Origin of the sequence: Cycloclasticus sp. (assembly GCA_040743155.1) — a bacterium.
Classification (GTDB): Bacteria; Pseudomonadota; Gammaproteobacteria; order Methylococcales; family Cycloclasticaceae; genus Cycloclasticus.
Genome location: JBFLJU010000001.1, coordinates 2016597 through 2074267, shown reverse-complemented (window position 1 = coordinate 2074267; position 57671 = coordinate 2016597). Strand labels below are relative to the sequence as shown.

Genomic DNA, 57671 nt, shown 5'->3' with positions numbered 1-57671 from the left:
TCGCCAATAATGATGCTTTCTTTAACGCTTTCAGCGATACGTTTTTCACGTTCCAACTCAGATGACAAGGCGTTGCCGCTAACAAGTAGGCAAAAACTAAAAGCTAGAAAAGATAATAACTTTTTAGGCATCTGTGGGCGATATGGCGCTGGTTAAACAAAGTGTTTATGGTGCATCACAGGGCGCAAAAAAGCCAGCATAGCGGGTGCTTTTGAGTGATTAAATTGAGTTCACCTGAAACGTCAGAGGTTATGACAATGATTATCTTTACAGGTAAAATCAGCCGATGGGGAATCAACGACTTATCTTTAAACTGGCTATTTCAGCAGACGCGTATTTGTCTGTTTATAAAGGTCATGCGAAAACAATTTCTACCGTGGCAGTCGATGGCCGGCGAGTGGAATTTTCTGCCGAAAAAGTAAGAGGGTTTTTAACGCGCGCCGGGGTTAATGGTGTGTTCGAAATGGAAATTACCGCTAAGAAAAAGTTTTTATCGATCAAAAGGTTGAGATAAGCGACTATATAAGGTGCTAAGAGGTAATTCAGGTGAAATAAATCACAATTTCGGGTAACCTTCTTTTTTTAGCGAATGGTTGCCAAATAGATGAAAACACCTTTAATTGCCCCCTCCATTTTATCAGCGGATTTTGCTCGTTTAGGCGAAGAGGTCGATAATGTCTTAGCCGCAGGTGCGGACGTCGTGCATTTCGATGTGATGGATAACCATTACGTGCCAAATTTAACGATCGGCCCATTGGTGTGCGAAGCGCTACGCAACCACGGTGTGACCGCACCGATTGACGTCCATTTGATGGTGAAACCGGTGGACCGAATTATTCCTGATTTTGCAAAAGCGGGCGCCAGCTTTATTACCTTTCACCCTGAAGCATCGGAACATATTGATCGCAGTTTAGGGTTGATTAAGGAGCTCGGCTGTCATGCAGGTTTAGTGTTTAACCCAGCGACACCGTTACACTATTTAGATCACGTGATGGATAAGCTCGATGTGATTTTATTAATGTCGGTGAACCCCGGTTTTGGTGGGCAAAGTTTTATTCCAGCGACGATGGATAAATTGCGTCAAGTGCGACAACGCATTGATGCAAGTGGGTTTGACGTTCGCTTAGAAGTGGATGGCGGTGTGAAAATCGATAATATCGGTGAGATTGCCGCAGCGGGTGCTGATATGTTTGTTGCAGGCTCGGCTATTTTTAATACCGATGATTATGCAAAAACCATCTCAGATATGCGTGAGCAAATTGCGAAGGCGCTTGGTTGAACTCACTGCGCAACAATTGCCAGGCCAAACTAATCGCGTTTGATTTAGACGGCACCTTGCTCGATAGCGTGCCCGATATCGCTAAAGCAGTGCAGCTAACCTTGGCAGAATTAAGCCTGCCCAGCCAGCAGCAAGAGCAGGTGCGCGGTTGGATTGGAAATGGTGCGCGTGTTTTAGTGAAACGAGCTCTGTCGGGTGATATGAAAGGCGATGTGCCAGCTGACCTGCTTGATAAGGCATACCCTATCTTTTTGCAACATTATGCGGCGAACCTGAACTGCGAAAGTGTGCTTTATGACGGTGTTGAGGCAACTCTGTGCGCTTTAAAAGAGTCGGGCATTCCCTTGGTGTGCATTACCAATAAACCGGCACAGTTCACCTTGCCGTTACTCCAACAAATGGGGCTTGCTGAACTGTTTGATAAAGTGGTTTGTGGTGACACCTTTGAACAATGCAAGCCGCACCCTATGCCGTTGTTAGAAACAGCAAAATCTTTTAATGTGTCGGCAGAGCAGTCCATTATGGTGGGTGACTCGGTAAATGATATTGCAGCGGCCCAAGCGGCGGGATTTTATTCCATCTGCGTGGATTACGGTTATCACGGTGAGGATGATGTGCATACATTAGGCGCGGACGTTGTGATTAGCCACTTTTCAGAAATAAATCAGTTGCTTGAAAAAGCAGCGTAACGGGTGATGTTTAACATGGGCGATGTAATATTAATGAAACAACGATGGCGGTTCGGCTGGCAGTTTTAATCGTAAAAGCTAAACCCATTGATGAAGTAATTAAGAGACAGTGTGATGACACCCGAAAAATTCAAACAATACGCAGACCAGGGCTATAACAAAATACCCCTGATGAAAACAATCTTGGCTGACTTAGAAACCCCATTGAGCGCCTACATGAAATTGGCAAATGGGCCCTATAGTTACCTTTTTGAATCCGTGCAAGGTGGTGAAAACTGGGGTCGCTACTCGATTATTGGCCTGCCATGTAAAGACCTTATCAGCATCAGCGGCAAGGTGATTAGCCTGCAATCGAATGGCAAAACAACGCAGACAATAAGCAGCGATACACCGTTAGATTGGGTGCGCGAATATGCGTCAACCTTCAACACGCCTGAGGTTGAAGGCCTGCCGCGTTTTAGTGGCGGCTTGGTTGGTTATTTTGGCTACGAAACGATTCATTATATCGAGCCGAAAGTAGCAGAACAAAGCCAGCAGAATAAAAAAGAAGACCCTATCGGCTCGCCCGATATTTTATTGATGATTTCAGAAGAGGTTTTAGTCTTTGATAACGTCAACAACCAATTAATGATCGTCACTCACGTTGATCCAGAACAAGAGGATGCTTACGCAAAGGGCATGTGCCGTTTGGACGAGTTGGTGAGTCAGCTAAATACCGCTCAGATACAGTCCTCTTTTGGCCAAAGCCAGACCGTGGCGGTGGATGAGGCAGATTTTATTTCAGGCTTTACTCAGCAAGGCTTTCAAGACGCAGTGAAGACAGTGAAAGAGTATATCGTTGAGGGTGACGTGATGCAGGTGGTGTTGTCGCAGCGGATGACTATTCCGTACGCAGAGCCTGCGATTGACTTGTATCGAGCGTTACGCTGCCTAAACCCGTCACCGTATATGTATCACCTGAATTTAGACGATACGTACGTTGTTGGTTCGTCCCCCGAAATCTTAACCCGGCTGGAAGATGAGCAAGTAACGGTTCGGCCAATTGCGGGGACTCGCCCACGTGGTGCCACGCGCGAAGAAGACGAAGCATTAGAAAAAGAGCTGCTCGCCGATCCTAAGGAATGTGCAGAACATTTAATGTTGATTGATTTGGGGCGCAATGATGCAGGCCGCGTATCAAAAACGGGTACGGTTGAATTAACCGATAAAATGGTCATCGAACGCTATTCACACGTGATGCATATTGTGTCGAATGTGACGGGTGAGCTGCAATTAGGGCTTGATGCGATTGATGTGCTGGAGGCGACTTTTCCGGCAGGAACAGTCAGCGGCGCACCAAAAATTAGGGCAATGCAAATTATTGATGAATTGGAACCCGTTAAGCGAGGTATCTATTCGGGTGCGGTCGGTTACTTGTCATGGTCGGGTAATTTAGACACGGCGATTGCTATCCGCACGGCAGTGATCAAAGATGGCCAGCTGAATATTCAAGCCGGCGCAGGCATTGTGCATGATTCAGTACCAGAGAATGAGTGGGCAGAAACAATGAACAAAGGGCGTGCAATTTTTAAAGCGGTGGCGATGGCGCAGCGCGGTTTAACAGAAGGTGAAAGCTAATGGCGGCGTGTAAATTAGTCATGATCGACAACTACGATTCGTTCACCTATAACTTGGTGCAATACTTTGCCGAGTTGGGGGCGGATGTACACGTCGTGCGAAATGACCAAGCCAGCGTTGACGACGTTATCGCAATGCAGGCCGATAAATTGGTGATCTCACCGGGCCCATGTACACCGACGCAAGCGGGTATTTCAGTAGAATTAATTAAACGCATGGCCGGTACCTTGCCGATTTTAGGAGTCTGCTTAGGGCACCAAAGTATTGGTGAAGTGTTTGGCGGTAAAGTGGTTCATGCGCAGCAAATCATGCACGGTAAAACGTCTGCGATGCACCATAATAATGGCGGGGTTTTTAACGGTTTGAGCAACCCATTTAAAGCAACGCGCTACCACTCACTGGTGGTGGAAAAGGCGTCGTTGCCAGATTGCTTAGAAATAACGGCATGGACAGAAACAGCGGATGGCGAGATGGATGAAATTATGGGGCTGAAACACGTTGAACTAGACATCGAGGGCGTGCAGTTCCATCCGGAATCTATTTTGACGGAACACGGCCATGATTTATTAAGAAATTTCCTAAACAAAGGTTAAGTAATGGATATTAAACAGGCGCTAGAAGTGGCCATTAACCAGCAAGACCTCTCAACCGACGAGATGACCAGCGTGATGCGTCAGATCATGATGGGCGATGCAACGCCTGCGCAGATAGGCGGTTTTTTGGTGGCGTTGAGAATGAAAGGTGAGTCGTTAGATGAGATAGAAGGCGCGGCTATTGTGATGCGCGAGTTGGCGACAAAGGTGACGGTGGCTGGAAACTTCTTGGTTGATACCTGTGGTACCGGTGGAGATGGATCGGATTTATTTAATGTCTCAACCGCTAGCGCCTTTATTGTTGCAGCGGCCGGTGGACAGGTAGCGAAGCACGGCAATCGTTCGGTTTCCAGTTCAACCGGCAGCGCCGATGTGTTGGAAGCGGCAGGGGTTAATTTGAATTTAACGCCCGACCAAGTAGCGCAATGTATTCAACAGGTGGGGATCGGTTTTATGTTTGCGCCAGCCCACCATAGCGCCATGAAACACGCCATTGGCCCGCGTAAAGAGCTAGCACAGCGGACTATATTTAATATGCTAGGCCCAATGACCAATCCTGCTGCGGTAAAGTCGCAAGTGATCGGTGTGTTTAACGAAGCGCTGTGCCAGCCGATTGCCAATGTTTTACATCGCTTAGGCAGTGAACATGTGCTGGTTGTGCACGCACAAGATGGACTGGATGAAATTAGCCTGGCAACGCCGACACATATTGCCGAGCTAAAGAATGGCACTGTTCATGAGTATAAAATAACCCCCGAAGAAATGGGTATTGCGAGTCAGAGCTTAATTGGTTTGACGGTTGATAGTGCTACCGAGTCGTTGGACTTGATAAACGACGCGCTGGGCCAGCAGCAAACTGCGGAAGGCAAAAAAGCGGCAGATATGTTGGCGTTAAATGCAGGAGCCGCGTTGTATGTTTGTGGTAAGTCGGACAGTATTAAGTCGGGCGTAACGCTAGCGCTCGCAACAATTAATTCTGGCGAAGCGTTACAAAAAATAGCGGAACTAAAAGAAAAAACACTGAGCTTTTAATATGAGTGATACACCTGACGTTTTAAAAAAAATACTCGCCCGCAAGCAAGAAGAAATTGCCGATCGACTCACTCATACCTCTATCGATGAGTTAAAGCGGCAAATTGCAGAAGCCTCTGCGCCCCGCGGTTTTGTTGAATCGATTAAGCGAAAATTACAACAAGGCGAAACAGCCGTTATCGCAGAAGTAAAAAAGGCTTCGCCAAGTAAAGGTTTGTTGCGTGAGCACTTCATCCCGTCTGAGATCGCGATGAGTTATGAAGCCGGTGGAGCCGCCTGTTTATCCGTGCTAACGGATAAAGACTTTTTCCAGGGTTCTGAAGCGTATTTAAAAGAGGCGAGGGCGGCGTGTGATTTGCCGGTTATTCGTAAAGACTTTATTGTCGACCCCTATCAAGTGTATGAAGCGCGTGCGATGGGTGCGGACTGTATTTTATTGATCGTAGCCGCACTCGAGGATGATGCGTTACAAAACTTGCATCAATTGGCGACGCAGTTGGAGCTAGATGTATTGGTGGAAGTGCATGATAAGGATGAGTTGGAGCGTGCACTGCGCTTGGATTTAGCTTTAGTCGGCATCAATAATAGAAACCTAAGAACGTTTGAAACATCATTGCAAACCACGGTGGATTTATTGGATAGTATTCCAGATGACATCATTGTCGTGAGCGAAAGTGGTTTACACAAGTCTGAAGATATTGCGATGTTAAAGCAGCATAACGTGCATACCTTTTTGATTGGCGAGGCGTTTATGCGTTGTGATGATCCGGGTGAAGCGCTGAAACAGTTAATAGCCTAAGCGATCGCCTTTAACTAGGATTGTTTTGCCGTTCACTTCGATCAGGCCTTCTTCACCCATTGATTTAAGAACACGCCCCGCCATCTCGCGAGAGCAGCCAACCATCCGGCCAATGTCTTGACGGGTTACTCTAATTTGCATGCCCTCAGGGTGGGTCATTGCTTCGGGCGTTTCCGTTAAATCGATCAACGTCCTTGCGACTCGGCCGCTGACATCTAAAAAGGCGAGGTGCCCGGCTTTGCGGCTAGTCTGCAACAGGCGTTTGGCAAGTTGCCTGCCCAGTGCAGAAATAATTTCCCTGCTGTCTGCTTTGAGTTCATTATCCAGTAATGAGCTCAAGCGGTTATAGCTAATGCCTGCGAGTTGGCAAGTGGAACAAGTTTGAACACAGACGTCTCGTTTATCTCGGCTACCGTCAGGTTCAAAGAAACCGGCCTCACCAATAAAGTCACCACGGCTAAGGTTAGCGACAATAAACTCATGCCCATCTATCTCGTCAACACGAACATAAGCGGAGCCTTCAATAAAATAATATAAGGTATCGACATCATCGCCAGGTTGAATGATGTCGGTCTTATTCGGGTATTCGTGGCGATGGCAAAAGCTGATGAAACGGGCGAAGGTCTCATCGGGCATGCCAGAGAAGTTAAGGATGGGCTTTAGTTTGCTCATGGAATGAAGTGTAGCAGAGAATTCTTAAATAGCTTGCCCAGTTGAATTCGAAGGGCAGCAAAGAACAGGCCGTGAATGAATTTTGTGATATTCTTTGCAGCTAAATTTAACCAGTAGGGAATAGCGATGGATGTAAGAATAAAGTGGGTGGAAGGAGCAATGTTTCTGGGTGAGTCTGGCAGTGGGCATACCGTTGTGATGGACGGCGCGCCAGAAAATGGTGGTAGAAACCTAGGCTTGCGCCCAATGGAAATGCTGCTAACCGGCATGGGCGGCTGCACCGCGTTTGATGTAAAAATGATCTTAGATAAAGCGCGTCAAAACGTCACCGATTGTGTAGCAGAAATTCATGCAGAACGGGCAGATACCGTGCCAGCCGTGTTCACAAAAATCCATGTGCATTTTATTATTTCAGGCAAAGGCTTAACGGAAAAAGCCGTGGCGCGTGCGGTGAACTTATCTGCCGAAAAATATTGTTCGGCATCAATTATGCTCAGCAAAGCCGTAGAGATAACGCACGACTATGAAATTATTGACGTAGATGCCGAATGAAACGCCCTAACCCCACCACCGGCCTTCGGCACGTCGCACTGAATGTGCGCGACCTAGCCGCCAGTGAATATTTTTATGTTGAGCTCATGGGCATGGCGGTGGAGTGGCGACCCGATGCCGATAATGTTTACCTAACGTCAGGGAATGATAATTTGGCCCTACACGTTGTAAACGGCGAGCAAAGCGGGGTGCCAACGCTAGACCATATAGGCTTTTTTCTAGATACAGAAGAGGACGTAGATGAGTGGTTTGCCTTTCTAACGCATCACAACATTAAAATGAAAACGCAACCACGTAAGCACCGCGATGGCGCAAAAAGTTTTTATTGTTATGACCCTGAAGGTATTACCGTGCAGATTATTTGCCACCCACCGTTGATTGGGAAGTAGAGGCGCAGCTTAGACCAAACGCGCACATCAGCTTGCGGCGGTTGGGCTGACCATGCGTGTTAGACGGCACTCACAGTTCTACTCCAAAATAACCTAAAGCGGTGATCATAAGCCAATAACAGCCAACGGTAAGCCCTATTGAAATTCCCATACTGAGGTAAAAGTTTAAACCCTGTTTCAGTAGTAACGGTAATGCCAAAAATAAAGCCAAGGAAGGAATGACAAGCCAAAAGACGCTGATCGAAAGATTGCTAATCTTTGAAATATCTTTGGTGTCTATATAAAGCCAGGTCATCGCCAGTACCGAGATCAATGGAATAGAGGTCAAGATGGCGCCAACAAAGCTGCTGCGCTTGGCAACCTCGGAAATCAAGACAATTAAAATTGTAGTGATGGCAATTTTGATTAGATAGTAAGCCAATGTATCACCTCCGTGCTGTTTGGATTAGTAGTGAATAGCAAGCCATATCGTTTCTACCTCAGGGTCGGTCCACGTCACTTTATGCTTCGTGTTCGCCGGTATATTTAAATGTGAGCCTGCAATAAGGTTAAATTCAGCGCCATCTCTAAATGCAATGACGGCCTCTCCTTTTAGAACAACGACCCACTCATCTTGTTCTTGGTCATACCATCCTGATTTCGGGGAACGGTGACCTTTGGAAATTATCCTCTCTACCTTAACCTTTTCATTTTGAATAAGTAGGTCAAAAACCTCATCATCGAGATTGTCAGGGATAGATTGGAACAGGTTGCCTAATTTTATATCCATGCGACTATTTATCTAGGCACATAAGGCTTTAGGAAAGGCACGCGCGTTTTGAGATAACGTAGAGATTTCTAATTTTAGCTCTTCATTCATATTTATTTTAATTCTCAGCTTTCATTTTATACAGAGCATAGTGCAAAGCTACGTTGTTAAACGTATGGTTAGGCTTTTTCTCGATCGTTATATGACAATAATAGTAAATATACGCCAAATGCTGCCGCGATATGTTTAATGGAGTGGCCACTAATAAAAAATAAAGCATTGTAAATATGGGCATCAAAATACTCTAATAATTTGGCCAGCACGTAAGCTAACAACAATAACCAGTAACCTTTATTGTTTGTGAATGTTGGTTTAAAGAGTAAAAGCATTAACGGCATTACTAATACCGGTAGAAATTGAACCAAGAAATATAATCGTAAATCTCCAGCATGCTGACGTTCGGTGATGAGCCAGTAATATACAGAGTACGCACCAACCATAATTAGCGGCCACAGTAGTATTTTCCCAAGTTTTGGAAAAGTGAACTCACTTATAACAATTGAAAATAGTGACATGAAAGCAATAGTCAGCGGTAGGCGATCCCAGACCAGTGTCTCGTTGCTTGGCAAGAGGTGATAATAAGATGATCCAACTGCTACCATTGAAACACCAAGAAAAAACAATGAATAGGCGATTTTAAACTCATTGATTAATGCTGCTTTTTTAGAATAATAAATACTATAAAGCCCTAGACCGCCGACTAATAAGAATGGAAGGTTAGAGATGACGTTCCAGAAATTAGGGATACCAAAAAATATTCTTTGATCCACAAATTCGTGGTATTCAGGGTTTTGCTCGATTGGATCGAGCGAAAAAACTATTAATATTGCGATAGTTGAAATAAAGGTTACAGCGATATAACCTGCTTTTTTATACGTTGTAATATATGGCATGATTTTTAAAGCCTAACGTTCGAATTAACCAGCGTGCTAGGGGAGTAAGGGGTTTTTTAAAAGCCTCTCTCCCCTCAAAATGAACATAAAAAACTGACTTTTAACCGCAGTCAATTGTTATGTGCTTTACGCATTGTATAAAGTAAAAATACCAATTCCGATAAAACCCGCACCAGCAACATAGTGCAGGTGTTTTTCATTTATGTATTCGGATAATAAAGTACCGGCAAGAACACCAAGAGCTGAAGCTACAATGAGAGCAGCAGAAGCAGCAAAAAAAACGGTGTATTTGCTTACCTCTTTATCTGTGGCAAATAGCATGGTAGCTAGCTGAGTTTTATCACCCAGCTCAGCGATGAATACCGCCCCAAATATTGTTAAAAATACCTTCCAATCCATATATTGCCTCTATTTAATTGACACATAACGCCTCACTTCAGCTGACGTAAAAAGTGACGCTTTTTATGGTCAGCTGGAAGAGCTTATCATGCGACATTAAGATGAACTTTTTGAACACTACTAAGCTTAATGTGCTTTCTTGCCTGCCATAAATCATATGAATCTTGCATAGAAAGCCAGCTCTCAGGGCTACGGCCTAGTGCCTTGGAAAGGCGAAGCGCCATTTCTGGACTAATACCACTTTGAGTTTTTAAAACTCTATTGAGAGTAGATGCAGCCACATTGAGTTTCCCCGCTAAATAACGGCAACTTAGACCAAATGGCTCCATGTATGTAGCTTGTATAAACTCACCTGGATGAGGCGGATTGTGCATAACCATTAGTGATAATCCTCGTAGTTTACGATATAAATATTGCCGTCGGAAAACTTAAAAGTAATGCGCCAATTTGCATTTACAGTAATTGACCAGCAACCCTTGAAATTACCTTTTAGCTGATGTAACCGATAGCCTGCGATATCAAGATCTTCAATGAGTTGGGCGGTATCTAGTGCAATAAGCTGCATACGTATTTTCTTTGCATGCTTTGCTTGAATGCCTTTTGTGTTACCAGAGCAATAGAATTTTTCTAGGCCTTTATGTTTGAAGGACTTGATCATTTGCAGAGTGTAGCATGTTGCGCAACATCATCAAGACGCATAACGTTTTTAATAAAGCGCGCGGGTCTTTTTCCGCGTCGCCTTTGATTATTTTGTTATGTGTTGTATGTATAAAAGTACCATGTGCTCTTACCCGTATCTAGTGAGTCATAAAGTTTTTGTGCTTGCTCATTATCTGGTGCAGTTACCCATTGTAGCCTTGATGCACCATTTGATTTTGCAAAATCCCTGCAATGCTCGACGAGTTGTTTACCAATACCTTTGCCTCTCATTTCCGGCAATGTATACAAGTCATTTAATATGGCAACTTTAACCGCAAGAGTGGATGAATATGTGAAAAACACCGTGGCAAAACCGACAGCCTTAGAGTTATTGCGGAATATAAATTGACAACCAAAGGGGCTGGTTTCGCCAAACTGCGAAAAGAACTCTTTGTTTTTTGAGTCTGATATATCTGCTACTTTATAAAACTCTTGGTATTTCCTGATTAAAGGCAATGCCTCATCAACGTTTTTGTTGGATACGAATTCAATCATTAAACTTTCCTAAGACACATAACGCCTTACTTCAGCTGACGTAAAAAAAGTGACGCTTTTTACGGTCAGATGCAAGTTTTTGTTAGCCGTTTGTTGATGTGATGATATAGCCATTTGATTTTGCTTTTTCTATAAAACCGTTAATGTTAGCAACACCCCATTCAGTGCATATAACAATATCACAATCTTTTAAACCGATAACTTCTTTTACAAAATGTCGTTTGTGGCTTTTGGTTTCGTATTTCTTTTGAATACCTTGAAGCTCATTAAATACGCCTATGGATCCTTGAAGCTCTTTTGGAAATGCTTTAGCTAAGCTATCAAATGTTGTTTTTGGATTGCTAGAAACAAAATCTTTGATAATAGCTAAGACTAACTTTCCTTTGCCATACTTTTGATTTTTAAATGAATATTTTGTCGTATCTCTTTTTTTAACCGCATCATCGGCTAGTGGGATATTCGATGTTTTTGCATCTATACCTTCAAAGTGATTAAGTAATGTCTCAATTACGTTTGCTGGTGTATCAAAGCCTTTTGCATGTTGTTCTAGGCGCGAAAATAAAACTTCTGGGATTCTGATTACTGGACTCATGATTAAACCTCATTAACTAAATTACATGTAACATGATAACGTGTAATTTAGTTAATGCAAGGCCATTGTCGGATTTGATACGGCTAACGCTTAATTTAAAGGGCGCGAGTGTCTTTTCGCGTCCATTTTGAAATTGTTTGTTATGCTAGTATATTTGAGGTAGTAGTAATTCAGGTGATATTGGCATGGAATTTATTAATAAAAAGCTGGCTTTAGTGGTTTCTATATATGAGGCTATTACATATCTCTTTGCAAGAGATTTCAACATAGTAATAACCAGCGTATTAGAAACTTACCAAGCCTCTCTAATGGAGATAACTATGCCGTTGTGGGAAGTGGTACTACTGATTATTACGCCTGTTTGTTTAATTGCACTATGGGATTACAGGCACCTGATTAAGAAGAAAAAGGTTAAACCGATTGAATTAAATAAGCTAGACCAAGATGTAATGGAGTATTTTCTGGGAGCGTCTGAGTTAGAGAAATTTACTGCTGATACTGTTGCTGAAGAACTAGATACCTCTATCCCAGATATGAGAAAAACACTTGTTTGGCTTGATAAGCATAGTTTAGTTGAGAAAGACTACGAAGGCTACTATATCTCCAATAAGGGGGTGCTCGCCTACAGAGCCTTGGGAGCATAACTTGTTATTAACAGGAATCATAATTCCCTTTAATTTCCTTATATAGCGGGAACAAAATTCCTGTTAATACGATAATCAAGCATAAACCGGGAATTTGACGACGCTATATACTCTTAAAATAACATAGTTCCTGTTAACGGTTTTTTGGTTTTGCTCCGGCTGTTTAAAGGTGGGGCTAATTAATAATACTGGCTGCTTTTTATCTAAAGACGGTTGGGTCGTAAAAGCCTGAGTGATTCTGACTGAGCGCTAAACTCGCCTAAAAGGTAGGTTCGTACAACGCGTTCATCACCAAAAAAACAGATTTTAAGGCGCGGTAGAGAGGTGTTTGAGGGTGTTAATTGATTTCTGAGGTGACTTGTTCCATTGCCGATGTCACTTTGGATAAATCGGCGCTATTCATAACATACGGCGGCATTACATACACGAGATGTGCGAAGGGGCGTACCCATACGCCTAGTTCTACAAAACGCGGTTGCATCCAGTGAATATCAATCGGTTTGTGCAGTTCTATGACGCCAATAGCGCCTTTTACGCGCACGTCTTTAACGGCGTTGAATGCGCGGCAAGGTTCCAGTTGTTGTTGGAGTTGGTTTTCTATATTGCTAATGCGTTGTTGCCAAGGTGAATTGAGCAGTTGTTTTAAGCTGGCATTGGCAACGGCGCAAGCCAGCGGGTTGGCCATAAAGGTGGGGCCGTGCATGAGGGTGGGGTGCTGGCCGCTACCAATGCCGTTGGCGACTTTGCTGGAGCATAGAGTGGCGGCTAGGCTCAGGTAACCGCCGGTGAGTGCTTTTCCAACACATAAAATATCGGGGGCAATGTCGGCTTGTTGGTAGGCGAATAATGACCCTGTACGGCCAAATCCGGTGGCTATTTCATCAACAATGAGCAGTACGTTATATTCATCGCATAATGCGCGAACTTTTTTTAGATACGCGGCGCTATAAAAACGCATGCCGCCTGCGCCTTGAACCAGTGGTTCTAAAATAACGGCTGCAATGGTTGATTGGTTTTCTTTTAGCAGGCGTTCAAAATCCTCAATGGCCTCAGCGTCGTAGTGTTCTTGTTCAAAGCACGTGGGGCTTTTGGCAAATAAATGCTTGGCCAGTACGTCATTAAATAAATGGTGCATGCCGTTGTCTGGGTCGCACACTGCCATCGCGCCGAAGGTGTCGCCGTGGTAGCCATTTTTTATGGTTAATAAACGCTGCTTTTGGGGTTGATCTTGCGATGCCCAATATTGAATGGCCATTTTAATGGCGACCTCAACGGAGACGGAACCGGAGTCTGCAAAGAACACATGCTGTAAATCATCGTGGGTGATGTCGATGAGTGTTTTGGCTAAGTCAATGGCTGGTTGATGCGTTAGGCCGCCGAACATTACGTGCGACATGGCGGCGAGCTGCTCGGTAATGGCTGCGTTTAAGGCGGGGTGGTTGTAGCCATGAATAGCCGCCCACCACGATGACATGCCATCAATTAATTCACGGCCATCGGCCAGAGTTAGGCGAACACCCGATGCGGACTGAATAGGGAAAACTGGGGTTGGGTGGTTCAGACTGGTGTAGGGGTGCCAGATGTGTTGTTTGTCAAATTCGACAAGGGAATTCCAGTCCTTATTCACGCGGGGTTAAATCCTAAAGGATGCTTTTGTCATTATTTTAGAGACCAATTGCATGCCTTGCTTAATGGGTTCAGGTAACTCAGCGGCACCTTGCTCAACCGCGGTGGTTGCGTGTTGATTTTCGTCTTTATGCATTTGTTCAAGGATGGCGCGTGTCTTATGGTCTGCGTCGGGTAGTTGGTCTAAATGGCTATCAATATGACGAACGACTTGCCTTTCAGTTTCGGCCAAGAAGCCAAGGCTCCACTTATCTCCAGCCAGCCCAGCGGTGGCACCAATGGCTAAAGAGCCTATGTACCACAAGGGGTCTAGAATGCTGGTTTGTTGGCCAAGCTGGTTGACGCGTTTTTTACACCAAGCCAAGTGATCATTTTCTTCTTCAGCGGCTTGCTTTAGTTGTTCTTGAATCTCTTTGTTGCGAGCAGTCAGCGATTGGCCTTGGTACAGAGCTTGAGCCGCCACTTCGCCGGCATGATTAACGCGCATGAGTTGGGCGGATAATTTAGCTTCATCATCGTTTAATTCGGTGTCGTTAGCTGCATCGGCGGGGTCGCTTCGGCCGGTTGTTTTTGCGTGCCCAGCCAGTGTGCGGATCACTCGATCGAGGTGATCGATGAGCGTGTCGGCAGGTGAATAAGCTCTTTGCATGGTTAAACCTTTAGTTGTTGTGCCAGTAATGATACCGGATGTAAGGCGTCGGTGTTAAGCCCTGCTTGCTTTAATCACGCGCGCAGCCGATATGGCTGGTTAGCAAGTAATCTGTTGGCTGTTGATTTACGGGCGCTAACGCTTTGCCGCGTAACGTGTTAGCCGTTTTTTTGTGGTTGAGCATGTAGCTGCCGGCAGCGCCACAGTAGGCTTGCTCAGCCTCAAAGCTGTTGATGGTTAATTCGCCGATATGAGTTAATAAAGTGGATATGTAGGTGCTTTTTGATGGTGCGTTTTTAAATGTGCAGGGCGTGTGTAGCCACGCCGACGCGTTAAGGAATTCAAAGGATAGTCTTTGCTAAAAAGGGTGCAATAAAATCACTGATGTTGTCGGATAGTGGGTGATCATATTCGGCCAGCGTAGAGCCGCAGCCGCTGGCGAGTGTGATAATGGCGTCATAGCTGTTGCCTGAAAAGACTGCGTCGTTTTGTTGCGCCAGTTCAAGGTAGTGACTTTTCTTGCCAGCGTGTAAATCAATGGCGCTGCAGCAACGTTGGTTTTTGGGAATAGTGATGTCAAAACCGCAATATTGCAGTAGATAGAGACTGTTTTGATCGTTTTTGAGTCGATAACTTCACTAGCGCAACCGGTGAACAGGGCCACGTGACCGCACTCCAAAAGAGCTCGCTGATGCGTATTTTTCACGAAGGTTGTTGCTAACAATGTTCTTCGGTAGATAATGGTTAAGCGGTAAGGGTGATTTGTTGAAAGCTAAATGTTGGTAGCTGCGTAGTAGCGTGTTTAAGCTTATTCGGTGTTGCCTGGTTAAAAGCTTAATAGCTGAACGCTCGAGAAAATCAGCGTATTATTACGTGTTACAGCGGTTTCACTGCGAAAATCATTGACCAGACGGGCGTAAGGAACCTCGGCTGGGCACATGCTTTCGCAGGCTCGGCAAGTTAGGCAATATCAATATGTTGGCTGAGCTTGTCAGAGAGCTTGAGGTGGCCTTCCGACCAGCCTTGAATAAGCGCTAAGCGCCCGCGTGGAGATTCATTTTCGTTTTTGCTAAGGGTGTACGTGGGGCAGGATGGCAGGCATAATCCGCACTTAACTCAAAGACCTTTATCAGAAAAGTTATTTTGTGCTGGCAAAGCAATAAAATAAGTAAAGTGATTGAGAATTCATTATAATTAAATATTATATATTCTATTTAAAAGAAACATTATGGTTATAAGTAAAAAGCAATTGACGCACTTAAAGCGGCTAGAAGCGGAGTCTGTTCATATTATGCGTGAGGTGATTGCCGAGTTTGATAACCCGGCGATGCTGTACAGCGTGGGTAAAGATTCATCGGTGATGCTGCACTTGGCGCAAAAAGCATTTTATCCGGCTAAGCCACCGTTTCCATTGGTACACGTGGATACGCAGTGGAAGTTTAAAGAAATGATCGAGTTTCGTGATAAGCGTGCGAAAGAAGTGGGCATGGAATTAGTGGTGTATATCAACCCGAAAGGCGAAGAGTTGAATATTTCCCCATTCGAACACGGTTCATCGATGCACACAGACATCATGAAAACCGAAGGCTTGCGTCAGATGCTGGATATTTACCAATACGATGCGGTATTCGGTGGAGCAAGGCGCGATGAGGAAAAGTCACGCGCGAAAGAGCGTATTTATTCTTTCCGTGATAAACACCATCGTTGGGACCCAAAGGCGCAGCGTCCCGAATTATGGGATACCTACAATGGTCGCCACGCAAAAGGCGAGTCGATTCGGGTGTTTCCATTGTCGAATTGGACTGAGCTTGATATTTGGCAATATATCTATTTAGAAGGTATACCGATTCCTGATTTGTATTTCGCTAAAGAGCGTCCAGTGGTCGAGTACGGCGGTACCAAAATTATGGTCGATGATGATCGTATGCCTGAAGAATTACGGGCTAAAGCGGTGATGGAAAAAGTACGTTTTAGAACGTTGGGTTGTTACCCGCTAACGGGTGCGGTTGAGTCGAAGGCAGAGACCTTGCCTGAGATTATTCAAGAGATGCTGCTGACTAAAGTGTCAGAACGTCAGGGTAGATTGATCGATCACGATGAATCAGGCTCTATGGAAAAGAAAAAGATAGAAGGGTATTTCTAATGGCTATTGAACAAAACAAACTCATCGAATCGGATATCGAGGCGTACCTCCACCAGCACGAAAATAAAGAGCTATTGCGTTTTATTACCTGCGGTAGCGTGGATGACGGCAAAAGCACCCTCATTGGGCGTCTGCTACATGACAGCAAAATGATTTTCGAAGATCAACTGGCGGCGATTCATCAAGACTCTAAAAAACACGGCACGACCGGCGAAAGCATTGATTTGGCGTTATTGGTAGACGGCTTGCAATCAGAAAGAGAGCAAGGGATTACCATTGACGTGGCGTACCGCTTTTTCGCCACCGATAAACGTAAATTCATCATCGCTGACACCCCAGGCCATGAGCAATATACCCGTAATATGGCTACTGGCGCATCAACCGCCGACCTAGCGATTATTCTTATCGATGCGCGCTATGGTGTGCAGACACAAACGCGCCGTCACAGTTATATCACTCACCTGCTCGGTATTAAAAATATCGTTGTGGCGGTGAATAAAATGGATTTGGTTGACTTTAGTGAGCAGCGATTTAACGAGATAAAAGCAGAGTATCAAGCCTTTGCAAAAGGCCTTGGCATTGTTGACCCGGTGTTTGTACCGGTCTCCGCTTTAACCGGCGACAATGTGGTTAACGCCAGTGAGAATATGGCTTGGAATACCGATGCACCGTTAATGGAGCAACTAAACACAATTCCACTTGAAGACACGGTTAATTTAGAAAATTTCCGCTTGCCGGTTCAGTATGTCAATCGTCCGCACCTGGATTTCCGAGGGTTTTGCGGCACGATAGCGGCTGGCACGATTAAAGTGGGTGATCACGTGACCGTATTGCCTTCAAAGAAGACCTCCATTGTTAAGCAAGTGATTCAACCGGCAGTCGCTGAACAAGACATGACCATTGATGAAGCTTTTGCGCCAATGGCCATCACCCTGACGTTAGAGGATGAAGTGGACATTAGCCGTGGTGACATGATTGTTAAAACGACGGATATTCCAGAATTATCTGACCAGCTAGAAGTCACCATGGTGTGGATGAACGAAGAGGCGATGCAAACAGGTGTCGACTACCTCATTAAAAGAGCTAGCAACGTAGTGCCGGGCCGCTTTAATAGCATCGACCACAAGATTGATGTTAATACCTTAGAAAAAATTGAAACAAGCGAATTGCAACTGAATGAAATTGCGCAGTGTCAGCTTTCACTAAAGCAAACCATAGCGTTTGATGCCTATACCGATGTAAAAGGAACAGGCAGCTTTATCGTGATTGATAAGTACACGAATGCAACATTAGCGGCAGGTATGATTCAAGGTAAATCTGACGTGACAACGCAAAAAGCATCAGCAAAAGAGTACAGCGCTTTTGAGAAAGAGCTTAATGCATTGGTAAGAGAACAATTTCCAGAGTGGGGTTGTCGCTCGATAGATGACTTGTTGTCATAGACGCTTTGCAAGTAAGCCAGTGATGCCATTACTCCGCACGGGGTGAAAGGAGATCGCGTAGAAAATATTCGTCGCGTGGGTGAAGTGGCCAATCTATTTTGTGATTCAGGCTTAGTCGTTGTGACCGCGTTTATCGCACCGTTTGAAAAAGATGGAGAAATGGTGCGCAAGGTGGCGATGGCAGGTCAATTTGTTGAAGTCTTTATAGACGTTCCGCTAAGTGTTTGTGAACAAAGGGACCCTAAGGGGCTGTATAAGAAAGCCCGCGCCGGAGAAATTAAAGATTTCACGGGCATAGATTCGCCTTACGAAGTGCCAGTTAATCCAGAGTTTCACGTTATAAACGATGGTATCAGCATTGAACAAGCTGCAACTCAGGTGGTCGACTACCTTAAGCAACACGCATCTATCTAACATGATTAATAAAATAGACGTACAAGACGTGGTGGCGCTGGCGAAAAAAGCGGGCGATGCCATTATGGTTATTTACCAAAAAGACTTCGATATTGAGTTTAAGGCAGATAAGTCGCCATTAACGGAAGCGGATAAAGCAGCTCATGCGATTATAGGAAAAGGTTTAAAAGCCTTGGATCAAGCAAATCAAACAGACATTCCAATCATGTCGGAAGAAGGGAAGGGTATCCCATATGAAGAAAGGGAAAACTGGGAGTATTTCTGGGTGGTCGACCCAGTGGATGGTACCAAAGAGTTTATTAAAAAGAATGGCGAGTTCACGGTCAATATTGCTCTAATACATAAAGGTGCTCCTGTTCTAGGTGTTGTTTATGCGCCTGCGCTAAACCAAATGTATTGGGCTAAAAAAGGTGAGGGGGCTTTTAAGGGTGGCAAGCAGCTACCCTTAAAAAAGGCCGACCAACGCGAAGTGTATAAAATAGTGGCGAGCCGCTCGCACATGTCTGATGAGACGAAAGCATATATTGATGTAATAGAAACGGATAAACAGAAAGAGCTGGTTTCGATAGGCAGTTCTTTAAAGATCTGTTTGGTTGCCGAAGGAGAAGCGGATATTTACCCGCGATTAGGCCCAACAATGGAATGGGACGCGGCCGCTGCTCACGCGGTAATAGTTGAAGCGGGAATGGAAGTGAAGCGGTATGAAAATGGGCAAACCTTAGGCCAGCTTTCGTATAACAAGCCCAATTTATTAAACCCGTTTTTTATTGCATCTACACTCACTCAATAGCGTTTCCACTTATGCCTTACTACAAACAACATGTTTTCTTTTGCACGAACCAACGAACCGACGGGCGCGCCAGTTGCCAAGATCATAATGCGCAAGAACTGCGTGATTATCTGAAGAAGAAAGTTAAAGAGGCGGGCTTGGCGGGGCCTGATGGAGTGAGAGTAAATAATGCCGGTTGTTTAGATCGTTGTGGACAGGGCCCCGTGCTGGTTATTTACCCAGAGGAGACGTGGTATCAGTATAAAAGCAAAGAAGATATTGATGAGATTTTTGAGCAGCATATAAAAAATAACGAACAAGTTGATCGTTTATTAATTTAGAAGTTAATAATGAGGACCAATGATCAACAAGCGCAAATCATTGTAGAAAAGTTGAAGAGGTCTTGCCGAATACCAAGCAGATTTTATTATTTGACTCACGAGTGGATGGCGTTGATGTAAAACGGTTAGTCTTAGCGATGAGGGTTTCCCTTAAAGCGCTCAAGTACTTGGGCTATTCTGATTGATAAGTATTTTATGTTTTGTTGCTTGCTATAACCCAGTTATGTATGAGAATAGAAGCAATCTAAAATATCGTTTTTAGTAGCAAAACGAGAAGTTATGATAGATAATCCCCTCCCCCTCCCCCCCTCTCTCTCCCTAAAGCAGTTATTCCAGTTGGGGTGGTTGTAAATCTATCAAAACAAGGAAGCTATGCCGAATGCTCGTATGGACTCATTAGAAAATGAATATGCTCTTATACCAACAATTCTTTGTGGTGGTTCAGGTTCTAGGCTTTGGCCTGTGTCTAGAGAAGCGCACCCCAAACCTTTTATCAGGCTGAGCGACGGCGAGAGTTTTTTGCAAAAGGCTTTTCTGCGTGGCGTGGAGTTGCCTAACGTCAAAGAAATTATGACGGTGACTAATCGTGAGCTGTTTTTTAAAACAGAAGATGAGTATGAAGAAGTCGATAGCTTGGTGGGCGACCATATAAGTACCAGTTTTATTCTGGAGCCTTTTGGTCGCAACACAGCTCCTGCCATTGCCGCGGCAAGTATTCAGGCTGCGGAAACGCATGGCGACGATGCTATTTTGCTTGTGTTAACGGCAGACCACTTAATTGAAGATAAAGAGTCTTTTGCTAACGCAGTTGCTAAAGCGTGCGAACTTGCCAAAACAGGGAAAATTGTTACGTTTGGCATACAGCCAACATCGCCAGAAACTGGCTATGGCTATATAGAATCTAGCGGGCATGATGTTATTCGCTTTGTTGAAAAGCCTTCGCTTGAAAAAGCAGAGGAATATCTTAAGTCGGGGAACTTTCTTTGGAACTCTGGAATGTTCTGTTTTACAGCCAAGTCAATGCTTCAAGAAATGGAAAAGCATTGTCCAGACGTTATTAACGCTACTAGAAATTGCATTGAACATGCAAGAAAAGTATCGGGAACTAAGTCCTGCCAGGTAGAAATCACCCCTGAATATTTTAAGATGGTGCCAGATGACTCCATTGACTACGCTGTAATGGAAAAAACGAGTAATGCAGCGGTCGTGGCTTGTGATATTGGTTGGAGTGATATCGGTTGCTGGCAAGCGTTAGGTGATTTAGCCAAAGCAGATGAAAACAATAACCGGATAAAAGGCGATGTGTTAATACAGGATAGTCGTAACTGTACTATCGAAAGTGAAAACAGAATGGTAGGCGTAGTCGGGGTAGATAACCTTGTTATTGTAGATACACCCGATGCACTTTTGGTTGTTGATAAGAAAGAGGCTCAAAAGGTTAAGCAGATATATAGCCAATTAAAGGCGCTTGGTCACGATGCCCACAAACACCATCGTACGGCATATCGGCCGTGGGGCACTTATACGGTGTTAGAAGAAGGCCCCCACTTTAAAATCAAACGCATTGAAGTAAAACAAGGTGCAAGCCTTAGCTTGCAAATGCATCACCATCGTAGTGAGCACTGGATTGTAGTAAGTGGCACGGCTAAGGTGATTAATGGCGAAAAAGAATTGACGCTTAAACTAAACGAATCAACCTTCATACCGGCCGAGCATAAGCACCGTTTAGAAAACATTGGATCCGAATGGCTAGTGATGATTGAAGTGCAAACAGGAAGTTATCTGGGTGAAGACGATATCGTGCGCTTTCAGGATGTTTATGGACGCGTTTCGTGAACCAGCTAACCTGCTTTAAAGCCTATGATGTCCGCGGTAAATTGGGCGAAGAGCTTAACGAAGAAATTGCCTACCGTATAGGCCGTGCATTTGCTCAGCACCTTCAGGCTAAACGAATTGTTGTTGGCGGTGATATACGCTTAACCAGCGAAGCACTTAAACAGGCACTTGCAAAAGGTATAATGGATGCCGGTGCCGATGTGATTGATATTGGCATGACAGGTACAGAGGAAATATACTTTGCAGCCTTCCATTTAGATGTGGATGGCGGAGTTGAGGTGACGGCCAGTCATAATCCGATAGATTTTAATGGCATGAAAATGGTTGGCAAAGGTGCTAAGCCTATCAGTGGCGACAGTGGATTAAAAGAAATCCAGCATACTGCAGAAAACCAAAAATTTCAGGAGGCCAGCAAGCAAGGCTCAATCAGCAAGTTGTCTATCCTAAATGAGTACGTTAACCACCTGTTTGGTTATGTGGCTACAGAAAAACTCAAACCCCTTAAGTTGGTCGTTAATGCAGGCAACGGTGCGGCAGGGCATGTAATTGATGCTATTGAAGTAGGTTTTAAAGAACGAGGTGTACCAGTTGAATTTATCAAAGTACATCACAAACCAGACGGTGCCTTCCCAAATGGAATTCCTAACCCATTATTAACAGAAAATCGCAAAGCAACTGCAGATGCGGTTAAAGCTAATGGTGCGGATATGGGTATTGCATGGGATGGTGATTTTGACCGTTGTTTTCTTTTTGACGAAAATGGTGAGTTTATAGAGGGCTACTACATCGTTGGTCTATTGGCCGAGGTGTTTCTAAAGAAGCATAAAGGCGAAAATATTATTCACGACCCGCGTCTAACTTGGAACACAATTGATATCGTCAATAAATCGGGCGGGAAACCGATTCAATCAAAAACAGGCCACGCCTTTATTAAAGAACGTATGCGCGCAGAAGATGCCATATACGGCGGCGAGATGAGTGCCCATCACTACTTTCGTGATTTTGCCTACTGCGACAGCGGCATGATTCCCTGGCTGTTAGTTGCTGAATTAATCAGTCAATCAGGTTGCTCTTTATCCAAGCTAGTGGGTGATCGAATGGCTGCATACCCATGCAGCGGCGAGATTAATTATAAGGTTGAAAATACTCAAGCCAGTATCGAAAAGGTCAAAGCGCATTTTTCCTCATTGAACCCAACCATAGATAATACAGACGGTATCAGCCTTGAATTCCCTAATTGGCGTTTTAGTTTGCGCAGCTCTAATACAGAACCACTACTGCGTTTGAATATAGAGTCACGTGCAGACGCTCAGTTGGTAAAGGAGTGCACAACTGAGATCGAAAACCTGATTAAAGAAGGTGCTTAATGTTTCGTAGTTTGTGGCAGTATCGCCATTTTGTTCTTAGCTCTATCCGTAATGAATTAGTGAGCCGTTTTGCGCGCAGCAAATTGGGGGGCTTGTGGATGATTATTAATCCACTGTCTCAAGTGTTAATTTATGCGCTCATTCTTTCCAATATTTTAGCCGCAAAATTGCCAGGTATTGATAACAAATACGCCTACGCTATTTATCTAATGGCCGGTTTGTTGGCATGGAACCTGTTTAGTGAAATTATCAGCCGATGTTTAACGCTCTTCATTGAGCAAGGCAACTTGATGAAAAAGATGAGTTTCCCACGCATTACACTACCAACCATCGTAGTCGGCTCCTGTGGGTTAAATAACATTTTGTTGTTCGCCTCTATGCTGGGCATTTTTGCTTTGCTTGGCCACCAGTTCAGTTTGGTTATGTTATGGCTAATCCCACTAACGTTAATTGTTATTGTGTTAGCACTGGGTATAGGTCTTATTTTAGGCGTAATGAATGTATTTTTACGTGATATTGGCCAAGCCTTCCCAATTCTTCTTCAAGTATGGTTTTGGTTTACCCCCATTGTCTACCCAGAAAATATCATCCCAGAAAGCTACAGGCATTTACTTGCATTAAACCCAATGTATGCCGTAACCAATGGCTACCATCAGGTACTGGTCTATAACAAAACGCCAGATATGGATGGCCTGATTATTATTGCTGCTATTGCCAGTGCGTTAATGCTACTTGGCCTATTTTTATTCCGGCGATCAAGCGCAGAAATGGTGGATGTGTTGTGAGCCTTCTAAGCGTAAAAAATGTAGGTAAAGCCTTTAGGTCCTACTCATCAGAGTGGAAACGCTTTGCACGGTGGTTTGGCCTGCCAGTAAAGCCGACTGAAGAGCATTGGGTGCTACGGCATATAAGCTTTGAGATTAACTCGGGAGAAGCCATCGGCATCATTGGCCAAAATGGTGCGGGTAAAAGCACCCTGCTTAAGATGATTACAGGCACATTGCAGCCCACAGAAGGTGAAATACAGATCAATGGGCGTATTGCAGCCATTCTTGAACTGGGAATGGGCTTTAACCCCGAATTAACAGGGCGTCAAAATGTATTTCATGCGGCAGGTCTCATGGGTTTTAGTGCCGAGCAGATTCAGCAAGCCATGCCCGATATCGAAGCCTTTGCCGAGATTGGAGAATATTTTGATGAGCCAGTGCGTACCTATTCAAGCGGAATGCAAATGCGAGTCGCATTTGCTGTAGCTACAGCCTATCGCCCAGAAATTCTTATTGTTGATGAAGCGCTATCGGTAGGCGATACCTACTTTCAGCATAAAAGCTTTAATCGTATTCGAGAGTTTCAAGAACAAGGCACTACATTATTGATTGTCTCCCATGATCGTGGGGCAATCCAAAGCCTGTGTAACCGAGCTATTCTTTTGGAAAATGGAACTGTAATAAAAGATGGTAACCCAGAAGAAGTGTTTGATTTTTACAATGCGCTCATTGCAGAAAAAGAGAACAGCACGGTAGAAGTTAGGAAGCTGGACGATGGGAAAACCCAAACAAGTTCAGGGACGGGGGAAGCGAAAATAGAGTCAATAGAACTCTTAAATCAAAAAAACGAGGTGATTGAATTTGTAGATGTTGGCGAGACAGTTTTGTTAAAAGTTAAAATAAAAATAAACCAACAACTGGCAGATGTAACGCTTGGCTACCTGATTAAAGATCGCCTAGGTCAGTCTGTATATGGCACAAATACGAATCTTTTAAAAGAGGATGTGGTTAACGTAATAGCGGGAAGTAAATTAGAGTTTGGGTTTACGTTTGATGCCAGTCTCGGGATAGGTTCATACTCGATTAGCGTAGCGATCCATGCTGGAGAATCACATATGGTAAAAAATTATGAGTGGCGTGATCATGCGCTTGTTTTTCAAGTTGTAAATTTGAACAAGTCCCACTTTGAAGGAGTGGCATGGTTGCCGCCCGCATTGGAGATTAAGCGATGACAGATAACTTTTATCGTGAATTTGAAGATAAGCACCGTGGTAGTCGAGAGCTAATAAAGTCAAGACTGGAGGTTTATCTGCCTTTTGTTAAGTTATTACTGCATAAGAGTTCGGCAAAACCTAATCGTGCTTTAGATTTGGGCTGTGGGCGAGGTGAGTGGTTAGAATTATTAAAAGAACAAGGTTTTAACGCGCAAGGTGTTGATCTTGATGAGGGTATGCTAGAAGCATGCGAGTTGCAGGGGTTTAGTGTCGAAAAAGAAGATGCAATAAGCTATCTTCACGGACAGAAGGATAATAGTTTCGCAGTAATTTCAGGCTTTCATATTGCAGAGCACCTACCATTTGATAAGCTGCGAACCCTTATTGATGAGTCATTTAGAGTGTTAACGCCAGGAGGCTTGCTGGTTCTGGAGACACCAAATCCTGAGAACATTGTTGTGGGCACTACCAATTTTTATCTTGACCCTACGCATGAGCAACCCTTGCCAACAAACCTATTATCGTTTGTTGCAGAGTTTTCGGGGTTTGTGCGAGTAAAGGTCTTAGGCTTGCAAGCGGCAAACTCTATAAAGGAGTTAGAGGAATCATCGCAGAGTCTCTCTTTAATGGATGTCTTAGGTGGAGTAAGCCCTGATTACTCGATTGTTGCTCAAAAGCAAGGACCCAAAAAACTGATTAGTCGGTTTGATGCGCTTTTTTCGAAAGAGTATGGCGTAACTCTCCACGAAATCACCAGTTTATATGAAAAACAGCAGAATGAAAGAGCTACGGTTTTAAATCAACAGGCGAGGGAGCTAGCAAATAGCGTCGTACACTTAGAGGGTCAATTAGAAGTAAAAGACGACGAGCTATCAACGCACCAAGCAGCCAATCTCTCGCTCCAAGAAGAGATGAATGCCACGAAGCCACGCATTGAACAGTTTATTGAATCGCTGGCCATAGCAACCAACACAGTGACGCAGTTAGAGGGTCAGTTAGGCGTAAAAGACGACGAGCTATCAACGCACCAAGCAGCCAATCTCTCGCTCCAAGAGCAACTTAATAATATAACGCAAAAATCAAATGAACAGAGTAACGAATTAGATGAGGTGAATTTTAAAATTGATGAGCTAAATCAATCTAGCCACCATTGGTGGACTATTGCAGATCAGCAGGGTAATGAATTAGATGAAGCTAGGGCTAAAATTGATGAGCTGCACCAGTCTAATCACCGCTGGTGGTTAGAGGTAGGTAGGTTAAAAAAAGAGCTACAAACAGTTTATAAAAGTAAATCTTGGCGCATTACTTGGCCGCTGCGTGCAATAGTATTGGTGTTGCGCTGGCTAATAATGCTGCCTTTTCATGTGCTTAAATGGCTTTTAAGGCCGTTGGTAGTAATTACTCTTAGACAGATCCTTTGTCGCCCGGTTTGGTTGATGAGGTTGAAAGGCACAAAGAATTGGTTTCCTAAACTGTATGAAAAAGCGAGAAGAATTGCTCTAGCTCACGGACTTGTTGGAATGCCCAATATTTCTAACTCAGAAAGTCAAAAGGGTTCGCTTCATATGTCGAGTATTGCTGAAGACAACGACAGCAATAGCAACATGAAGGGAGCACCTGAAAGTTTGTCTTCATCGGCAAAGGTAATTTACCTAGACTTACTGAGTTTGCAATTAAGCACGAAAAATGGAGAATTAAAATAATGCGTATTGTTATGGACTTGCAGTGCGCCCAAATTGATATTCGTCTTGGTGGAAATGGAGGTGATGCCGTTGCGCTGATAAAGCAGCTCGTGAACTCCGAAGGCGTTGATATGATTGTCGCGCTAAATGGTTTGCTTTCTTCTGAGCTGAATGCGCTTCGTAAAGCTCTTTCTGGTATTGTCCCCACAGAGAAGATACATGTTTGGGTGCCGCCGGAACTTCCGTGTGGTTCTACTTGGCACTTGAGAGTTGGTGAATTGATTCGTGAAGCATCTATTTCTAGTTTAGGGGCTGATTATGTTTTGGTGCCGGGGCATCTTGTAAGTGGTAATGAGGGAACTATGTTTACTTCGGGTCTGTTTTCTGGACGGGCTCCATCGATTGCTGCTAAGCCAACCATTGAAGATGCAGGCCTTACTGATCATCCACAAGTATTTGAACTCGATGCTTTGTTGCCGAGTTCAGATTCAATGTCTGAGCGAGCAAAAGCCATTATCTCATTTTGTCAGCAGCAACTCTCAAAAGAGGCTCCCCTAAAGGGTATTTCTTCGGCAGGTAAGCGACGAAAGCTTGCCTTTGTTTCGCCTTTGCCACCGGAGAAAAGCGGAATTTCTTTTTATAGTGCGGAGTTAATTCCCGCGCTAAGTAAATATTATGACGTCGACGTTGTTGTCGCTCAGAAAACTATTTCAGATGAATGGATTACTGAGAATTGTCGCGTATTGACACCTGCCATGTTGATTGAAAACCAGCATTTGTATGAGCGTGTTATTTACCATTTCGGTAACTCCCCTTTTCATTCGCATATGTTTGATCTGCTGGAGCAGGTTCCTGGTGTTGTAGTGTTGCATGACTTCTATCTGGGCGACCTGATGTACTATATGGAAGCCCATGCCGAAAGGACTCACTGGTTTACAAGAGGGCTTTATGCTTCTCATGGATATAAGGCTGTCATTGATTATTTTACCCAACAAGATGTCCACGCTACGCTTAAAGAGTACCCGATAAGTTATAGTGTTTTTGAGAAATCTCTAGGTGTTATTGTTCATTCTAATTATGCAAAGGCGTTAGCAGAAGAAAGGTATTACAAAAACAATTTTTTCCGTTGCTATGAAATACCATTGTTGCGTGAACCTGCCTCTCAGTTAGATAGACCTGGGGCAAGAAAACGTTTAGGAATTTCACCCCGTGATTTTGTTGTGTGTAGCTTTGGCCTTCTTGGAAAGCATAAGTTAAATGGCCGCTTGCTTGATGCTTGGCTATCATCAGCACTTGCACCGCAAACTGAGTGTAAACTTTTTTTTGTAGGTGAGGTGGCGAGTGATAGCTACGGTAAGTCTTTAATCAACAGTATAAAACGATGTGAAGATGTAGAGATAACAGGCTGGGCTGATGACGAAACCTATAGAGATTTTTTGGCTGCTGCCGATGTCGCAGTGCAATTACGTTCAGAGTCTCGAGGCGAAACTTCTGCGGCCATTTTGGACTGTATGAATTACGGACTAGCAACAATCGTAAATGCAAACGGGTCAATGGTAGAACTGTCTAAAAACGATGTTTTGATGCTAAATCATGAATCAGATAGTGATGAGTTGGTTAAAGATTTAAGTGCGGCGCTGGAGAAATTATGGCAAAGCCCCAGTGCAAGAAAGGCCTTTAGTGAAAACGCGGCTTTGACGATTCGGTCGAAGCATGCCCCAGGAGCATGTGCCAAGCAATATGCTGAAGTTATAGAAAAAAGTAGAAGCTTATCCATGTGTAATCAAAAGGCTCAAATAGCCAAGATTGCAAGCCTTGGAACGCCACCGCTAGACAATAACGAACTTATTGATCTTTCAGAACGCATGGCGCAAAGCCTGCCATTATTAACAACAAAGAAGCAGTTATTTGTTGATGTGACGGTGACGGCTGAAAATGACCTGCGAACAGGTATTCAGCGTGTGGTTCGCTCAATAGTGGGTGAATTCATTAATATGAACCTCAGTGATTATCGGGTTGAGCCGGTATATTTGTCGTCAGAGGGGGGGCGGTGGCATTACCGCTACGCAAGAGAGTGGACAGCAAAAATGCTTGGTGTTTCTTCAGAGTGGGCGGTGGACGAGCCGGTCATGCATGCTTCTGGTGACCTATTACTGATTGCGGACTTCCTATCAGGAATACTACCCGAGGTGATGCGTTCAGGCCTATATGATAGGTTGAGACGAGACGGGGTGGAAGTTAAGGCAATCGTTTATGATATTTTGCCGCTCACTCTGCCATCTCAATTTCCTGCAGAGGCAGAGCTTAATCATAAGTATTGGCTTGAATCGGTACTTAAGCTTGATGGTGCGGTTTGTATTTCTAAGTTCGTTCAGGGTGAACTCGGAAAATGGGTGCAAAAGAACAGTAGCGTTGATCTTAATCAGTTTTCGATTGACTGGTTCCACCTAGGGGCTGATATTGAAAACTCTGCACCAACAAAAGGCTTTCCGAATAATGCTGCTGCAGTGCTTCGGTCGATAAAAATGGAAACAAGTTTTCTAATGGTAGGAACCTTAGAGCCACGTAAAGGCCATAGTCATACACTTAATGCTTTTGAGCAGCTTTGGTCGAATGGTGTTGATGTCAATCTAGTTATTGTCGGCAAACAAGGCTGGATGGTTGATTCAGTTGCAAACGCTATTCGTTCGCACTGTAAGTATGGTTTACATCTGTTTTGGTTAGAAAGCATCAGTGATGAATATTTAGAACAAGTTTATGAAGCGTCTAGTTGTTTAATCGCAGCCTCTGAAGGAGAAGGTTTTGGCCTGCCTCTTATTGAAGCAGCTCAACATCAATTGCCAATTATTGCTCGTGACATTCCCGTATTTAGAGAAGTTGCAGGTGAATATGCCTTTTATTTTGACGGGACAGAACCAGATAGATTAGCTGCAGTAATTCAAGATTGGTTAAAACTCTATAAATCAAACAAACACCGAAGCTCAGAATCAATGTCTTGGCTTACTTGGTCTGAAAGTGCATCGTCGCTTTTAAGAGCGCTTGGTATAAAAAAACATGGAAAAGGGTTTTCAGTATGCGGATAATCAATCTGATTCTACAAGAGAGAGCGGCATTATTTTTGTTTTCTTTTTGCGCCATTTTTTATTTAAGTGCACCTGTAATTCAAGTGAGTGATTCAAACTATTCTATGATGGTTAGCCAGTCATTAATTGACTACGGAACAGTCAGGCTTGATGGATATAATATAGAGAGAAGTGAGCCCTTTTCTAAGCCTGGTATTGTAAAGAGTGGGTATCCATATCAGGTCGAAGTGAGCGGAGAAAAACTTTTCTACTACTTTCCTCATGGGTCTTCAATTCTATCTGTTCCATTTGTAGCAGTATTGAATGAATTTGGTTTAAGCGCCGTCAATGAAAACGGCACGTACAATCTCAAAGGCGAAGCAAAAATTGAACGAATTTTAGCAGCATTTTTAATTTCAATTACGGTCACTATTCTTTACTTTACAAGTAGGGTTTCACTGAATAGACCCTTCAGTTTTGCGGTCGCGCTAACTGCTGCTTTAGCAACGCCACTACTGAGCACCGCATCCAGAGCAATGTGGGCGCACACTTGGCTTTTGCTGCTACTATCATCAGTAATTTTTCTTGTTTGGCGAGGCGTACAAGAAAAAAAATCACCCAATCCAATGCTCCTTGCCACGCTTGTTGCATGGATGTACTTTGTACGGCCAACATCTAGTATCAGCACTATTGCCGTAAGTGTGCTGGTGCTGGTTTATTTCCGTCCTGTTTTTATTACCTACTGTTTGATTGGGTTGGCATGGCTTGCAGGGTTTTTATTATACTCTCAATATAACTTTGGTACTTTTCTTCCCTCTTACTATGCTGCTGGCAGAATAGGGTCAGATACCTTCTTTGTTGCTTTGGCTGGAAATATGATAAGCCCTGCAAGAGGTTTGCTTATTTATTCTCCATTCATCTTTTCTATTGTCATAGCACTGTTAGTATTTCGCCAATACGTTCAGGAAAGATCATTAGTCTTTGTTTCTGTAGCAACAATAATTCTGCATTGGGTCGTTGTCTCTGGGTTCCCACATTGGTGGGGCGGCCATTCCTATGGTCCTAGGTTTATGACGGATGTAGTGCCCTGGGTTATGCTTGTTGCAATTATTTCATTACAAGCTGCTAGTACTGGTGGGGAAGTGAATGACAAATGGAGCATAGTAGGCTCGAAAAACACACTACCACATGCTGTTGGCGTTGTGATTTTGATAGCTATTAGTGTGTTCATGCATGTTCGCGGGGCTTACAGTCATGATGCTTCGATATGGAATGTTCGCCCAAACAATGTTGATGAGCACAGTGAGAGACTTTGGGACTGGAGTCATCCACAATTTCTTGCTGGTTTTATCACCCCTGAGATAAGTAGAGATTTCCCGGTATTTAAATCTGGCGAGTCCATTTTTTTGAATGACTCGGCCGCAGAACCTTACCTTATTTCTGGCTGGAGTGGGCCTGAGCCAAATTTTCGGTGGACTGAAAGCAATGCTGCGCGATTTGGTTTTAAGTCCTCGGTTGGGAGGGCTATTGCGATCTCGTTAAACATGGCTCCGTTTGTTACAGCAAGCCATGATAAGCAGCGGTTACGTATTGAAGCAAATAATAAGTTTGTCGCCGAATTCGTGTTTGGAGAACAACCTATGTCAGAAATTCGCTTTGTTATACCTCGCTCGTTTGTTAAGGAGGCCAACCTAATTACATTACAAATTCCGGATGCTACCTCGCCAAAGACATTAAAAATTAGTGAAGATGCTCGCAATCTTGGTATAGCGGTTGAATCATTTACTATTACAGGGCTTTGAAATGAGTAATAAGTTTATTAAATTAATCCGCCCCCACCAGTACATTAAGAATAGTTTCGTTTTACTGGGCGTGGTTTTTTCGGGTCAATGGTAGCAGTCAGTACTTTATTCTGTAGGGATTGCTTTCCTCTCTTTTTGTGCGGTGGCTAGCGCGGTGTATGTACTCAATGATATTCTCGATATCGAGGCAGATCGTCAGCACCCTACCAAGAGAAATCGACCGTTAGCTTGCGGCGCCATTTCCTTGCGTATGGGTTGGTGGTTGAGTGGGGGATTTGCAATGTTGGCTTTCGCGCTTGCTTCCTTTGTAAGCCTATGGGCGTTCGTCTTTGTTCTTGCTTATGCGTTATTGAATATCGGCTACTCGTGGCGCTGGAAGCATGTTGCTGTGCTGGATGTGTTTATTATCTCCACAGGGTTTATGCTGCGGATTCTCGTTGGAACGGTGGGGCTTAGCATTGCACCCTCGTCTTGGTTATTACTGTGCGGGCTGATGCTTACCCTATTTCTTGGTTTTGCCAAACGAAGAGCCGAGTTGTTGGCGCTAGAGCAAGCGGGTGTTCATGATCGTGCGCTGACACGCCGGGTTTTGGATGACTATAGCCCAATGATGATCGAGCAATTTATGGCGATTACTGCAGCATGTACGATCCTGACCTACAGTCTTTATACCGTTAGCACTGAAACAGTTGCGCTACATGGTACCAGTGCATTGATTTATACGGTGCCGTTTGTTGTGTATGGAATTTTCCGATATATTTTTCTTTTACATCTTAAGGGGAAAGGGAATGATACTGCTCGAGATCTATATTCCGACCGGCATCTTCTTTTGACTATTACTGCATGGGTTTCTGTAACCCTGTTTGTGTTGATATGATTACTTCCTTTCTAAAAGGGCGGCAGGTACATGCTCTAATCGCATCCATCGCGTTAGCAGCGTTTGGTTATCTTGCTTTCTCACTCTGGGGTGGCTGGCAGGATGTGCTTGACGCCTTTGCTTCAGTGGGGCTAGCCGGGATGGTTATAGCACTTGCATTATCACTTGTTAATTATGGTCTACGCTTTGTACGCTGGCAGATGTACCTTTCTGCTCTGGGTAATGCGGTAGGTCATGGACCAAGTGCGGTTATTTACGTGGCTGGGTTTGCACTCACCACCACACCTGGTAAGGCTGGAGAAATGTTGCGGGGCGTTTTTCTTGAAGCACGTGGTATGTCGTTTACAAGTAGTACAGCGGCTTTTCTGAGTGAACGTCTTTCGGATTTGGTTGCAATTGTTCTTATGACTTTATTAGGAGTGTCACTTTATCCGCAAGGAGGGGGCGTGGTAATTTTTGGAGTGGTACTTGTAGGGGGTGGGCTGCTACTTTTATCTAGAGTTGGCCTGTTGACTAAGTTGTTGGCGCGGTTTGCAAACCGCACCAGTAAAATAGCACGTGCTGGCCATCATGTGCTGAAGATGTTGATCGAAGCCCGCCGCTGCCACACGCCACGGCTTCTAGTGCTGGCGACGACCTTAAGTTTGATCGCGTGGTCAGCTGAAGCTTTTGCTTTTTATTTAATCTTGCATTGGATGGGGTTCGAGGTTAGCTTTGCATTCGCATTCTCTGTTTATGCGCTTTCTATGCTGGCTGGTGCGCTTAGTTTTCTCCCTGGAGGCTTGGGCGGTGCTGAGGCAGTTATGGTTGCGTTGCTCATATGGGCAGATATACCCGAGGCGCAAGCTGTCGCGGCGACAGTAATCATACGCCTAACTACGCTCTGGTTCGCGGTAGGGTTAGGTGGGATAACGCTTTTTTCTGGAGGCCGAGTATTACGGAATGATGTAGCTTCGGTGAATACCTGACATGATGATAACATCTTGGAACCGTTATCCATTAGTTAGCCATACTAATGTGCTGGATGCTGTTCATCGTCATGAGTCTTTGCCCATCACGAGCGGACCTTTACTTGCTTTTGGCAGTGGGCGTAGCTATGGAGATGTTTGCCTGAACGAAGGAGGGGTACTGCTTCGCACACGGCGGATGGATCGATTTATAGCCTTTGACGAATCTACGGGGGTGCTTGTTTGCGAGAGTGGCGTACTCCTAGCTGATATTTTGGATCTTGTCGTTCCCCAAGGGTGGTTTTTGCCAGTTACGCCAGGTACGCGCTTTGTTACCGTTGGAGGAGCTATCGCCAATGATGTGCATGGTAAAAATCATCACATACAGGGTAATTTCGGCCATCATGTTCGCAAATTTGAGCTGCTCCGTTCTGACGGAGAACGCAAACTGTGCTGCCCGGACAAGAACATCGACTGGTTTCGGGCAACTATAGGTGGCCTCGGTTTGACGGGGCTTATTACTTGGGTGGAATTGCAGCTGCTACCTATCATTAATCCATTTATGATCACTGAGTCGAAACGATTTCATAGTTTGGATGACTTTTGGGAGCTTAGTGCTGAGGCTGAATCGCAATGGCCTTATACCGTGGCCTGGATTGATTGTACCGCTACAGGCAAACGACAAGGTCGAGGAATTTTGATGCTAGGTCAGCATGCTCCTGCGCAAGCCGATTTGCCTACATGGAAGGAGCGCCCAAGACGCTTCCCCGTGGATCCGCCTTTCTCCCTCGTTAACACTCTCAGTGTGCGTGCTTTTAATCTGTTGTACTATAACAAGCCTATAAAAAAAGGGCTGGCTTTAACGCATTACAAACCTTATTTCTATCCTTTAGATGGAATGCTTGAATGGAACAGGATGTATGGCAGAAAGGGATTCTTCCAGTATCAATGCGTATTACCTCCTGAAGCCAGTCAAGAGGGTATTCGTGACCTGCTTAACATCATTGCAAATAGTGGAAGCGGGTCCTTTCTCGCCGTACTAAAAACATTTGGAAGTAAAATATCACAAGGTATGCTATCTTTTCCGCGCCCTGGCGCGACTTTGGCGCTGGACTTTCCTAATCAAGGTAAACGCACTCTGCGCTTACTAAATGAGTTGGACGCCGTGGTGCGTGAGGCAGGTGGCGCACTTTATCCCGCCAAAGATGCGCGTATGCCTAGTGAGTTGTTTCGCTCGGCGTACCCCTTGTGGGAACAGTTTAGTACTTTTATCGATCCACAATTCTCGTCCAGTTTTTGGCGGCGAGTGAAGGAGTAATTTATGAAACGATTTATTATTTTTGGGGCTACCTCGGCTATCGCGTGTGCTTGCGCTCGTCTCTGGGTGGCTCAGGGGCATAGTCTCTTTCTTGTCGGACGTGACAGGGCCAAACTGGAAAATCAGTTGGCGGATTTACGCGTACGTGCCTCCCCTGGACAGTATTTAGACAGCATGTCCGCTAACCTGAACGATCTTGAGCAGCATGAGAGTATATTTTCTCGTGCCGAAGCGGTATTGGGTGGAGTCGACGTGGTTTTCATCGCCCATGGTACCCTGCCAGATCAAAAGGCTTGTGAGTTATCTGTTGGTCAGACAATGGACGAGATACAAACCAATGCGTTGAGTGTGATTTCACTGCTTACTTTGGCCGCGAATCGGTTTGAAGCGCAAGGCTCAGGTGTTATCGCTGCTATTAGTTCTGTGGCGGGTGATCGTGGCCGGCAGAGTAATTATGTCTATGGGGCAGCTAAAGGCATGGTAACCATATTTTTGCAGGGTTTGCGAAATCGGTTGGCGAAAAAGGGTGTGGCCGTAGTGTCGATCAAGCCCGGTTTTGTCGATACACCTATGACTGTGCAGTTTGATAAAAAGGGGCTATTGTGGGTGCAGCCAGAAACTATTGCCCAAGGTATTGTGAAAGCTGTCGAACAGCGGCGAAATGCAGTTTATTTACCTGGGGTTTGGCGTTGGATCATGCTGGTTATTCGACATATTCCCGAAGCGATATTTAAGCGGCTTTCTTTATGAATAAACAGGTCGCCTTCTTTGACTTTGACGGTACATTGACTAATGGGGACAGTCTAATTCCATTCCTACGAATGGTTAGAGGTACTCCAAGGTTTGCACTTGATTTGTTGGTTGCTTCACCATGGCTATCTGCTTATGCTGTGGGCCTTATTCGCAATGATATGGCTAAAGAGGTTTTACTTCGTAAATCGATTGGAGGGACTTCGCTGGATGATTTACGCGCGCATGGACAATATTTTGCGGAACATTTTGTGGCGAAAATGCTACGTGCGGATATGATGGAACGCTTGCACAAACACCTGGAACAGGGTGACTGTTGCGTGTTGGTTAGTGCTTCGCTAGATCTTTATCTCGAGCCTTGGGCGAAAATGATTGGTTTTGATTATTGCATCACTTCATCTCTGGTTATCGATGCTAATGGTACTGCTACAGGAGTATTGCGAGGTGGCAATTGCTTTGGTGAGGAAAAGGTTCATCGAATTAAGCGTCTTCTAAATAAGATTGGTAGACCTTCTCGTAGCTATGCTTATGGTGATAGTCAAGGCGATATCCCGATGCTTTCTATGGTAGATGAGGGTTACAGGGTTCAGAAAAGCATTAAAGCTTACCCAAATATAAAACATCAGGAGTTTAAAGAATAAATATGTCAAAAATTGCAATTATCACGGGTATAACAGGTCAAGACGGTGCGTATTTAGCAGAGCTTCTTTTAGATAAGGGGTATAAGGTTTTTGGTACCTACCGTAGAACAAGTTCGGTGAACCTTTGGCGTATTGAAGAGCTTGGTATTCAGAATCATTCTAACCTGGAGTTAATTGAATATGACTTAACTGACTTAGGCTCTAGTATTCGGTTGTTGGAAACAACGCAGGCGACAGAGATATACAACTTAGCTGCACAAAGCTTCGTGGGTGTATCATTTGACCAGCCTATTACCACGGCGCAGATTACTGGGCTAGGTCCTGTGCACCTATTAGAGGCTATTCGTATTGTGAATCCTAAAATTCGCTTTTATCAAGCATCAACCTCTGAAATGTTTGGTGAGGTGCAAGAGATTCCTCAAAAAGAATCCACTTCTTTTTATCCTCGTAGCCCATATGGTGTTGCAAAGCTTTATGCGCACTGGATGACGATTAATTACCGTGAGTCTTACGGTATTTTTGGGTGCAGTGGTATTTTGTTTAACCATGAATCGCCGTTACGTGGACAAGAGTTTGTGACGCGTAAAATTACTAACAGCGTGGCTAGAATTTCATTGGGCAAGCAAGATGTTTTAGAGCTTGGCAATATGGATGCAAAGCGTGACTGGGGTTTTGCTAAAGATTATGTTGAAGGCATGTATTTAATGCTACAGGCTGATAAGCCGGACACTTATGTATTAGCAACTAACCGTACTGAAACGGTACGTGACTTTGTTACGATGTCCTTTAAAGCGGTTAATATTGAGCTGAACTGGCAAGGTGAGGGGGAAGCTGAAACGGCTATTGATAAGACAACAGGTAAAACAGTTGTTAAGGTGAACCCTGCATTTTATCGACCAGCTGAAGTTGAATTGTTGATTGGTAATCCTCAAAAAGCAAAGGATGATTTAGGTTGGGAGCCGTCAACTACTTTAGAAGAACTTTGCGCGATGATGGTAGAAGCTGATTTACGTCGAAATAAGGCTGGGTATTCATTTTAATGCGAGTATTAGTGACGGGGCTTAATGGTTTTACAGGGCAACACCTAAAAACCGAGCTTGAAGCGAATGGACACGTTGTTATTGGCTTACAAGCAGATTTAAATGAATATGACGCAATTGCCGCTGAAGTAAAGCGAATACAGCCGGAAGCGGTTGTTCACCTTGCAGGGGTTGCCTTTGTTGGGCATGGTGATGCGAATGCATTTTATCAAGTGAATTTATTAGGAACCCGTAACTTGCTGAGCTCTTTGGCGGAACATGCCTCTTATGTACGTGCGGTGTTGTTGGCAAGTAGTGCTAATGTGTATGGTAATCGCTCGGAAGGTATTTTGGCTGAAAGTGCTTTGCCAGACCCGGCCAATGATTATGCGGTTAGTAAACTTGCGATGGAAAATATGGCGCGGTTATGGGCAGACAGGTTACCACTGTTTATTACGCGACCATTTAACTACACGGGTATTGGGCAAGACGATAAGTTTTTGATCCCTAAGATAGTGGCGCATTTTCGTGAGAATAAAAAAGTTATTGAACTGGGGAACTTGGATGTTTCTAGGGATTTTGGGGATGTTCGATCCGTATCGGAGGCTTATAGAAAATTGATGGAGGCTTGCCCGGTAGGTGAAACCATTAATGTTTGTTCTGGGAATGCTTATACCTTACGAGAAGTTATTGGCTTGTGTGAAAAGATTACTGGGCAGCAGATTGAAGTCCAGGTGAATCCTGATTTTGTTCGTGCAAATGAAGTGCGGGTTCTTGCGGGTGATAATTCACGATTGAGACAGTTAATAGATGGCTGGCAGCCATTGGAATTAGAGGCAACACTGCGATGGATGTTGAAAGACGAAAGGATGGTATGCTGAGTGAAGGTTGGTGTTGATGCTAGGCTGTTATCACGCCCACTAACGGGTATAGGGCGTTACACTTTAGAAATGTGTCGTGCTTTACTTAAGATTGAAAATATTGCTCTGTACCTTTATAGTCCGTCGCCCATTTCAGACGATGTGAAAGCAAATTTGACAGGTGCGCACTTTAGAGAAATAAACTGGCGTCATGGTGTATTAAGGCAGCTGTGGTCTGAGAGTTATTTGCCTTTATGGGCAAAAAAAGATGAGGTGGATGTTTTTTGGGGGCCGTCACATCGGCTTCCTCGCTTCTTGCCAAGGAGTATTCCTAGCGTTGTTACTATCCATGATCTTGCATGGAAGTATGTTAGTGAGACGATGCGTTCAGCAACATATCTGCTGGAGAGACTTCAAATGCCTTATGCAGTACGTTCAGCCGATGTTGTTGTTGCCGATTCTCAGTCAACAGCGAGGGCGCTTAAACTTGAATATCATCTGAGTTCTAAGCAATTGCTGGTTATACCTTTGGCCGCAACTTGTACCCCAAGTGACATCTCTTTCAATATGCTTGCTGAGTATGGCATTCATGCTCCTTACTTTCTTTTTGTAGGGACACTGGAGCCACGTAAGAATCTTACTCGTCTACTAGAAGCCTATGCTCTTTTGCCAACAGAGGTTAAAGCTCAGGCGAATCTAGTTATTGTGGGTGGTAAAGGGTGGGGTGATGTAAATGTAGCGGATGAGGTTACTCGTTTAAGTTTGAGTGAGTATGTCAGACTGCTGGGCTATGTGGATGAGGAGCTGTTAAGTGCGTTATATTCACATGCTGAATTCTTAGCCATGCCTTCTTTGTATGAGGGATTTGGGTTGCCCTTACTTGAGGCGATGGTGCATGGAGTACCTGTTTTAACGGCGGATAACTCGTCTATGCCTGAGGTTGCAGGTGATGCGGGGTTGCTAGTTGATGCGCAAAATATTCATTCGATAGAAAAAGGCTTGAGGCAGCTTATTCTCAATGGAGAATTGCGTGGCAAACTTGCTGAAAACGCCAAAACAAACGTGGCTAGGTTTAGTTGGGATAGTTCGGCTCGACAACTAGTTTCTTCTTTTGAAAGGGCTATTACCTATAGGCGTTTGGCTTAGTTATGAAAGTTCTTCATTTTTACAAAACCTATTTGCCCGATACCATTGGTGGTGTTGAGCAAGTTATTAATCAGTTGGTACGAGGTACTGAGCCTCATGGGTGCGATTCAGAAGTTTTAGTGCTTAGCCCATCTAAGGTAGATAGGGTTGTTGAGGTCGATGGGCATAAAGTTTACCGTTGTAAATCAAATTTTGAAATAGCTTCAACACCATTTTCAATATCTGCATTTTATCGATTTCGGCAATTAGCAAAAAAAGCAGACATTATTCATTATCATTTTCCCTACCCCTTTACGGATATTTTGCATCTGCTATCAGGGCTTAATAAACCGAGTGTTGTCTCTTATCACTCAGATATTATTAAGCAGAAGACTTTATTAAGACTTTACCGGCCATTGAAAAGGCAGTTTCTAAGAAGTGTGAGCCACATTGTGGCAGCATCACCCAGCTATCTCAAAAGTAGCACGACACTTTCTCGGTTTAAGGGTAAGGTCAGTGTGATCCCTTATGGGCTTGATAAGAGCCTTTACCTTAAGCCCTCTTTGGAAAGGTTACAGACTTGGAGGGAGAAGGTTGGTTCCCGGTTTTTCCTATTTTTAGGGGTTCTTCGATATTATAAAGGCCTCCATATTTTAATAGAGGCGGCTCGTACAACCAATTACCCAATTGTCATCATGGGTGCGGGGCCTGTCGAACAGGCGCTGAAAGAGCAGGTTTTGAAACTAGGTTTGCAGAACATCTACTTTGTTGGTTTTTTACCTGATGAGGATAAGGTTGCGCTTCTTGAGCTTTGTTATGCGGTTGTTTTTCCTTCTCACCTTCGTTCTGAAGCTTTTGGTATTTCCTTATTAGAGGGGGCTATGTATGGAAAGCCTCTGATTTCTAGCGAGATTGGTACAGGAACAACGTATATAAATATTGACAAAGAAACAGGTGTGGTTGTGCCGCCCAGTGACCCTATTGCTTTACGGCAGGCGATGGATTATTTGTGGAATAATCCAGAGGAAGCAGGGGAAATGGGTAAGCGAGCTGAAGAGAGATATTGGAAGTTATTTACAGCGAAGCAGATGGCTAGTTCGTATGTTGCATTATATAAAAAGCTACTTGATGCTAGTAATTGCCGGTGAATTCAAGGAGTTGAAAAAACAAATGAGGGGTAGGTTTTACATTAACGCATACGCTGTCAGTAATGGAAAGCGTATGCGAGGGCTGTTCCTCTTCAGAGAGTTAAGGAGGGGGGCTGAAAAACAAGCTTTATTTAGATGTTGTTGATAGCACTCGTTGAACGGTTTCCTAGCTTACAACCGTAGTATAAGCTATTTGCAGTGGCAGTAAATAAAACGAATGAATCTATAAGTGACCTGCAATGCGCTCGGGGCAATACCTTAGAAGTTTTAAAGGAAAGGATATGAATTCTGAATTAAAAACGAAGATAAATGTAAGGTTTTTTCCATGGTGTACGTTCTGTTTTCCGAGGTAACAAAATGAAAATAATGTTAATTGGTGCAACAGGTTTTGTTGGTAAGGCGTTGGTGGAGTGTTTACTGGCAGATAGTATCGAGGTTTTGGCTGGTGTGCGTAAAAAGTCAGCAGGTTTATCAAGCATTGTTCAACAAGTCGTTATAGGCGATTTATCGGTATTGACCGAAGATTCGCTGGGTTCAAAGCCCTCTCTTTTTGATGGTGTAGATACTGTTATACATGTGGCAGCTCGTGTGCATATTATGAATGATGATGCATCGGGTTCTTTGACTGAATATAGAAAGGTCAATCGTGATGCAGCTTTGATTTTGGCTCGAATGGCTGAAGAAGCTGGCGTTAAGCGATTTGTGTTTTTAAGTTCGATTAAAGTTAATGGTGAATTTACTCGACTTGAATGCCCTTTTTTACCGTGTGATGAGTATATTCCAGTAGATCATTATGGTTTGTCTAAGTATGAAGCTGAGCAAGGCTTGTTGGCGTTAGCGCTTAAAACGGATATGGAGGCGGTTATTATTCGTTCTCCTTTGGTTTATGGGCCCGGTGTGAAAGCTAACTTTTCTTCTATGGTGAAGTGGGTGAGAAAAGGAATTCCTTTACCTCTAGGCGCTATCCACAATAAACGTTCTTTAGTAGCATTAGATAACTTGGTGGATTTTATTGCATTGTGTGCGGATAGGGAGAAATCACCTAAAGCGGCAAATGAAATATTTTTAATTTCAGATAATCAAGATGTTTCGACAACTGAACTTTTGCGTAAAGTAGCAAAGGCATTCGGTAAAAAACAGTGGCTTATTCCTGTGCAAACAAGTTGGATGGAGCTTGCAGCAAAGTTGGTGGGTAAGGAGGATGTTGCGATGCGTTTATTTTCTTCTTTACAGGTGGATAATTCGAAAGCACGTGGTGTATTGGGCTGGAAGCCCGTTAGCACAATGGATGAGCAACTAAAGAAAATAGCGGATGCTGAGATAAATGAAAAGACTGTTTGATCTGTTATTGGCGTTGCTTGCCGTTTTTATGTTGGTTGTTCCAATTTGCCTTGTAGCTATTGTGGTGCGATTAACCTCAAAAGGCCCTGCGCTGTATTGGTCGGATCGGGTAGGTATTGATAATGTGATTTTTAAAATGCCCAAGTTTCGGAGTATGAAGATTGATACGCCTGCTGTTGCGACTCATTTATTGCAAGACCCTAAAAGTGTTCTGACGCCAATAGGTGACTTTCTGCGCAAATCTAGTTTAGATGAACTACCTCAGTTATGGTGCATTTTAAAAGGTGATATGAGCTTTGTTGGGCCCCGTCCTGCACTGTTTAATCAGGAGGATCTGATTGTGTTCCGGACAGAAAAAAGTGTGCATGAATTATTGCCGGGTTTAACCGGTTGGGCGCAGGTGAATGGTCGAGACGAGCTTCCCGTTTTTCAAAAAGTTGATTTAGATGCTGAGTATTTACGGCGGCGATCATTTTTCTTCGATATCTATATTCTTTGGTTAACGTTTGTAAAAGTGATAAGGCGGGATGGTGTCTCGCACTAAGTGTTCAGCTCGCATTAAATACTTTAAATTTAGGTGGTAAATATGGATTTTAAAGAGTTAGGTTGCGTATTACTTGCGTCAGTCGAGAATAAAATTTTTAACATGTGCTGGCGGAACATACAGGCCTTTCGCGTGTAACGATTAACGCGCTAGAAAATTGGCGGGCGAGTGTCAATGGTATGCGGAAGGGGCACAAAATCGTTGCCTACTTAGGATATGAACTACAGTTAAAAGGGAAACGGTACTTCAAACACTTGAGGGGTTACGTGGTAGGCTCCTGTTATGCTTCGTGGCAATTCCCACTTTTAAGTGGTGTGCGGCCAAAAGTGCTGTTTCAGGTTGAAACCAAGCTACACTTAAACTGGATGATTACATCGTAAAGGCGGGGCAATGGATAAGCGAAAAGTACTCGAGCATTTAGCGAGCTTAATGGAGTAGCTTGGATTTTATAATAAAAATTATAAAATATATTATCCAAAACAAATGGGGTTTTGGTATTTCACATCGTAATTGTTGGTCTATATGAAGATAAACTCAGTATACAAATTTCAGCATGGATAAGCTTGTGTTTTCACTGCCAAAATGGCTACTCTCTCAAAATCGCCAGGTAAAACGAGGTATTACATTATTTTTTGATACCTTAGTAATAATAGCTACGCTTTGGCTCTCATTTTCTTTACGTTTGGGGGAGCTATATTGGCCCAAATCGGACGTGGGTATTTTGTTTCTATTTGCTCCTTTTGTTGCTGTGCCAATTTTCATTAGGTTGGGTTTATATCGAGCAATTGTTCGTTATTTGGGCTTTTATTCCTTGTGGGTGGTTGTAAAGGCGGTATCACTTTACGCTTTACTATTGGCTGCCTTGGTTTTGCTGGTAGGAATAGATCACGTTCCGCGTTCAGTACATATTATTAATTGGGTTTTGGTGCTTCTGACAATTGGCGGCAGCCGAATGATTGCTCGTTGGTGGTTTGCTGGTCTTTTGGGCGGCAAGGAGAACCCTGCCAGCGGTCATAGAATGCTGATTTATGGTGCTGGTTCTTCTGGCGTACAGTTGGCAGATCAGCTGGCTTTAAGGAGTGATATATTAGTTGCTGGCTTTATTGATGATGATATTTCGTTACATAAACGTCAAATTCATAGCCTTCGAGTATTCCCTTTTACTGATTTAAGCCGCTTAGTTGGGAGACACGGTGTGACAGATGTCTTGTTGGCGATGCCGTCTATCTCTCGTCATCGTCGTCAGCAAATCATCGCCTTACTGGAACCCTACCCTGTAAAGGTGAAGACATTGCCAACATTTGCCGAAATAGCAAAGGGAGAGGTGACGGTTGACGATATTCGCGATATTGATATTGAAGACTTGCTAGGCCGTGATCCGGTTGCGCCGAATGAATCGTTAATGGGGAGAAATATAAGCAGTAAAATTGTCATGGTAACGGGTGCTGGTGGTTCAATCGGTTCAGAACTTTGCCGACAAATTTTACGTTTGCAACCGCGAGAGTTAATTCTGTTTGAAAATAGTGAATATGCGCTTTATGCCTTGGAGAAAGAGCTAGCTCAATTGCATGAAACTTTAGGTTACGGTGAGCCGGTTAATGTTTTGCCAGTGCTAGGGTCGGTCTTTAATAAAAACAGGATTGAGAAGGTTTGCTCAGAATGCAAAGTGGAGACCATTTACCATGCGGCGGCTTATAAGCACGTGCCGTTGGTGGAACAAAACCCAAGTGAAGCGATTCAAAATAATGTATTGGGTACGCTATATACAGCGCAAGCGGCAATCGCGGCAGGTGTGGCCTCGTTCATTCTTATTTCAACGGATAAGGCAGTTCGCCCAACAAACATAATGGGTGCATCCAAGCGTGTGGCTGAGCTTGTTTTGCAAGCGTTGGATAAGGAAACTGACGGCACGCGATTTAGCATGGTGCGATTTGGCAATGTGCTGGGTTCATCGGGGTCGGTTATTCCTTTATTTAAAAAGCAAATCCAACAGGGTGGCCCAGTAACGGTGACAGACCCCAAAGTAATCCGTTACTTTATGACCATACCGGAAGCAGCGCAGTTAGTGATTCAGGCGGGGGCCATGATGAAGGGTGGTGATGTGTTTGTGTTGGATATGGGAGAGCCAGTCAATATCCTTGATCTGGCACGAAAGATGATTCATTTGAGTGGTTTGGAAGTGCGTGATGAAAATCAGCCCGACGGTGACCTAGATATTAAGTACACCGGGCTTAGGCCGGGTGAAAAACTGTACGAAGAATTACTGATTGGTAATAACGTATCTTCCACCGAGCACCCTAAAATTATGTGCGCCGAAGAGGATGAGGTGCCTTGGATGGCGCTGGAGAAAATATTAATAAGGCTAGGTAATGCAGCGGAACAATATGACGTTGGTGCGATTAGAGCAGTTTTAGTAGAAGTTGTCAGCGGTTTTAAACCGCAATCCGGAATTCTAGGGATTGTGTCAAGTAAGCAGCAACAAAATGAAAAGCGGATACCCGTAGATAATGTAATTGAAATGGATAGTCGAAATGGATAGTCGAAATGGATAGTCGAAATGGATAGTACGAATAGTCAAGTTAGGATGGCAGTAATACCCGTTGCTGGTTTAGGGACGCGTGTGTTACCTGCTAGCAAGGCGATTCCTAAAGAGATGATGCCGGTAGTGGATAAGCCCGTTATTCAACACGTTGTTGAGGAGGCGGTAGCGGCTGGTATTAAAGAAATTATTCTAGTGACGCGCAGCGGTAAGTCTTCAATAGAAGATCACTTTGATGCGCATTATGAGTTAGAGGCTGAGTTAGCGAAGAAGGGCAAAACGGCGTTGTTGAGTGCTATTCAGAACATCGTGCCACCAGATGTGTCTATTGTTTCTATTCGCCAACCAGAGGCTAGAGGCTTAGGGCATGCGGTTTATTGCGCAGCGAGTTTGGTAAATCAAGAACCGTTTGCAGTTATTTTGCCAGATGTCTTGGTCCATAACGCGGCAGAGGAAAGTAATGATTTAGCTAAAATGATTGGCGAATTTGAAAGAGATCATTCAGCTCAGATTATGGTGGGTGAAGTGCCGACTGATAAAGTGCATTTATACGGTATTGCTGATTGTAGTAACGTTATGCCGAAGACAGGCGAATCGACCGCTATTAGAGGGTTGGTTGAAAAGCCGAACCAGGCCGAAGCGCCTTCAAACCTTGCGGTAATAGGACGCTATATATTACCTGCGCGGGTGATGGACTTATTGGCTGAGGGTAAGCCTGGTGCGGGTGGTGAAATTCAACTGACAGATGCGATCGATGCGCTGCTGACTGAGCAATCGGTTGAGGCATATAAAATGACAGGCAAAACCTACGACTGTGGTGAGAAGCTTGGTTATCTAAAGGCCAATATTGCCTATGGGTTACAGCACGCGGAAACGTCTGAGGGTTTGAAGGCCTATATTAAAAGTTTGAGTTGAGCGATGAGTAACCGAGAGGGGAAGGCGTGGATTGATTTGGTGCTGCATGCCGAAGAGATGAAGGGTGTGCACCTTAAGGACTTGTTTCAGTCGGACTCGGCTAGGTTTGATGCGCTGAGCGTGTCTACCGAGCACTTTTTATTGGACTTTTCCAAGCAACGAGTTACAACGAAAACGTTAGATAAATTGTTTGCTTTAGCTCAAGAACATGAGCTTCAATCGTGGATAGAAAAGCTATTCATGGGTGCAAAGGTTAACGTATCAGAAAACCGACCTGCCTTGCACACTGCGCTGAGGTTGCCCGAGCATGAAACATTGTGCGTAGACGGGAAGGACGTGGTGGCTGACGTACATGCATCGTTGGCTAAAATGGAATTATTGGTTAAGCAGCTTCAGAACGCCCAGTGGCGTGGTTACGACGGTAGTCCTATAACGAATATTGTTAATATCGGTGTGGGTGGTTCAAACCTTGGGCCGCTAATGGCTTGTGATGCCTTAGAGCAGTATGCGTCACCTGAAATGGGAGGGCTTGATGTGCACTTTGTGTCATCAATGGATGGCAGTGAGCTAGAGAAATTGCTGCCAACCCTTGATCCGGCAACAACGCTATTTATTATATCCTCAAAAACATTTTCTACGATTGATACCTTGGCAAATGCCAATACGGCGCGCGAGTGGTTGCTACAAGCAAGCCAAATAAGTGCCGAGATTATTAATCAGCATCACTTTATTATTGCAACGGGTAATACATCGGCTGCCCTCGCCTGGGGCGTGCCAGAGAAGAACCAGTTGCTGTTTTGGGATTGGGTGGGCGGTAGATATTCATTTTGGTCGGTGATCGGCATGCCGATTGCTTTGACAATTGGCATGGATAATTTCCGAGCAATGCTGAAAGGTGCGCACGATATGGATGTGCACTTTAGAGAAATGCCATTTGAAAGAAACTTACCGGTATTGTTAGGACTTCTGGGTGTTTGGAATATTAATTTTCTCGATATTCACGCGCACGCCATTTTGCCATACGATGGGCGGCTTGCTAAATTACCGGCCTACCTTGAGCAATTAGAAATGGAAAGTAATGGTAAAAGTATCAATCGTGAGGGTGAGCGAATTCATTATCGAACTTGCCCTGTACTGTGGGGTGAGGTGGGTTCAAATGCGCAACACGCCTTCTATCAGTTGCTCCACCAAGGAACGGAGCCGGTGATGTGTGACTTTATTGCGCCTGCAATACGATATGAAAATGGCGGTAAAGAACTACAGCAGCAGCACCGCCTATCACTAACAAACTGTTTCGCACAATCGAGTTTGTTGGCCTTGGGTGATGGCGAACAAGGGGGTAATAGTAGTACTAACGGCTATCAACATTACGATGGTAATCAACCCAGTACCAGTATTATGCTGGATGAATTAACGCCAGAAACATTTGGTGGGCTGATTGCTTTATATGAACACAAGGTGTTCGTGCAATCTGTGATTTGGGAGATCAATCCGTTTGATCAATGGGGGGTTGAAAAAGGCAAGCAAGTAGCGACATCACTTTTGGCCGAGCTAGATCAAATCAGCAACGGTGATTTAGATTCATCCACAAAAGGGCTGTTGCGCTATACGCAACAGCTAGGCAAGGAAAATAGCGATGAAAATTAATGTCTATGGCTCGAATCTTTCTGCATGGGTAGCGGCAGCTAGCTTAGCAAAGGTGGGTAATGATGTTGCTATAGATGATATGGGCGAGGGTGCTTTAAAAGACCTAAAGGATATGTCGATTATAAGAGATGAGCCGGGCTTGTTGAATGAGTTGCAGCTACAGGTGGGAGCCGGCAGGTTGATACGGCGCCGACAACTATCAGCGGCCGAGGCAGGTGTTCACTGGTTGGCTTTGCAATCGAATGAGCAAACGATGGCGTCAGAGGTGGTTGATAATCTAAGGAAAAGTCAGCTAGGGGCTCCCTTAGTCGTTAACCAATGTAATTTTTCGGTGGGGGCGACGGAAGGTCTGCAGTCTAGATTGGGTAAAGTGGGTGACGTTGTTTATATACCCGATAATTTACAGGAAGGTATGGCGCTACAAGGCTTCAGTCGACCGAAAAGGGTTATTTTAGGCATGGATAGCGATAAGGTTTTGATGAAAGTGAGAGCGGTGCTGAGGCCTTTTAGTGCGGAGCTGGATGGGCTGCAAGTGATGAGTTCGCGTGAAGCGGAGTTTACTAAATTTGCTATCACTGGAATGCTGGCTATTCGATTGGGTTATATCAATGAGTTAGCTAATTTGGCAGATCAGCTGGGCGTGGATATTAGCGTTGTTAAGGATGGTATGGGCGCGGACCCTAGAATTGGCCAACATTATTTGTCACCGGGTTGTGGCTTTGGAGGTCAAAATTTCCACGCCTATGTGTCAAAGTTTTCAGGAATATTTCAAAAAGAACGCCAACAATCACTGCTTAAAACGGTGGTTGAAGAAAATGAAGTTCAAAAAGAATTGTTGTTTAGGAAGCTGTGGCAGTTCTACAAAGGGGATGTTACGGGTAAGGTAGTGGCATTGTGGGGAGCATCGTTTAAACCGGGGACGGCCAGTATTGATAATGCGCCTAGTTTAAAAATCATCGATGCGCTCATTTCTCAAGGTGTTAAAGTACGGGTGCACGATCCAGAGGCGCTAGCTAATCTTAAAGCTTATTATGCGGATGAAGATTTAGTGAGTTATTACGAAGATCATATGGAGGTGGTTGATGGTGTCGATGCCTTGCTGCTCGTGACGGAATGGCCGTTATATTGGTCGCCGGAGTATGAAGATTTGGTTGCCAGAATGCGTCAGCCATTGGTCATTGATGGCCGTAATGTTTTTGATAAAGAAATGATGGTGTCGCACGGGTTTGATTACGTGGGTATAGGGCGTTAACGGATTGAAGTCGTGTATTTGAGGCGATTTAGGCTTGGAACGTTAAAGATTGTTAACTTAGCATTGTGATTAAGTGAAAAAATAGATAGAATACGCGGCTCTTTGATAGACCCGCATCACGAGTGAGTGGAATTACGAAATGAAAACATTTAGTGCAAAAGCAGAAGAAGTAGAACACGATTGGTTTGTTGTTGACGCAGAAGGTAAAGCGTTAGGCAGACTGGCGACAGAAATAGCGCATCGCTTACGTGGTAAGCATAAGCCGGAGTACACGCCGCACGTTGACACGGGCGACTACATCGTCGTGATTAATGCGGAAAAAATTGGCGTGACTGGCAATAAAGAAAAAGACAAGATGTATTACCGCCATTCAGGTCAAATCGGTAAATTGAAGTCTGTTTCATTGGGTAAGCTTCGTGAAACATACCCAGAACGTATTATCCAGTCAGCGGTTAAAGGCATGTTGCCTAGAAACACGCTAGGCAGAAACATGTTCAAGAAAATGAAAGTATTTGTTGGCCCTGAGCATACGCATCAAGCACAACAACCTAAAACCTTAGATATTTAACAAGAGTTTATTATCATGGCACAAACCCAATATTATGGAACCGGTCGTCGTAAAAGTTCAGTAGCACGTGTTTTTGCACGTCCTGGTAAAGGCGAAATAAAAATTAACAATGCAACATTAGATGCGTATTTTGGCCGCGAAACAGATCGTATGATCGTTCGTCAGCCATTAGAGACAGCTGATGCGATGGAAAAGTTTGACTTTCTAATTACAGTCAAAGGCGGCGGCACATCAGGACAAGCGGGTGCTATTAGATTAGGTATTACTCGTGCTTTAATGGAGTTTGACGGCGAATTGCGTCCAGCACTTCGTAAGGCTGGTTTTGTTACCCGTGATTCACGTGAAGTGGAACGTAAGAAAGTTGGTCTTCACAAAGCGAGAAAACGTCCGCAATATTCAAAACGTTAATAGAAAGAGGCAGCAGCCTTTTATTATTTACGAAAAAAGCCCATCATTGCATGGGCTTTTTTATGCGTGTCTGAAAATGTTGCTTGCACGCATACGTATTGCAATGTATCTCCCAAGGTCTAGTCTATAATCAGTAGTAATCATTTAGGTGCAAGAGAATGTCAGATTATAAAGAGCAATACATGCGTGCGATTAAAGCATTGGGTGAGGCAGAGAAAGAAGGTGCTGAAAATGTCGAAAGCTTGTATCTCGTTTTGATGTCTATTTTGGCGGAGCTGAAAGGTCAGCATAAAGCAGTCGATAAGGCGATTTCAGCACTCCCAAGAAAGCTATCAAAGAATGGAGCTGTTCCTATCGATGAGTTGGCTCGGGTAAAAGATCTGATTGTTAGTTATGTTAATACGGGTGACGACATTGGCGCAGCGCCCAATGTTTTAGAGACGTTACTGTCGAATTTAAAGGTATCTGATAGTTTTCAAGAAGGTGCCGAGGCGTTGCGGCAGAGTTTGGCGCAGGCTCGCAGCTCCAAAGATTTTGTAACAATCGCGCGCGAAGTAGCGAGCTTAGTGCTTAAAAATACACCTGTGAGTAGCCCTTCTTTGTCGGGAGGATCTATTGCGGATATTAAACAGGGCTTATTGTTTCAGTTAGAGAAGCTAGGAAAGTCTGATGCCGAGTTGGCGAGGTCGATTGATATTCCTAGTTTGGTGAACAGCTTAAATAAGGTCAATAGTTTAAGAGATTTAGAAGTTTTTTATAAACAAGTATTTGAAGGCTTGGGTCAAAGAATTTCTAAGAAAGATGAGTTTATCGTGGAGTTATCGGGCCTCATCGAAACGGTCGTTCATCAGTTGTCTGAGCTTTCAGCAGACTTAAAAAAGGAAGGAGTGGAGAACGCTGAAATAACACAAGATCGTTGGCGGTTAACGGAGTTAATGGGCGGTCAAATTAATACACTGCAAGATTCAGTGCTGCAAACGGACAGTTTAAGTACGCTAAAAACAATGTTGGCCGAGGGCTTGGGAGAACTTAACCAGAGGGTGTCAGAGTTCGCTGAAATGGAAGAAGGCCGTGCTAAGCAAGCTGAAGAACGTGCCCTGTCCGTTACGAACAGGCTTAAGCGCGTAGAATCTGAGGCATCGGACCTTAAGCATTCACTCCATCAAGCTCACGAGCAAGCGTTTGTCGACCCGTTGACAGGTGTGGCCAACAGGCGCGCTTATGATGGGCGGATAAAGTTAGAGTTTGAACGCTGGAAGAGAAATAGAGAGCCGCTGGTGTTGGCTGTACTGGATATCGACCGTTTTAAGGGAATTAATGATGAGTATGGTCATGCGGTAGGCGATAAAGTGCTACGTACTATCAGTCAGCTGGTTGATAAGAAAGTTCGCGACAGTGATTTTTTTGGTCGAGTAGGTGGTGAAGAATTTGCGATTATTTTTACCGGCAGTGATCTGGATAATGCGGTTAAGAGGCTAAATCAGTTTAGAGAAAGCGTTGCGGGCTGCAAGTTCGGCTATAAAGGTAAACGTATTGTTATTACGATGTCGGTAGGTTGTGCCTTATTTGCCGAGGGTGACAGGCCTGATAGTGTGTTTGAGCGTGCCGACCAAGCGCTGTATAAAGCGAAGCAAACAGGGCGCAATAAGTGCCTCAGCGAGCTTGATTTATAATAGTTTAAGCGTATCTGACTATAATCATGCGTTGTTCTTTAAGATGGTCATCGCTTGGTGAGTGCTTAAAAAAACATTGTCTTCGCCTATCTTTTTGAGGAAAGCGGTCGTTCTCAGCTTGTCCATAACGGGGCCTTTAATTTCTGCTAAATGTAGCTGAATGTCTGCTTTTTCAAGCCGATAGAGAATGCTGTCTAGAGACTCTAAAGCGCTCGTGTCTATGAAGCTTATGGAGCTACAAATAATGACAATGTGGTTTATCGATTTATTGTCGGCCACAAGCTGCATGATGGTATCTTCTAGGTAGTTTGTGTTGGCAAAATATAAGTTTTCGTCAACGCGTAAAGCAAGAATCTCTTTATCGGTTTTAACCTTGTGCCGGTTGATATTTCTATAATGCTCAGTATCTCCAACTTGTCCAACGATAGCGATATGTGGCTGGCTGCTGCGGTGTAGGTATAGTGCTATAGATATTATGGTTCCAGCAATAATGCCGCTTTCAACATCCGTTGCTAAGACCGTGAAAAATGTAATGAGCATTGAAAAAGCATCTGCTTTATCGTAACGCCATGCATGCTTCAGCGTATGGGTGTCGATGAGCGGTAAAACTGCCAAAACGATGATGGCGCCAAGGGCCGCCTTAGGCAAGAAGAAGAATAAGGGGGTTAGAACGGCTAATGTTAGAGCGACTATACAAGCGGTAATGATCGACGCTAAGGGTGAATTGGCACCGGCTGAGAAATTAACCATTGAGCGTCCAAAGCCACCGGCTACGGGGTAACCGCCGCTAATGGCTGATGCGATATTGGCCGCGCCTAAGCCAATGAGTTCTTTGTTGGAATCAATTTTTTGTCTTTTTTGACTCGCCATTGATCTAGCAATGGAGACGCTTTCAAGGTAGCCAATTAATGCAATGAGCAAGGCGTTTGGAAGTAATCGCTCAATCAACTCAATGTCTATACGAGGCAAAATTATATTGGGTAATCCAGCGGGTATAGCGCCAATGATTGAAACATCGTGTTGAGTATCCAAGCTGAAATAATAAACGCTAAAAGTGCTGAGGGCGACGGCGGCAAGAGGACCAGATTTTGAAATAAATTGAATCCTTCCTTCACCGATACCTTTTCTCTTTAGCAGGCTAACGAGAGGGGTTTTAAACCACGATAGCAGCAGCAAGCTGCTGACGCCAATGAGAGTGGTTACGGGGTTCAGATGGGGTATTTGTGTAATGATGCGGTAAAAGGTTTCATAAGTTGGAAGTCCGCGGGGTAGGTCTAAGCCAAACATATGTTTTATTTGGCTTAGCGCAATAATGATGGCTGCAGCACTAACAAAGCCAGAAATAACAGGGTGGCTTAGGAAATTTATAATAGCTCCTAAACGGACTGTTCTCATGAGCAGTAAAATAACGCCAACTAATAAGGCTAGTGTGTGCGCTGTGGAGACCATTTCGTCAATACTTGTGATACCTAACTCTATGATGGTTGCCCCAGTCATCAGAGACATTAGTCCAACGGGGCCAACGGCTAGTGTCCTGCTGCTACCGAAGGCGGCATATAAAATAAGTGGTAGTACGGATGAATATAAGGCGACCTCAGGTGGTAGTCCTGCTAGCATGCCGTAAGCCATAGATTGTGGTACGAGAACAACGGCAACAATAATGCCGGCAATCAAGTCGCCATTTAGCTGTGCTTTTTTGTAGTGCTTTAACCAGTTAGGTGAAAACATTATATGAAACCTTATTCATCTCTACTTCCGTGTTGGTTGATGGGTATTTAGTGGTCAGCGTTATAAGCGTTGACTGGTCTTAATAATAGAGGCTACTAGATGCTGTCTAATATATCAAAAAGAATATAAGCTTATAACGAGATTTTAATAAAAACAAAGAAATACATAGATGGTTGCTATTGTGTGCATTAAGCGGATTTTCTGTTGCGACGCAACAAAAAAGAATAAAATCAAGTAGTTAATGCTATTCTTTTGTTGCTTTTATGCAAAAATTCAGTATTATGGAGTTAAGAACAAGGAGAGGGGAAGGCCGGTTCTTTTACAAATAAAGAATCAGCACCACCAAAAAATAATAATAAGAATAAAAAACTAGGGGGCTTTTAGCCCCTTCTTTTTTGCCTGTTAGAAATGTAGATTTTGACCGGTTTATGCGAGAGCTAACGTTAAGGTCTGGGTGCCTTGTGCGCTGGCCAGTAATACGGTGTCGGCAGAGCGCTTCGCAAATAGCCCCGTGGTAACAACGCCGGTGATATTGTTCAGTATGTCTTCAAGTTTTAACGGTTCTAGTATATCCATTCGTTGAATATCTAAAATGATGTTGCCATTATCGGTGATGAAATTTTCTCGCCAAATGGGATGGCCGCCGAGTGCTGTCACTTCGCGGGCAACGTAGCTCCTGGCCATTGGTATGACTTCAATGGGTAAGGGGAAATCGCCCAAGCGAGAAACTAACTTGCTCTGGTCAGCAATGCATACAAACTTTTTGCTCGCCGCGGCAATGATTTTCTCACGTGTCAATGCGCCACCACCGCCCTTAATGAGTTGTAGGTTAGCATTAACCTCATCAGCACCATCGACATAAACATCCAATGTGCCAACGGCATTTAAATCAAAAACAGGAATACCCAAAGCAAGCAACCTTTCTGTGCTAGCCTCAGAACTAGAAACGGCACCCTCGAATTGATGTTTGATGGGTTCTAGGAGGTCGATAAAGTGATTGACGGTAGAGCCGGTGCCAACGCCTAAAATACGGCAGTTGTTGACATAGGGAATAGCCGCTTCGGCAGCTTGTCTTTTTAGGGCATCTTGCATAATTTATCTGTCAGTGTCTATTATTGTAAAGTAGTCGATATGATATATCGCAACGGCTGTTTGGCAAAAACTATTTAGCGAGCTTTGGGGCCATTAGGTCTTTATAGCGTGCGTAAAAGCTGCTTGGCCCTTGTTGAAAAATAGAGTAGCCCATGCTCTGTGATGGCGGCATCTAAAGGGATATCCCAAGGTTGATGTTCAATTTTTTGGCACATTTGTGAGCTATAAGCAATGCCAATTAATAGTGGTTTTTTTTTGCAGTTCGAATTGAGCATAAAGCCAAGTGTCCGGTCGTAGTAGCCGCCGCCCATGCCGAGCCGATGGCCTTGGCGGTCAAATCCAACTAGAGGCATCAAGATAGTTGTTAAAAAGCTGGCTGGAAAAGACTGTGTAGTATCGGGTTCGGGAATATTGAAAATATTGTTTTTCAGCCGGTCACCCCAGCAATAAGGTGAAAATTTAAGCCGTCGTTTATCTAAAACCGGGAGGTAGTGCGGTCGATGTATGGATGAGCAGGATTTAATAATCAAGTCGACCGAGGGTTCACCGTCGTTAGCTAGATAACTAGCGATACTCGATGAGCGAAGAAGGGCGCCTGATTTTATAAAGGTTTGGTTAATTGAATAGTCAAACTGGGCTCTATCTTCTGGCGCAATATTATTGCGCCCATGTCGTAATGCTCGCCTTAATGAAGTGATAGATTGTGGCATAAAATAGGACGTTCCCCGCTAGCGCCGCATTCAGGTTTCTACCTTGAACCGTAAAGTTCAAGTGGGGGTCGGACATTTGCATTAGGCTTCTCTATTGTAAGAGCATGCACACCAGCAAAGTGATCTGTCTTCCCGAATAGGTAATTAGGTCCAAGGGCATTTCACCTTATTTCGAACACCGCAGGGAACGCACTTACAGTGTACGCCTAACTTGTAAATTTAACAGCAGATTTATACGACTTAAAGGAATAAAGGAACGTGTTTTTATTATTATAAAGTTGAACTAGATGGCTTTATTGTCTGCCTGAAGCGTTAAGTTAAGGTCGAAAGAAAGGCTATGTGCTGAATGCGTTGATGGCAAAATCTAATTTATTTTGAAGTGCGTTGATCTTATCGCTAATGTCTAGGGAGGTGCCACCCCTTTTCTTATCTTCGGCAAGAAAATCGTGGGTGATATTTAGGCCGGCCATAACAGCAATGCGGTCTAAGCCAACAATGCGGCCAGACTGTTTGATAGTTTGCATTTTTTCATCTAAAAAGCGAGCGGAAAACTCGAGTTCTTCGCGTTCATCTTCAGAACAACTGACGCGATACTCTTTATCCAAAATATTTAATGCAACGGTCACCGGTGTCGGCATGCCTAAACCTCCATTAGTTTAAGTCTAGAAATCATTGACTCAACGCGCGATTTTGCTTTTTCAGTTTTATCCATTAAGGCACTGCGTTGCTGAATAAGGTCGGCTTGCTGTCTTTTTAGCTCATGGTTCTCTTCATGCAGGTTTTGACACACTTGTACAAGCGCATCAATTTTTTGCTCTAGTTGCTGCAAGGCGATTTCTGGGTTCTGTTCTTTGTTCACGGGGTAAATAGTAGGTGCGATTGCTCGCGAGGTCAATACCATGACTAATATAGTCGGTAAATTTTGGTGACAAGGTCACGGAGTGATAGCATAGCCAAATTAAGTCATTGTTTGGAGTATAAAGTGAAACGTTTGGGTGATTATGAAGATTTGCAGGTGATGTTGGATGAACATGACGCGCAAATGAATGTGTCTGAGGTACATGGTTTGGCGTCAGGGATGCTTTGCGTGCAGTTTGATGCGGATTTTTATCGTTGGATAACGGCGATATTTGATACGGAAGAGCAGCTTAATGGGTTAACGGAAGATGATAAACAAAGCTTGTCCGGTTTGTTCCAAGGTACTTTGGAACTGTTGAAAGAAGACGATTTTATTTTTGATTTATTATTGCCTGATGATGATGCGCGGATTGCTGAGCGTGCAACAGCGTTAAGTGAATGGTGCCAAGGTTTTTTGTACGGCGTAGCTTATATGGGCGTGGGTGACGATAAAGATTGGAGTGATGACTGTAGAGGGGTGCTTCGCGACTTTATGGAAATTTCAAGGCTTGACTCTGATAATTCTGATAATTCTGATGAGCAAGCTTTTATGGAGTTGCACGAATATGTGCGAATGGGTGTTCAAATGTTGATGCAACAATTGCAATCAGGCGACGAACCAACGGATGAAGAGCCAACGGTTCATTAAAGCGCGATAGAGGTTAAGACGTGGTAGAAGAGCAAAAAGAATTTTCCCGACGTAGAAAGCAGTTCTTACGCATGATAGGCAATGGCAATATAGCGGTTATCGCTAGCGCGTCAATTATGCAGCGTAATAGCGATGTCGAATTCCCGTTTCGTCAAAATAGCGATTTCTTTTATTTAAGTGGTTTTGATGAGCCGGAATCGGTGATTGTATTTGTACCGGGTCGTGAACAAGGCGAATACGTGCTGTTTTGTCGGGAGTTCGATGAAAAGACCGCGTTATGGGTGGGTGCCAGCGCCGGCTTAGAGGGCGCGCTCAAAGATTATGCTGTTGATGATGCGTTTCCCATTGATGATATTGATGACATTTTGCCCGGTTTGTTGGAAAACAAAAACCGCTTGTACTTCCCGATGGGCGCGCAGCCCGACTTTGATCAACAGTTAATGGAATGGTCACAGCTAGTTCGAGGGCGTTCTAGGGCAGGTGTTTCGGCACCGGCAGAGTTTATTTCATCTGACCACTTATTGCATGAGATGCGCTTAATTAAGTCTGCGCAAGAAATCAAGCAAATGAAAAAGGCGGCTAAAATATCCGCCGCAGCGCATAAAAAAGCCATGCAATACACGCGGCCTGATGTATTCGAATATCAGGTTGAAGCAGAGATGAAGCACCACTTTATGACCAATGGCGCGCAGTTTGAGGCGTACCCCGCTATTGTGGGCGGTGGTAAGAATGGCTGCGTTCTTCATTACACTGAGAATAACGCGAAGTTGAATGACGGTGATCTTTTATTGATTGATGCTGGCTGTGAATGGCAAAAGTACGCGTCTGATATTACGCGAACATTTCCAGTGAATGGTGTGTTCAGTGAAGAGCAAAAGGCGTTGTATCAGTTGGTGTTAGATTCGCAGTACGCTGCAATTGAGCAAGTCAAGGCAGGCAACCACTGGAATGACCCGCACGAGGCGGCGGTTAGCGTGCTCACCAAGGGCTTGGTGAAGCTAGGCATACTGGAAGGCCGGGTATCGACGCTGATTAAAAATGAAGCGTATAAGCCGTATTATATGCATCGAACAGGGCATTGGTTAGGCATGGATGTGCATGATGTGGGTGATTATAAAGTGGATAGTCAATGGCGTTTGCTGGAGCCTGGCATGGTGTTCACTATAGAGCCTGGCTTGTACATTCAACCGGATGCAAAAGAAGTAGATAAAAAGTGGCGCGGTATCGGTATTCGTATCGAAGACGATGTGCTGGTCACTAAAAAAGGACACGATGTGTTAACGGCCGGTGTGCCCAAGGAAGCCAAAGAGATTGAGGCGTTAATGGCGAAGTCACGTGTCGCTTGATTATGATGTAATCATTATCGGCAGTGGCATGGTAGGCGGCTGCTTAGGCTTGGCATTAAGCAAGTCATCACTTCGTGTTGCGATTGTAGAGGCGCGTCCCTTCGCGGATAAGCAAGCCGATACCGCAGGCAAACGCGCCATTGCATTATCTTGGGGAAGCCGGTGCATTCTTGAGCAATTAGACATTTGGCAGCAAATCTATGAGTCGGCTATGCCAATACGTCAAATCCATGTGTCCGATAAAGGCCACTTTGGTAAAACGCGGTTGTCGGCAAAAATGCAACAAGTTGATGCCCTAGGTTATGTGGTAGAAGCGGCGCAAATAGAGGCCGTTGTAGCGGAAAGCTTAGCGGCGACGAATGTTGATATTTTATGTCCAGCGACACTCGTTGATTATGCGGACCGGGGCGC

Annotated in this window: 62 protein-coding genes and 1 other RNA gene (2 of these 63 cut by a window edge); 43 read left to right on the top strand and 20 right to left on the bottom strand. The window is 44.2% G+C overall.

Features of this window, described 5'->3' with window-relative positions:
• Positions 1-131 carry the start of a DUF3530 family protein gene (locus AB1Y31_09980; GenBank protein MEW4983501.1) on the bottom strand. 670 nt of this gene lie to the left of the window's left edge, so only the first 131 of its 801 coding nucleotides appear in the window; it begins with the start codon at positions 129-131; its stop codon lies beyond the left edge, outside the window.
• A 155-nt stretch (positions 132-286) separates the two neighbouring features.
• Between AB1Y31_09980 and AB1Y31_09975 the strand changes: the two genes are divergently transcribed.
• The 7 genes from AB1Y31_09975 to trpC all read left to right on the top strand — a co-directional run bounded on the left by AB1Y31_09975 (position 287) and on the right by trpC (position 6009).
• Complete coding sequence (locus AB1Y31_09975) at positions 287-514, top strand: DUF2835 domain-containing protein (GenBank protein ID MEW4983500.1); 228 nt, start codon at positions 287-289, stop codon at positions 512-514.
• Between the two features lie 90 nt (positions 515-604).
• On the top strand, positions 605-1279 hold the full coding sequence (gene rpe / locus AB1Y31_09970) for a ribulose-phosphate 3-epimerase (GenBank protein ID MEW4983499.1): 675 nt from the start codon (positions 605-607) through the stop codon (positions 1277-1279).
• Entirely contained in the window at positions 1276-1968 is a 693-nt protein-coding gene (locus AB1Y31_09965; protein MEW4983498.1) for a phosphoglycolate phosphatase, read from the top strand. Before rpe ends, AB1Y31_09965 begins: the two co-directional genes overlap by 4 nt.
• 114 nt (positions 1969-2082) lie before the next feature.
• Positions 2083-3585, top strand: coding sequence for an anthranilate synthase component I (gene trpE / locus AB1Y31_09960; GenBank protein MEW4983497.1), 1503 nt, complete (start codon positions 2083-2085; stop codon positions 3583-3585).
• Complete coding sequence (locus AB1Y31_09955; GenBank protein ID MEW4983496.1) at positions 3585-4178, top strand: aminodeoxychorismate/anthranilate synthase component II; 594 nt, start codon at positions 3585-3587, stop codon at positions 4176-4178. Before trpE ends, AB1Y31_09955 begins: the two co-directional genes overlap by 1 nt.
• 3 nt (positions 4179-4181) lie before the next feature.
• Positions 4182-5210, top strand: coding sequence for an anthranilate phosphoribosyltransferase (gene trpD, locus AB1Y31_09950; protein ID MEW4983495.1), 1029 nt, complete (start codon positions 4182-4184; stop codon positions 5208-5210).
• A 1-nt stretch (position 5211) separates the two neighbouring features.
• Positions 5212-6009: an indole-3-glycerol phosphate synthase TrpC gene (gene trpC, locus AB1Y31_09945; GenBank protein MEW4983494.1), complete on the top strand. Its 798-nt coding sequence runs from the start codon at positions 5212-5214 to the stop codon at positions 6007-6009.
• On the opposite strand, the gene crp is transcribed toward trpC, so the two are convergent.
• Positions 5998-6681: a cAMP-activated global transcriptional regulator CRP gene (gene crp, locus AB1Y31_09940; protein ID MEW4983493.1), complete on the bottom strand. Its 684-nt coding sequence runs from the start codon at positions 6679-6681 to the stop codon at positions 5998-6000. The genes trpC and crp overlap by 12 nt on opposite strands.
• A gap of 126 nt (positions 6682-6807) precedes the next feature.
• Between crp and AB1Y31_09935 the strand changes: the two genes are divergently transcribed.
• Positions 6808-7233, top strand: a complete 426-nt coding sequence (locus AB1Y31_09935) for an OsmC family protein (protein ID MEW4983492.1) — start codon at positions 6808-6810, stop codon at positions 7231-7233.
• Positions 7230-7622 carry a VOC family protein gene (locus AB1Y31_09930; protein ID MEW4983491.1) on the top strand — a complete coding sequence of 131 codons (393 nt, stop codon included), beginning with the start codon at positions 7230-7232 and terminating at the stop codon, positions 7620-7622. The genes AB1Y31_09935 and AB1Y31_09930 overlap by 4 nt, the downstream gene beginning before the upstream one ends.
• A gap of 70 nt (positions 7623-7692) precedes the next feature.
• Here the strand turns inward: AB1Y31_09930 and AB1Y31_09925 are convergent, their stop codons facing one another.
• The 8 genes from AB1Y31_09925 to AB1Y31_09890 all read right to left on the bottom strand — a co-directional run bounded on the left by AB1Y31_09925 (position 7693) and on the right by AB1Y31_09890 (position 11508).
• On the bottom strand, positions 7693-8043 hold the full coding sequence (locus AB1Y31_09925) for a DUF3147 family protein (GenBank protein ID MEW4983490.1): 351 nt from the start codon (positions 8041-8043) through the stop codon (positions 7693-7695).
• A 24-nt stretch (positions 8044-8067) separates the two neighbouring features.
• Entirely contained in the window at positions 8068-8391 is a 324-nt protein-coding gene (locus tag AB1Y31_09920; GenBank protein MEW4983489.1) for a cupin domain-containing protein, read from the bottom strand.
• A gap of 158 nt (positions 8392-8549) precedes the next feature.
• Positions 8550-9323 (bottom strand): ceramidase domain-containing protein, encoded by a 774-nt coding sequence (locus AB1Y31_09915; GenBank protein MEW4983488.1) that lies wholly within the window; start codon positions 9321-9323, stop codon positions 8550-8552.
• 126 nt (positions 9324-9449) lie between these two features.
• The gene (locus tag AB1Y31_09910; GenBank protein ID MEW4983487.1) at positions 9450-9722 is read right to left on the bottom strand and encodes a TMEM165/GDT1 family protein; all 273 of its coding nucleotides are present in this window, start codon (positions 9720-9722) and stop codon (positions 9450-9452) included.
• 86 nt (positions 9723-9808) lie between these two features.
• A complete protein-coding gene (locus tag AB1Y31_09905; protein ID MEW4983486.1) occupies positions 9809-10102 on the bottom strand; it encodes a HigA family addiction module antitoxin in 294 nt (97 codons plus the stop codon).
• Positions 10102-10380 (bottom strand): type II toxin-antitoxin system mRNA interferase toxin, RelE/StbE family, encoded by a 279-nt coding sequence (locus AB1Y31_09900; protein ID MEW4983485.1) that lies wholly within the window; start codon positions 10378-10380, stop codon positions 10102-10104. The genes AB1Y31_09905 and AB1Y31_09900 overlap by 1 nt, the downstream gene beginning before the upstream one ends.
• Positions 10381-10475: 95 nt before the next feature.
• A complete protein-coding gene (locus AB1Y31_09895; protein ID MEW4983484.1) occupies positions 10476-10916 on the bottom strand; it encodes a GNAT family N-acetyltransferase in 441 nt (146 codons plus the stop codon).
• A gap of 82 nt (positions 10917-10998) precedes the next feature.
• Complete coding sequence (locus AB1Y31_09890; GenBank protein MEW4983483.1) at positions 10999-11508, bottom strand: hypothetical protein; 510 nt, start codon at positions 11506-11508, stop codon at positions 10999-11001.
• A gap of 185 nt (positions 11509-11693) precedes the next feature.
• On the opposite strand from AB1Y31_09890, the gene AB1Y31_09885 reads away from it, so the two are divergent.
• Positions 11694-12152, top strand: coding sequence for a hypothetical protein (locus AB1Y31_09885; GenBank protein MEW4983482.1), 459 nt, complete (start codon positions 11694-11696; stop codon positions 12150-12152).
• A gap of 337 nt (positions 12153-12489) precedes the next feature.
• Here the strand turns inward: AB1Y31_09885 and bioA are convergent, their stop codons facing one another.
• From bioA to AB1Y31_09865, 4 genes are all read right to left on the bottom strand, one after another.
• The gene (gene bioA / locus AB1Y31_09880) at positions 12490-13779 is read right to left on the bottom strand and encodes an adenosylmethionine--8-amino-7-oxononanoate transaminase (GenBank protein MEW4983481.1); all 1290 of its coding nucleotides are present in this window, start codon (positions 13777-13779) and stop codon (positions 12490-12492) included.
• 6 nt (positions 13780-13785) lie between these two features.
• Positions 13786-14427, bottom strand: a complete 642-nt coding sequence (coq7, locus tag AB1Y31_09875; GenBank protein MEW4983480.1) for a 2-polyprenyl-3-methyl-6-methoxy-1,4-benzoquinone monooxygenase — start codon at positions 14425-14427, stop codon at positions 13786-13788.
• A gap of 70 nt (positions 14428-14497) precedes the next feature.
• The gene (locus AB1Y31_09870) at positions 14498-14698 is read right to left on the bottom strand and encodes a hypothetical protein (protein ID MEW4983479.1); all 201 of its coding nucleotides are present in this window, start codon (positions 14696-14698) and stop codon (positions 14498-14500) included.
• Positions 14699-14768: 70 nt separating this feature from the next.
• Positions 14769-14996, bottom strand: a complete 228-nt coding sequence (locus AB1Y31_09865) for a heterodisulfide reductase-related iron-sulfur binding cluster (GenBank protein ID MEW4983478.1) — start codon at positions 14994-14996, stop codon at positions 14769-14771.
• Positions 14997-15655: 659 nt separating this feature from the next.
• On the opposite strand from AB1Y31_09865, the gene cysD reads away from it, so the two are divergent.
• The 30 genes from cysD to AB1Y31_09715 all read left to right on the top strand — a co-directional run bounded on the left by cysD (position 15656) and on the right by AB1Y31_09715 (position 50838).
• Complete coding sequence (gene cysD / locus AB1Y31_09860) at positions 15656-16570, top strand: sulfate adenylyltransferase subunit CysD (GenBank protein MEW4983477.1); 915 nt, start codon at positions 15656-15658, stop codon at positions 16568-16570.
• Positions 16570-18012, top strand: coding sequence for a sulfate adenylyltransferase subunit CysN (gene cysN, locus AB1Y31_09855; protein ID MEW4983476.1), 1443 nt, complete (start codon positions 16570-16572; stop codon positions 18010-18012). Before cysD ends, cysN begins: the two co-directional genes overlap by 1 nt.
• A 42-nt stretch (positions 18013-18054) precedes the next feature.
• The gene (gene cysC / locus AB1Y31_09850) at positions 18055-18426 is read left to right on the top strand and encodes an adenylyl-sulfate kinase (protein ID MEW4983475.1); all 372 of its coding nucleotides are present in this window, start codon (positions 18055-18057) and stop codon (positions 18424-18426) included.
• 1 nt (position 18427) lies between these two features.
• On the top strand, positions 18428-19216 hold the full coding sequence (gene cysQ / locus AB1Y31_09845; protein MEW4983474.1) for a 3'(2'),5'-bisphosphate nucleotidase CysQ: 789 nt from the start codon (positions 18428-18430) through the stop codon (positions 19214-19216).
• Positions 19217-19227: 11 nt separating this feature from the next.
• A complete protein-coding gene (locus AB1Y31_09840; protein ID MEW4983473.1) occupies positions 19228-19536 on the top strand; it encodes a (2Fe-2S) ferredoxin domain-containing protein in 309 nt (102 codons plus the stop codon).
• A gap of 387 nt (positions 19537-19923) precedes the next feature.
• A complete protein-coding gene (locus tag AB1Y31_09835; protein MEW4983472.1) occupies positions 19924-21372 on the top strand; it encodes a mannose-1-phosphate guanylyltransferase/mannose-6-phosphate isomerase in 1449 nt (482 codons plus the stop codon).
• Positions 21369-22739, top strand: a complete 1371-nt coding sequence (locus AB1Y31_09830; protein ID MEW4983471.1) for a phosphomannomutase CpsG — start codon at positions 21369-21371, stop codon at positions 22737-22739. The genes AB1Y31_09835 and AB1Y31_09830 overlap by 4 nt, the downstream gene beginning before the upstream one ends.
• A complete protein-coding gene (locus AB1Y31_09825) occupies positions 22739-23524 on the top strand; it encodes an ABC transporter permease (protein ID MEW4983470.1) in 786 nt (261 codons plus the stop codon). Before AB1Y31_09830 ends, AB1Y31_09825 begins: the two co-directional genes overlap by 1 nt.
• Positions 23521-24738: an ABC transporter ATP-binding protein gene (locus tag AB1Y31_09820; GenBank protein ID MEW4983469.1), complete on the top strand. Its 1218-nt coding sequence runs from the start codon at positions 23521-23523 to the stop codon at positions 24736-24738. The genes AB1Y31_09825 and AB1Y31_09820 overlap by 4 nt, the downstream gene beginning before the upstream one ends.
• The gene (locus AB1Y31_09815) at positions 24735-26423 is read left to right on the top strand and encodes a methyltransferase domain-containing protein (protein MEW4983468.1); all 1689 of its coding nucleotides are present in this window, start codon (positions 24735-24737) and stop codon (positions 26421-26423) included. The genes AB1Y31_09820 and AB1Y31_09815 overlap by 4 nt, the downstream gene beginning before the upstream one ends.
• Positions 26423-29485 carry a glycosyltransferase gene (locus AB1Y31_09810; protein MEW4983467.1) on the top strand — a complete coding sequence of 1021 codons (3063 nt, stop codon included), beginning with the start codon at positions 26423-26425 and terminating at the stop codon, positions 29483-29485. The genes AB1Y31_09815 and AB1Y31_09810 overlap by 1 nt, the downstream gene beginning before the upstream one ends.
• Positions 29476-31266 carry a hypothetical protein gene (locus AB1Y31_09805; GenBank protein ID MEW4983466.1) on the top strand — a complete coding sequence of 597 codons (1791 nt, stop codon included), beginning with the start codon at positions 29476-29478 and terminating at the stop codon, positions 31264-31266. Before AB1Y31_09810 ends, AB1Y31_09805 begins: the two co-directional genes overlap by 10 nt.
• Positions 31267-31384: 118 nt before the next feature.
• Complete coding sequence (locus tag AB1Y31_09800) at positions 31385-32143, top strand: UbiA prenyltransferase family protein (GenBank protein ID MEW4983465.1); 759 nt, start codon at positions 31385-31387, stop codon at positions 32141-32143.
• The gene (locus AB1Y31_09795) at positions 32140-33111 is read left to right on the top strand and encodes a lysylphosphatidylglycerol synthase transmembrane domain-containing protein (protein MEW4983464.1); all 972 of its coding nucleotides are present in this window, start codon (positions 32140-32142) and stop codon (positions 33109-33111) included. Before AB1Y31_09800 ends, AB1Y31_09795 begins: the two co-directional genes overlap by 4 nt.
• Position 33112: 1 nt before the next feature.
• Positions 33113-34408 carry an FAD-binding oxidoreductase gene (locus AB1Y31_09790; protein MEW4983463.1) on the top strand — a complete coding sequence of 432 codons (1296 nt, stop codon included), beginning with the start codon at positions 33113-33115 and terminating at the stop codon, positions 34406-34408.
• Between the two features lie 3 nt (positions 34409-34411).
• Positions 34412-35158, top strand: coding sequence for an SDR family oxidoreductase (locus AB1Y31_09785; protein ID MEW4983462.1), 747 nt, complete (start codon positions 34412-34414; stop codon positions 35156-35158).
• Entirely contained in the window at positions 35155-35799 is a 645-nt protein-coding gene (locus AB1Y31_09780; GenBank protein ID MEW4983461.1) for an HAD family hydrolase, read from the top strand. The genes AB1Y31_09785 and AB1Y31_09780 overlap by 4 nt, the downstream gene beginning before the upstream one ends.
• A gap of 2 nt (positions 35800-35801) precedes the next feature.
• Positions 35802-36839 carry a GDP-mannose 4,6-dehydratase gene (gmd, locus tag AB1Y31_09775; GenBank protein MEW4983460.1) on the top strand — a complete coding sequence of 346 codons (1038 nt, stop codon included), beginning with the start codon at positions 35802-35804 and terminating at the stop codon, positions 36837-36839.
• Entirely contained in the window at positions 36839-37699 is an 861-nt protein-coding gene (locus AB1Y31_09770; GenBank protein ID MEW4983459.1) for a GDP-mannose 4,6-dehydratase, read from the top strand. The genes gmd and AB1Y31_09770 overlap by 1 nt, the downstream gene beginning before the upstream one ends.
• The gene (locus AB1Y31_09765) at positions 37700-38824 is read left to right on the top strand and encodes a glycosyltransferase family 1 protein (protein MEW4983458.1); all 1125 of its coding nucleotides are present in this window, start codon (positions 37700-37702) and stop codon (positions 38822-38824) included. It abuts the gene before it with no gap.
• A gap of 2 nt (positions 38825-38826) precedes the next feature.
• On the top strand, positions 38827-39951 hold the full coding sequence (locus tag AB1Y31_09760; GenBank protein MEW4983457.1) for a glycosyltransferase family 4 protein: 1125 nt from the start codon (positions 38827-38829) through the stop codon (positions 39949-39951).
• A 357-nt stretch (positions 39952-40308) separates the two neighbouring features.
• Positions 40309-41292, top strand: a complete 984-nt coding sequence (locus tag AB1Y31_09755) for an SDR family oxidoreductase (protein MEW4983456.1) — start codon at positions 40309-40311, stop codon at positions 41290-41292.
• Positions 41276-41836: a sugar transferase gene (locus AB1Y31_09750; protein MEW4983455.1), complete on the top strand. Its 561-nt coding sequence runs from the start codon at positions 41276-41278 to the stop codon at positions 41834-41836. Before AB1Y31_09755 ends, AB1Y31_09750 begins: the two co-directional genes overlap by 17 nt.
• 553 nt (positions 41837-42389) lie before the next feature.
• Positions 42390-44375 carry a nucleoside-diphosphate sugar epimerase/dehydratase gene (locus tag AB1Y31_09745; GenBank protein ID MEW4983454.1) on the top strand — a complete coding sequence of 662 codons (1986 nt, stop codon included), beginning with the start codon at positions 42390-42392 and terminating at the stop codon, positions 44373-44375.
• Between the two features lie 18 nt (positions 44376-44393).
• Positions 44394-45290, top strand: a complete 897-nt coding sequence (gene galU / locus AB1Y31_09740; protein MEW4983453.1) for a UTP--glucose-1-phosphate uridylyltransferase GalU — start codon at positions 44394-44396, stop codon at positions 45288-45290.
• A 3-nt stretch (positions 45291-45293) separates the two neighbouring features.
• On the top strand, positions 45294-46937 hold the full coding sequence (pgi, locus tag AB1Y31_09735; protein ID MEW4983452.1) for a glucose-6-phosphate isomerase: 1644 nt from the start codon (positions 45294-45296) through the stop codon (positions 46935-46937).
• A complete protein-coding gene (locus AB1Y31_09730) occupies positions 46927-48189 on the top strand; it encodes a nucleotide sugar dehydrogenase (protein ID MEW4983451.1) in 1263 nt (420 codons plus the stop codon). The genes pgi and AB1Y31_09730 overlap by 11 nt, the downstream gene beginning before the upstream one ends.
• A gap of 139 nt (positions 48190-48328) precedes the next feature.
• Entirely contained in the window at positions 48329-48757 is a 429-nt protein-coding gene (rplM, locus tag AB1Y31_09725) for a 50S ribosomal protein L13 (GenBank protein ID MEW4983450.1), read from the top strand.
• Between the two features lie 15 nt (positions 48758-48772).
• Positions 48773-49165 (top strand): 30S ribosomal protein S9, encoded by a 393-nt coding sequence (gene rpsI / locus AB1Y31_09720; GenBank protein ID MEW4983449.1) that lies wholly within the window; start codon positions 48773-48775, stop codon positions 49163-49165.
• 158 nt (positions 49166-49323) lie between these two features.
• Positions 49324-50838 (top strand): GGDEF domain-containing protein, encoded by a 1515-nt coding sequence (locus AB1Y31_09715; protein MEW4983448.1) that lies wholly within the window; start codon positions 49324-49326, stop codon positions 50836-50838.
• Positions 50839-50862: 24 nt separating this feature from the next.
• On the opposite strand, the gene sulP is transcribed toward AB1Y31_09715, so the two are convergent.
• The 6 genes from sulP to AB1Y31_09685 form a co-directional block, all read right to left on the bottom strand.
• Positions 50863-52566 carry a sulfate permease gene (sulP, locus tag AB1Y31_09710; GenBank protein ID MEW4983447.1) on the bottom strand — a complete coding sequence of 568 codons (1704 nt, stop codon included), beginning with the start codon at positions 52564-52566 and terminating at the stop codon, positions 50863-50865.
• Positions 52567-52992: 426 nt separating this feature from the next.
• Positions 52993-53658 (bottom strand): ribose-5-phosphate isomerase RpiA, encoded by a 666-nt coding sequence (rpiA, locus tag AB1Y31_09705; protein MEW4983446.1) that lies wholly within the window; start codon positions 53656-53658, stop codon positions 52993-52995.
• Positions 53659-53759: 101 nt separating this feature from the next.
• A complete protein-coding gene (locus tag AB1Y31_09700) occupies positions 53760-54368 on the bottom strand; it encodes a 5-formyltetrahydrofolate cyclo-ligase (protein ID MEW4983445.1) in 609 nt (202 codons plus the stop codon).
• A gap of 8 nt (positions 54369-54376) precedes the next feature.
• Positions 54377-54558: non-coding RNA, 6S RNA (gene ssrS, locus AB1Y31_09695), on the bottom strand.
• 145 nt (positions 54559-54703) lie between these two features.
• On the bottom strand, positions 54704-55006 hold the full coding sequence (locus AB1Y31_09690) for a cell division protein ZapA (GenBank protein ID MEW4983444.1): 303 nt from the start codon (positions 55004-55006) through the stop codon (positions 54704-54706).
• Between the two features lie 2 nt (positions 55007-55008).
• A complete protein-coding gene (locus tag AB1Y31_09685; protein MEW4983443.1) occupies positions 55009-55269 on the bottom strand; it encodes a TIGR02449 family protein in 261 nt (86 codons plus the stop codon).
• 81 nt (positions 55270-55350) lie between these two features.
• Between AB1Y31_09685 and AB1Y31_09680 the strand changes: the two genes are divergently transcribed.
• The 3 genes in view from AB1Y31_09680 to ubiH are tightly spaced (at most 20 nt apart) and all read left to right on the top strand, a layout consistent with a single transcriptional unit that may run on beyond the window.
• Complete coding sequence (locus AB1Y31_09680) at positions 55351-55914, top strand: UPF0149 family protein (protein MEW4983442.1); 564 nt, start codon at positions 55351-55353, stop codon at positions 55912-55914.
• Positions 55915-55934: 20 nt separating this feature from the next.
• Complete coding sequence (pepP, locus tag AB1Y31_09675) at positions 55935-57260, top strand: Xaa-Pro aminopeptidase (protein MEW4983441.1); 1326 nt, start codon at positions 55935-55937, stop codon at positions 57258-57260.
• On the top strand, positions 57250-57671 hold the 5' end (the start) of the coding sequence (ubiH, locus tag AB1Y31_09670; protein ID MEW4983440.1) for a 2-octaprenyl-6-methoxyphenyl hydroxylase. 778 nt of this gene lie beyond the right edge of the window; the window shows 422 of its 1200 coding nt (coding positions 1-422); it begins with the start codon at positions 57250-57252; the stop codon falls past the right edge of the window. Before pepP ends, ubiH begins: the two co-directional genes overlap by 11 nt.

Bases quoted from the DNA above. Each gene is read 5' to 3' on its own strand.
- AB1Y31_09700 (MEW4983445.1), bottom strand. From the start codon at position 54,368: ATGCCACAATCTATCACTTCATTAAGGCGAGCATTACGACATGGGCGC.
- cysN (MEW4983476.1), top strand. From the start codon at position 16,570: ATGGCTATTGAACAAAACAAACTCATCGAATCGGATATCGAGGCGTAC.
- gmd (MEW4983460.1), top strand. From the start codon at position 35,802: ATGTCAAAAATTGCAATTATCACGGGTATAACAGGTCAAGACGGTGCG.
- AB1Y31_09900 (MEW4983485.1), bottom strand. From the start codon at position 10,380: ATGATCAAGTCCTTCAAACATAAAGGCCTAGAAAAATTCTATTGCTCT.
- coq7 (MEW4983480.1), bottom strand. From the start codon at position 14,427: ATGCAAAGAGCTTATTCACCTGCCGACACGCTCATCGATCACCTCGAT.
- AB1Y31_09825 (MEW4983470.1), top strand. From the start codon at position 22,739: ATGTTTCGTAGTTTGTGGCAGTATCGCCATTTTGTTCTTAGCTCTATC.
- AB1Y31_09805 (MEW4983466.1), top strand. From the start codon at position 29,476: ATGCGGATAATCAATCTGATTCTACAAGAGAGAGCGGCATTATTTTTG.
- AB1Y31_09890 (MEW4983483.1), bottom strand. From the start codon at position 11,508: ATGAGTCCAGTAATCAGAATCCCAGAAGTTTTATTTTCGCGCCTAGAA.
- AB1Y31_09840 (MEW4983473.1), top strand. From the start codon at position 19,228: ATGCCTTACTACAAACAACATGTTTTCTTTTGCACGAACCAACGAACC.
- AB1Y31_09790 (MEW4983463.1), top strand. From the start codon at position 33,113: ATGATGATAACATCTTGGAACCGTTATCCATTAGTTAGCCATACTAAT.
- AB1Y31_09750 (MEW4983455.1), top strand. From the start codon at position 41,276: ATGAAAAGACTGTTTGATCTGTTATTGGCGTTGCTTGCCGTTTTTATG.
- AB1Y31_09885 (MEW4983482.1), top strand. From the start codon at position 11,694: ATGGAATTTATTAATAAAAAGCTGGCTTTAGTGGTTTCTATATATGAG.
- AB1Y31_09810 (MEW4983467.1), top strand. From the start codon at position 26,423: ATGCGTATTGTTATGGACTTGCAGTGCGCCCAAATTGATATTCGTCTT.
- AB1Y31_09760 (MEW4983457.1), top strand. From the start codon at position 38,827: ATGAAAGTTCTTCATTTTTACAAAACCTATTTGCCCGATACCATTGGT.
- rpiA (MEW4983446.1), bottom strand. From the start codon at position 53,658: ATGCAAGATGCCCTAAAAAGACAAGCTGCCGAAGCGGCTATTCCCTAT.
- AB1Y31_09975 (MEW4983500.1), top strand. From the start codon at position 287: ATGGGGAATCAACGACTTATCTTTAAACTGGCTATTTCAGCAGACGCG.
- galU (MEW4983453.1), top strand. From the start codon at position 44,394: ATGGATAGTACGAATAGTCAAGTTAGGATGGCAGTAATACCCGTTGCT.
- AB1Y31_09785 (MEW4983462.1), top strand. From the start codon at position 34,412: ATGAAACGATTTATTATTTTTGGGGCTACCTCGGCTATCGCGTGTGCT.
- AB1Y31_09815 (MEW4983468.1), top strand. From the start codon at position 24,735: ATGACAGATAACTTTTATCGTGAATTTGAAGATAAGCACCGTGGTAGT.
- AB1Y31_09795 (MEW4983464.1), top strand. From the start codon at position 32,140: ATGATTACTTCCTTTCTAAAAGGGCGGCAGGTACATGCTCTAATCGCA.
- rplM (MEW4983450.1), top strand. From the start codon at position 48,329: ATGAAAACATTTAGTGCAAAAGCAGAAGAAGTAGAACACGATTGGTTT.
- crp (MEW4983493.1), bottom strand. From the start codon at position 6,681: ATGAGCAAACTAAAGCCCATCCTTAACTTCTCTGGCATGCCCGATGAG.
- trpE (MEW4983497.1), top strand. From the start codon at position 2,083: ATGACACCCGAAAAATTCAAACAATACGCAGACCAGGGCTATAACAAA.
- AB1Y31_09935 (MEW4983492.1), top strand. From the start codon at position 6,808: ATGGATGTAAGAATAAAGTGGGTGGAAGGAGCAATGTTTCTGGGTGAG.
- AB1Y31_09690 (MEW4983444.1), bottom strand. From the start codon at position 55,006: ATGCCGACACCGGTGACCGTTGCATTAAATATTTTGGATAAAGAGTAT.
- pgi (MEW4983452.1), top strand. From the start codon at position 45,294: ATGAGTAACCGAGAGGGGAAGGCGTGGATTGATTTGGTGCTGCATGCC.
- AB1Y31_09780 (MEW4983461.1), top strand. From the start codon at position 35,155: ATGAATAAACAGGTCGCCTTCTTTGACTTTGACGGTACATTGACTAAT.
- AB1Y31_09835 (MEW4983472.1), top strand. From the start codon at position 19,924: ATGGACTCATTAGAAAATGAATATGCTCTTATACCAACAATTCTTTGT.
- AB1Y31_09715 (MEW4983448.1), top strand. From the start codon at position 49,324: ATGTCAGATTATAAAGAGCAATACATGCGTGCGATTAAAGCATTGGGT.
- AB1Y31_09910 (MEW4983487.1), bottom strand. From the start codon at position 9,722: ATGGATTGGAAGGTATTTTTAACAATATTTGGGGCGGTATTCATCGCT.
- sulP (MEW4983447.1), bottom strand. From the start codon at position 52,566: ATGTTTTCACCTAACTGGTTAAAGCACTACAAAAAAGCACAGCTAAAT.
- AB1Y31_09755 (MEW4983456.1), top strand. From the start codon at position 40,309: ATGAAAATAATGTTAATTGGTGCAACAGGTTTTGTTGGTAAGGCGTTG.
- rpe (MEW4983499.1), top strand. From the start codon at position 605: ATGAAAACACCTTTAATTGCCCCCTCCATTTTATCAGCGGATTTTGCT.
- AB1Y31_09915 (MEW4983488.1), bottom strand. From the start codon at position 9,323: ATGCCATATATTACAACGTATAAAAAAGCAGGTTATATCGCTGTAACC.
- AB1Y31_09895 (MEW4983484.1), bottom strand. From the start codon at position 10,916: ATGATTGAATTCGTATCCAACAAAAACGTTGATGAGGCATTGCCTTTA.
- trpD (MEW4983495.1), top strand. From the start codon at position 4,182: ATGGATATTAAACAGGCGCTAGAAGTGGCCATTAACCAGCAAGACCTC.
- AB1Y31_09930 (MEW4983491.1), top strand. From the start codon at position 7,230: ATGAAACGCCCTAACCCCACCACCGGCCTTCGGCACGTCGCACTGAAT.
- AB1Y31_09685 (MEW4983443.1), bottom strand. From the start codon at position 55,269: ATGGTATTGACCTCGCGAGCAATCGCACCTACTATTTACCCCGTGAAC.
- AB1Y31_09905 (MEW4983486.1), bottom strand. From the start codon at position 10,102: ATGGTTATGCACAATCCGCCTCATCCAGGTGAGTTTATACAAGCTACA.
- trpC (MEW4983494.1), top strand. From the start codon at position 5,212: ATGAGTGATACACCTGACGTTTTAAAAAAAATACTCGCCCGCAAGCAA.
- AB1Y31_09745 (MEW4983454.1), top strand. From the start codon at position 42,390: ATGGATAAGCTTGTGTTTTCACTGCCAAAATGGCTACTCTCTCAAAAT.
- AB1Y31_09770 (MEW4983459.1), top strand. From the start codon at position 36,839: ATGCGAGTATTAGTGACGGGGCTTAATGGTTTTACAGGGCAACACCTA.
- AB1Y31_09955 (MEW4983496.1), top strand. From the start codon at position 3,585: ATGGCGGCGTGTAAATTAGTCATGATCGACAACTACGATTCGTTCACC.
- cysD (MEW4983477.1), top strand. From the start codon at position 15,656: ATGGTTATAAGTAAAAAGCAATTGACGCACTTAAAGCGGCTAGAAGCG.
- AB1Y31_09730 (MEW4983451.1), top strand. From the start codon at position 46,927: ATGAAAATTAATGTCTATGGCTCGAATCTTTCTGCATGGGTAGCGGCA.
- AB1Y31_09920 (MEW4983489.1), bottom strand. From the start codon at position 8,391: ATGGATATAAAATTAGGCAACCTGTTCCAATCTATCCCTGACAATCTC.
- rpsI (MEW4983449.1), top strand. From the start codon at position 48,773: ATGGCACAAACCCAATATTATGGAACCGGTCGTCGTAAAAGTTCAGTA.
- cysQ (MEW4983474.1), top strand. From the start codon at position 18,428: ATGATTAATAAAATAGACGTACAAGACGTGGTGGCGCTGGCGAAAAAA.